At 62.8% G+C, this 56,403-nt stretch carries 52 protein-coding genes and 1 tRNA gene (1 of these 53 running past the window's edge); 32 read left to right on the top strand and 21 right to left on the bottom strand.

All coding sequences use genetic code 11. The features are described from left to right. Together IEV58_RS06555 and IEV58_RS06550 are read right to left on the bottom strand one after the other, a co-directional pair. Positions 1-775, bottom strand: the 5' portion of a protein-coding gene (locus IEV58_RS06555) for a serine hydrolase domain-containing protein (protein WP_188408855.1). It extends 98 nt beyond the left edge of the window; 775 of the gene's 873 nt are visible here — the first part of the coding sequence; its start codon is at positions 773-775; its stop codon lies beyond the left edge, outside the window. Between the two features lie 9 nt (positions 776-784). After that, positions 785-1,243 carry a YcgN family cysteine cluster protein gene (locus IEV58_RS06550; RefSeq protein ID WP_308790953.1) on the bottom strand — a complete coding sequence of 153 codons (459 nt, stop codon included), beginning with the start codon at positions 1,241-1,243 and terminating at the stop codon, positions 785-787. Positions 1,244-1,370: 127 nt separating this feature from the next. Here IEV58_RS06550 and IEV58_RS06545 point away from each other — a divergent pair, with 127 nt between their 5' ends. From IEV58_RS06545 to IEV58_RS06535, 3 genes are read left to right on the top strand one after another with little or no spacing between them, the layout of a single operon-like run. Beyond that, on the top strand, positions 1,371-3,566 hold the full coding sequence (locus IEV58_RS06545; RefSeq protein ID WP_188408853.1) for a transglycosylase domain-containing protein: 2,196 nt from the start codon (positions 1,371-1,373) through the stop codon (positions 3,564-3,566). Positions 3,567-3,571: 5 nt separating this feature from the next. Further along, entirely contained in the window at positions 3,572-4,138 is a 567-nt protein-coding gene (locus tag IEV58_RS06540; RefSeq protein ID WP_188408852.1) for a DUF1214 domain-containing protein, read from the top strand. Then, positions 4,135-4,671 carry a DUF1254 domain-containing protein gene (locus IEV58_RS06535; RefSeq protein WP_188408851.1) on the top strand — a complete coding sequence of 179 codons (537 nt, stop codon included), beginning with the start codon at positions 4,135-4,137 and terminating at the stop codon, positions 4,669-4,671. Before IEV58_RS06540 ends, IEV58_RS06535 begins: the two co-directional genes overlap by 4 nt. Before the next feature lie 3 nt (positions 4,672-4,674). On the opposite strand, the gene IEV58_RS06530 is transcribed toward IEV58_RS06535, so the two are convergent. Together IEV58_RS06530 and IEV58_RS06525 are read right to left on the bottom strand one after the other, a co-directional pair. Continuing rightward, positions 4,675-5,427 carry a hypothetical protein gene (locus IEV58_RS06530; protein ID WP_188408850.1) on the bottom strand — a complete coding sequence of 251 codons (753 nt, stop codon included), beginning with the start codon at positions 5,425-5,427 and terminating at the stop codon, positions 4,675-4,677. Beyond that, positions 5,424-5,576, bottom strand: a complete 153-nt coding sequence (locus IEV58_RS06525; protein ID WP_188408849.1) for a hypothetical protein — start codon at positions 5,574-5,576, stop codon at positions 5,424-5,426. Before IEV58_RS06525 ends, IEV58_RS06530 begins: the two co-directional genes overlap by 4 nt. Before the next feature lie 127 nt (positions 5,577-5,703). On the opposite strand from IEV58_RS06525, the gene IEV58_RS06520 reads away from it, so the two are divergent. Continuing rightward, on the top strand, positions 5,704-6,813 hold the full coding sequence (locus tag IEV58_RS06520) for a DUF2336 domain-containing protein (RefSeq protein ID WP_188408848.1): 1,110 nt from the start codon (positions 5,704-5,706) through the stop codon (positions 6,811-6,813). A gap of 3 nt (positions 6,814-6,816) precedes the next feature. Here the strand turns inward: IEV58_RS06520 and IEV58_RS06515 are convergent, their stop codons facing one another. From IEV58_RS06515 to IEV58_RS06505, 3 genes are all read right to left on the bottom strand, one after another. Beyond that, entirely contained in the window at positions 6,817-7,161 is a 345-nt protein-coding gene (locus IEV58_RS06515; protein ID WP_188408847.1) for a DUF1491 family protein, read from the bottom strand. Beyond that, positions 7,158-7,841 carry a peptidoglycan-binding domain-containing protein gene (locus IEV58_RS06510; RefSeq protein ID WP_229729214.1) on the bottom strand — a complete coding sequence of 228 codons (684 nt, stop codon included), beginning with the start codon at positions 7,839-7,841 and terminating at the stop codon, positions 7,158-7,160. Before IEV58_RS06510 ends, IEV58_RS06515 begins: the two co-directional genes overlap by 4 nt. A 117-nt stretch (positions 7,842-7,958) precedes the next feature. Further along, positions 7,959-9,761, bottom strand: a complete 1,803-nt coding sequence (locus IEV58_RS06505) for a sensor histidine kinase (RefSeq protein ID WP_229729213.1) — start codon at positions 9,759-9,761, stop codon at positions 7,959-7,961. 331 nt (positions 9,762-10,092) lie between these two features. Between IEV58_RS06505 and IEV58_RS06500 the strand changes: the two genes are divergently transcribed. After that, on the top strand, positions 10,093-10,518 hold the full coding sequence (locus IEV58_RS06500; protein ID WP_188408844.1) for a SufE family protein: 426 nt from the start codon (positions 10,093-10,095) through the stop codon (positions 10,516-10,518). A 73-nt stretch (positions 10,519-10,591) separates the two neighbouring features. On the opposite strand, the gene IEV58_RS06495 is transcribed toward IEV58_RS06500, so the two are convergent. Further along, a complete protein-coding gene (locus IEV58_RS06495; RefSeq protein WP_188408843.1) occupies positions 10,592-11,005 on the bottom strand; it encodes a Ros/MucR family transcriptional regulator in 414 nt (137 codons plus the stop codon). Positions 11,006-11,375: 370 nt separating this feature from the next. Here IEV58_RS06495 and msrB point away from each other — a divergent pair, with 370 nt between their 5' ends. From msrB to IEV58_RS06475, 4 genes are all read left to right on the top strand, one after another. After that, positions 11,376-11,786: a peptide-methionine (R)-S-oxide reductase MsrB gene (msrB, locus tag IEV58_RS06490; protein WP_188408842.1), complete on the top strand. Its 411-nt coding sequence runs from the start codon at positions 11,376-11,378 to the stop codon at positions 11,784-11,786. Beyond that, complete coding sequence (locus IEV58_RS18430) at positions 11,773-12,354, top strand: isochorismatase family protein (protein WP_188408841.1); 582 nt, start codon at positions 11,773-11,775, stop codon at positions 12,352-12,354. Before msrB ends, IEV58_RS18430 begins: the two co-directional genes overlap by 14 nt. Positions 12,355-12,478: 124 nt before the next feature. Beyond that, positions 12,479-12,916 carry a hypothetical protein gene (locus IEV58_RS18425; protein WP_188408840.1) on the top strand — a complete coding sequence of 146 codons (438 nt, stop codon included), beginning with the start codon at positions 12,479-12,481 and terminating at the stop codon, positions 12,914-12,916. A 315-nt stretch (positions 12,917-13,231) separates the two neighbouring features. Next, entirely contained in the window at positions 13,232-13,828 is a 597-nt protein-coding gene (locus tag IEV58_RS06475; protein WP_188408839.1) for a superoxide dismutase, read from the top strand. A 45-nt stretch (positions 13,829-13,873) separates the two neighbouring features. Here the strand turns inward: IEV58_RS06475 and IEV58_RS06470 are convergent, their stop codons facing one another. The 4 genes from IEV58_RS06470 to IEV58_RS06455 form a co-directional block, all read right to left on the bottom strand. Continuing rightward, positions 13,874-14,275: a hypothetical protein gene (locus IEV58_RS06470; protein WP_188408838.1), complete on the bottom strand. Its 402-nt coding sequence runs from the start codon at positions 14,273-14,275 to the stop codon at positions 13,874-13,876. Between the two features lie 16 nt (positions 14,276-14,291). Further along, positions 14,292-14,642, bottom strand: a complete 351-nt coding sequence (locus IEV58_RS06465; RefSeq protein WP_188408837.1) for a PH domain-containing protein — start codon at positions 14,640-14,642, stop codon at positions 14,292-14,294. Between the two features lie 23 nt (positions 14,643-14,665). Further along, positions 14,666-15,415, bottom strand: a complete 750-nt coding sequence (locus IEV58_RS06460) for a DUF1194 domain-containing protein (RefSeq protein WP_188408836.1) — start codon at positions 15,413-15,415, stop codon at positions 14,666-14,668. 175 nt (positions 15,416-15,590) lie between these two features. Beyond that, the gene (locus tag IEV58_RS06455) at positions 15,591-15,947 is read right to left on the bottom strand and encodes a hypothetical protein (protein WP_188408835.1); all 357 of its coding nucleotides are present in this window, start codon (positions 15,945-15,947) and stop codon (positions 15,591-15,593) included. Positions 15,948-16,095: 148 nt separating this feature from the next. Here IEV58_RS06455 and IEV58_RS06450 point away from each other — a divergent pair, with 148 nt between their 5' ends. From IEV58_RS06450 to IEV58_RS06420, 7 genes are all read left to right on the top strand, one after another. Then, positions 16,096-17,643 (top strand): helicase HerA-like domain-containing protein, encoded by a 1,548-nt coding sequence (locus IEV58_RS06450; protein ID WP_188408834.1) that lies wholly within the window; start codon positions 16,096-16,098, stop codon positions 17,641-17,643. After that, positions 17,640-18,233 carry an SH3 domain-containing protein gene (locus IEV58_RS06445; protein ID WP_188408833.1) on the top strand — a complete coding sequence of 198 codons (594 nt, stop codon included), beginning with the start codon at positions 17,640-17,642 and terminating at the stop codon, positions 18,231-18,233. The genes IEV58_RS06450 and IEV58_RS06445 overlap by 4 nt, the downstream gene beginning before the upstream one ends. Before the next feature lie 79 nt (positions 18,234-18,312). Beyond that, on the top strand, positions 18,313-19,698 hold the full coding sequence (locus tag IEV58_RS06440; RefSeq protein WP_188408832.1) for a M20/M25/M40 family metallo-hydrolase: 1,386 nt from the start codon (positions 18,313-18,315) through the stop codon (positions 19,696-19,698). Continuing rightward, positions 19,695-20,525, top strand: coding sequence for a dihydropteroate synthase (folP, locus tag IEV58_RS06435; RefSeq protein ID WP_188408831.1), 831 nt, complete (start codon positions 19,695-19,697; stop codon positions 20,523-20,525). Before IEV58_RS06440 ends, folP begins: the two co-directional genes overlap by 4 nt. Then, a complete protein-coding gene (gene folB / locus IEV58_RS06430) occupies positions 20,522-20,890 on the top strand; it encodes a dihydroneopterin aldolase (protein ID WP_188408830.1) in 369 nt (122 codons plus the stop codon). The genes folP and folB overlap by 4 nt, the downstream gene beginning before the upstream one ends. After that, a complete protein-coding gene (gene folK / locus IEV58_RS06425; RefSeq protein ID WP_188408829.1) occupies positions 20,883-21,368 on the top strand; it encodes a 2-amino-4-hydroxy-6-hydroxymethyldihydropteridine diphosphokinase in 486 nt (161 codons plus the stop codon). The genes folB and folK overlap by 8 nt, the downstream gene beginning before the upstream one ends. Position 21,369: 1 nt before the next feature. Beyond that, complete coding sequence (locus tag IEV58_RS06420) at positions 21,370-21,819, top strand: GFA family protein (protein ID WP_188408828.1); 450 nt, start codon at positions 21,370-21,372, stop codon at positions 21,817-21,819. On the opposite strand, the gene IEV58_RS06415 is transcribed toward IEV58_RS06420, so the two are convergent. Together IEV58_RS06415 and IEV58_RS06410 are read right to left on the bottom strand one after the other, a co-directional pair. Further along, positions 21,729-22,190, bottom strand: a complete 462-nt coding sequence (locus IEV58_RS06415) for a response regulator (protein ID WP_188408827.1) — start codon at positions 22,188-22,190, stop codon at positions 21,729-21,731. The genes IEV58_RS06420 and IEV58_RS06415 overlap by 91 nt on opposite strands. 175 nt (positions 22,191-22,365) lie before the next feature. Next, positions 22,366-22,971, bottom strand: a complete 606-nt coding sequence (locus IEV58_RS06410; protein ID WP_188408826.1) for a carbonic anhydrase — start codon at positions 22,969-22,971, stop codon at positions 22,366-22,368. A gap of 127 nt (positions 22,972-23,098) precedes the next feature. Here IEV58_RS06410 and IEV58_RS06405 point away from each other — a divergent pair, with 127 nt between their 5' ends. Then, the gene (locus IEV58_RS06405; RefSeq protein ID WP_229729211.1) at positions 23,099-23,434 is read left to right on the top strand and encodes a DUF2934 domain-containing protein; all 336 of its coding nucleotides are present in this window, start codon (positions 23,099-23,101) and stop codon (positions 23,432-23,434) included. Here IEV58_RS06405 and IEV58_RS06400 read toward each other — a convergent pair. Further along, positions 23,431-24,378, bottom strand: coding sequence for an amidoligase family protein (locus IEV58_RS06400; protein WP_229729210.1), 948 nt, complete (start codon positions 24,376-24,378; stop codon positions 23,431-23,433). The two genes, IEV58_RS06405 and IEV58_RS06400, sit on opposite strands and share 4 nt — an antisense overlap. Positions 24,379-24,806: 428 nt before the next feature. Between IEV58_RS06400 and glgX the strand changes: the two genes are divergently transcribed. From glgX to glgB, 6 genes are all read left to right on the top strand, one after another. Further along, positions 24,807-26,918, top strand: coding sequence for a glycogen debranching protein GlgX (gene glgX, locus IEV58_RS06395; protein ID WP_188408823.1), 2,112 nt, complete (start codon positions 24,807-24,809; stop codon positions 26,916-26,918). Next, positions 26,918-28,744 (top strand): malto-oligosyltrehalose trehalohydrolase, encoded by a 1,827-nt coding sequence (gene treZ / locus IEV58_RS06390; protein WP_188408822.1) that lies wholly within the window; start codon positions 26,918-26,920, stop codon positions 28,742-28,744. The genes glgX and treZ overlap by 1 nt, the downstream gene beginning before the upstream one ends. Further along, positions 28,741-33,630, top strand: a complete 4,890-nt coding sequence (gene treY, locus IEV58_RS06385) for a malto-oligosyltrehalose synthase (RefSeq protein WP_188408821.1) — start codon at positions 28,741-28,743, stop codon at positions 33,628-33,630. The genes treZ and treY overlap by 4 nt, the downstream gene beginning before the upstream one ends. A gap of 65 nt (positions 33,631-33,695) precedes the next feature. Further along, positions 33,696-35,654, top strand: coding sequence for an alpha-1,4-glucan--maltose-1-phosphate maltosyltransferase (locus IEV58_RS06380; RefSeq protein ID WP_229729257.1), 1,959 nt, complete (start codon positions 33,696-33,698; stop codon positions 35,652-35,654). Between the two features lie 82 nt (positions 35,655-35,736). Then, positions 35,737-38,985 (top strand): maltose alpha-D-glucosyltransferase, encoded by a 3,249-nt coding sequence (treS, locus tag IEV58_RS06375; protein WP_188408819.1) that lies wholly within the window; start codon positions 35,737-35,739, stop codon positions 38,983-38,985. A 5-nt stretch (positions 38,986-38,990) separates the two neighbouring features. Beyond that, positions 38,991-41,228, top strand: coding sequence for a 1,4-alpha-glucan branching protein GlgB (gene glgB / locus IEV58_RS06370; RefSeq protein WP_188408818.1), 2,238 nt, complete (start codon positions 38,991-38,993; stop codon positions 41,226-41,228). Here the strand turns inward: glgB and IEV58_RS06365 are convergent, their stop codons facing one another. The 3 genes from IEV58_RS06365 to IEV58_RS06355 all read right to left on the bottom strand — a co-directional run bounded on the left by IEV58_RS06365 (position 41,229) and on the right by IEV58_RS06355 (position 44,653). Further along, positions 41,229-42,383, bottom strand: a complete 1,155-nt coding sequence (locus IEV58_RS06365) for an MFS transporter (protein ID WP_188408817.1) — start codon at positions 42,381-42,383, stop codon at positions 41,229-41,231. Between the two features lie 205 nt (positions 42,384-42,588). Further along, positions 42,589-43,542 (bottom strand): Bug family tripartite tricarboxylate transporter substrate binding protein, encoded by a 954-nt coding sequence (locus IEV58_RS06360; RefSeq protein ID WP_188408816.1) that lies wholly within the window; start codon positions 43,540-43,542, stop codon positions 42,589-42,591. Between the two features lie 214 nt (positions 43,543-43,756). Continuing rightward, positions 43,757-44,653: a LysR family transcriptional regulator gene (locus IEV58_RS06355; protein ID WP_188408815.1), complete on the bottom strand. Its 897-nt coding sequence runs from the start codon at positions 44,651-44,653 to the stop codon at positions 43,757-43,759. Positions 44,654-44,822: 169 nt separating this feature from the next. Between IEV58_RS06355 and IEV58_RS06350 the strand changes: the two genes are divergently transcribed. The 6 genes from IEV58_RS06350 to IEV58_RS06325 all read left to right on the top strand — a co-directional run bounded on the left by IEV58_RS06350 (position 44,823) and on the right by IEV58_RS06325 (position 51,610). Then, positions 44,823-45,284 carry a tripartite tricarboxylate transporter TctB family protein gene (locus IEV58_RS06350; RefSeq protein WP_188408814.1) on the top strand — a complete coding sequence of 154 codons (462 nt, stop codon included), beginning with the start codon at positions 44,823-44,825 and terminating at the stop codon, positions 45,282-45,284. 11 nt (positions 45,285-45,295) lie between these two features. Next, positions 45,296-46,804: a tripartite tricarboxylate transporter permease gene (locus IEV58_RS06345; protein ID WP_188408813.1), complete on the top strand. Its 1,509-nt coding sequence runs from the start codon at positions 45,296-45,298 to the stop codon at positions 46,802-46,804. 71 nt (positions 46,805-46,875) lie between these two features. Beyond that, complete coding sequence (locus tag IEV58_RS06340) at positions 46,876-48,033, top strand: mandelate racemase/muconate lactonizing enzyme family protein (RefSeq protein ID WP_188408812.1); 1,158 nt, start codon at positions 46,876-46,878, stop codon at positions 48,031-48,033. A 122-nt stretch (positions 48,034-48,155) separates the two neighbouring features. Beyond that, complete coding sequence (locus IEV58_RS06335) at positions 48,156-49,142, top strand: 2-hydroxyacid dehydrogenase (protein WP_188408811.1); 987 nt, start codon at positions 48,156-48,158, stop codon at positions 49,140-49,142. 66 nt (positions 49,143-49,208) lie between these two features. Beyond that, complete coding sequence (locus IEV58_RS06330; protein WP_188408810.1) at positions 49,209-50,819, top strand: thiamine pyrophosphate-binding protein; 1,611 nt, start codon at positions 49,209-49,211, stop codon at positions 50,817-50,819. A gap of 11 nt (positions 50,820-50,830) precedes the next feature. Beyond that, entirely contained in the window at positions 50,831-51,610 is a 780-nt protein-coding gene (locus tag IEV58_RS06325) for an SDR family oxidoreductase (RefSeq protein ID WP_188408809.1), read from the top strand. Between the two features lie 71 nt (positions 51,611-51,681). Here the strand turns inward: IEV58_RS06325 and IEV58_RS06320 are convergent, their stop codons facing one another. Both IEV58_RS06320 and IEV58_RS06315 read right to left on the bottom strand, forming a co-directional pair. Then, positions 51,682-52,614 (bottom strand): hydroxyacid dehydrogenase, encoded by a 933-nt coding sequence (locus IEV58_RS06320; RefSeq protein ID WP_188408808.1) that lies wholly within the window; start codon positions 52,612-52,614, stop codon positions 51,682-51,684. Positions 52,615-52,624: 10 nt separating this feature from the next. Then, the gene (locus IEV58_RS06315; RefSeq protein ID WP_188408807.1) at positions 52,625-53,275 is read right to left on the bottom strand and encodes an RraA family protein; all 651 of its coding nucleotides are present in this window, start codon (positions 53,273-53,275) and stop codon (positions 52,625-52,627) included. A 186-nt stretch (positions 53,276-53,461) separates the two neighbouring features. Here IEV58_RS06315 and IEV58_RS06310 point away from each other — a divergent pair, with 186 nt between their 5' ends. From IEV58_RS06310 to IEV58_RS06300, 3 genes are read left to right on the top strand one after another with little or no spacing between them, the layout of a single operon-like run. Further along, a complete protein-coding gene (locus tag IEV58_RS06310) occupies positions 53,462-54,265 on the top strand; it encodes an HpcH/HpaI aldolase family protein (RefSeq protein ID WP_188408806.1) in 804 nt (267 codons plus the stop codon). Next, the gene (locus tag IEV58_RS06305) at positions 54,265-55,140 is read left to right on the top strand and encodes an amidohydrolase family protein (protein ID WP_229729256.1); all 876 of its coding nucleotides are present in this window, start codon (positions 54,265-54,267) and stop codon (positions 55,138-55,140) included. The genes IEV58_RS06310 and IEV58_RS06305 overlap by 1 nt, the downstream gene beginning before the upstream one ends. Before the next feature lie 11 nt (positions 55,141-55,151). Continuing rightward, positions 55,152-56,237: an Ldh family oxidoreductase gene (locus tag IEV58_RS06300; protein ID WP_188408804.1), complete on the top strand. Its 1,086-nt coding sequence runs from the start codon at positions 55,152-55,154 to the stop codon at positions 56,235-56,237. 16 nt (positions 56,238-56,253) lie between these two features. Here IEV58_RS06300 and IEV58_RS06295 read toward each other — a convergent pair. Next, a tRNA-Gln gene (locus IEV58_RS06295) sits at positions 56,254-56,328 on the bottom strand. Between the last annotated feature and the right edge of the window lie 75 nt (positions 56,329-56,403).

Here is a 56,403-nt window from a genome sequence, read left to right as displayed (position 1 = left end):
GATACACCGCGATTGCGCTACCGGGGCCGCCACCGGTGTGCCCCACAGGTCGCCCGGGGAGCGCTTGATCCGTCATGAGACCGAGGCCGTAGGCGGGCTGCCTCCAGGGGCGTTCGGGATAGGTGCCGCCGACGGGATGGGTGCGAAGCATCTCATCCAGCAAGCGGCGCGAAAGCACTTGGCCAGCCATGAGACGGTCGAGGAGAAAGGCCGCATCGCGCAACGGCCCGACGACGAGGCCGTGATAGACCCATCCTGGATGATATCCCTCGGCCTTTCCCAAGGTCACCCCGGTGAGATCGCCAACCGACCGGGCCAGATGAACCCGGTCGAGCCCGAGCGGGTCAAAGACACGCTTGCGGAGCACACGGTCCAGTGATTGGCCGGCACGGGTTTCGATGAGTTCGACGGCATGGTGGTAGCCGATGTTGGAATAGGACCACCCCTCGCCCGGCCGATAGCGCGGCTCATCCGCATTCACCCACCGCAACATCTCCTCGACCGGCCATGGATCGTCCCCTCGCGCGACGGCAGCGCGGTAGTCAGCAACAGCGCCGTAGTCGCCCAGCCCGGCGCGGTGCTGCAGCAACTGCCGCAGCGTGAAGGGCCGGCCTGTGAGGGGCTCATCAAGATCGAGCAAGCCGTCCCCCGCCAGTGACAGCGCAGCTGTGGCGATGACCGTCTTGGTGAAGCTCCACCAGGGAACGAGGGTTTCCTCGCCGTTGCCGGCGTTGGCTTCGCCATCTTCAAAGCGTGCGAATAGGATTTCGGTCATGCGACGGCGTCAGCGTCCTTTTCGCGGCACCCTGTTGGGCCAGTTGGTCACATAGTCCACGAGATCCAGAAGCGGCACGTCATCTTCGTTCGCGTCCACCCGGCCGCGCACCGAGATGCCTGCGGCATGAACCGTCTGCGGATCGCCTGACACGAGCGGGTGCCACCAATCCAGATCCTTGCCTTCGGCCAGCCGGCGATAGGCGCAGGTGACCGGCAGCCAGCCAAGTGCCCGCACCGTCTGCGGGGTCAGCCTTACGCAATCGGCGACCTTGGCCGAGCGATTGGCATAGTCGCGGCAATTGCAGGCATGTTCATCAAGGAGTGTGCAGCCGACCGAGGTATAGTGGACCTTGCCGGTGTCTTCGTCCTCCAGCTTCACGAGACAGCAGCGGCCACAGCCGTCGCAGAGGCTTTCCCACTCCGCCTCGCTCATCTCATCAAGCGCCTTTTCCTGCCAGAAGGCCAAGGTTAATATCCCCTGAAGGTTGTCGAGAGCCCTTGCGTCCGGCTTATGGCCGCGCAATGAGTTAGGTGCAAGATCACACAAACACAGGCTGGGGTCCTGTGTCTTGTGCGGACATGGAGCTTCGGGGTTGGGCGACGGCGGTTTGAATGTAAAGCTTTCGCGACTGAAGCGCCGGCTGCTCGCTGCCGATGCCTGGATCGATTCCTCCATCTACGAGCTCTGGTATCGCCTGTTTTCAGGATGGGAAGGCGTGCGCATCGCCTTCGACCGTTTCCGCTTTCGAGGCTGGAAGCGTGGTTTTTTCGAGCTTGCGTCCGAAAGTTTCACCTGGGTGGTGATCGGTGCCGGCCTGATGCTGGCGCTGGCGCAGCCGGCGTTTCGCGTCGAGACCGACGATTTTCTGGCGAAGGCCGACCTTGCCGTGACATTCCTGGACCGCAACGGCAATGAGATCGGCAAGCGCGGCATTCTGCAGTCCGACGCCGTGCCGCTAGATGAATTGCCCGATCATCTCATCAACGCGACGCTTGCCACCGAAGACCGCCGCTTCTGGAACCACTTCGGCATCGATGTCCCGGGCACTTTCCGCGCGCTGATGGAAAACGCCCGTGCCAACGGGGTCGTCCAAGGCGGCTCCTCGATCACCCAGCAGCTTGCCAAGAACCTGTTCCTGACAAACGAGCGCACGCTTGAACGCAAGATCAAGGAACTGTTCCTGGCGTTCTGGCTGGAAACCAATCTCACCAAGCGCGAGATCCTGAAACTCTATCTTGACCGTGCCTATCTCGGCGGCGGCGCCTTCGGCGTCGAAGCGGCCTCGCAATATTACTTCGGCAAGTCAGCGCGCGATGTGACGTTGGCGGAAGCGGCCATGTTGGCAGGCATGTTCAAAGCGCCGACGAAATACGCGCCGCATGTGGATATCGCCGCCTCTCGCGCCCGGGCAAACCAGGTGCTGTCAAACATGGTCGACGGCGGTTTCATGACCGAAGGCCAGGTGCATGCCGCCAGGATCAATCCGGCGACACCGGTTGCCCGCGCCCGGGGCGCGTCGCCGGATTACTTCCTCGACTGGGCCTTCAGCGAAGTTGAACGCATGGCCAAGGAAGGCGCCTTCGGTTCCGAGCGCACCCTTGTCATCCGCACCGCACTGGACAGCGGCTTGCAAAGCCATGCTGAAGCCAGCGTCGAAAGCATCCTGCGCCAGTATGGCACACAATATGGGGTTGGGCAGGCGGCGGCGGTGGTGATGGAACCGTCCGGTCTCGTGCGGGCCATGGTGGGTGGCCGGGATTATTCCGTCAGCCAGTTCAACCGCGCCACCGCCGCAATGCGCCAACCCGGTTCGTCGTTCAAGACCTTCGTCTATACGGCAGCCTTCATGAACGGCTACGAGCCGTCCACCATCATCGTCGACGCGCCCATCACACTCGGCCGCTGGTCTCCGCAGAATTATGGCCGGTCCTACGCGGGCCGGGTAACGCTGACGACCGCGCTGACGAAATCCATCAACACCGTTCCGGTTCGCCTTGCCCAAGCGGTCGGACGCGACAAAGTCATGGCACTCGCACAGAGCATGGGCATCAGAACACCGCTGCGCCCCATACAGGCCATCGCGCTCGGGGTATCCGAAGTCACCGTCATGGACATGGCTTCCGGCTATGGCACGCTGGCAAACAACGGCCGATTGAACGTTCCTCACACCGTGCTGGAGGCCTGGACCGCGCGTGGTGAGCGTGTCTGGCGTTATGATGCCGAATCCCAACAGACGCCGCAGATCGTACCAGCCAAGACCGTCAGCCAGATCAATGGCATCCTGGTCAATGTGACCGAGAACGGCACCGGACGCCGGGCCCAGTTGCCCCGGGGCTTCCGCGTCGCCGGCAAGACCGGCACCAGTCAATCCTATCGCGATGCGTGGTTCGTCGGTTTCACCGGCGATTTCGTCGGCGCGGTCTGGTTCGGCAATGACAATTTCACGGCTACCAAAGAGATGACGGGCGGCTCCCTCCCTGCCATGACGTGGAAGGAAATCATGACCTTCGCCCATCGCGACATCGAAGCGCCAACGCCGATTGCAGGCGTGTCCGATCAACCAACATCCTCCGGCGCGGCGATTGCGCGTGTCGAGGCCGATCTTGGGCCTCTGCGTGGCGCTGCCCTGTCCCGCGGGTCGGTCGATGTCCTGCGCGACGTCTCTAATCGCATGCGAACAGCCTTATCGCAGCAGGTCAGCGAGCTTGATCTCGGCGGCGGTGTCTCCTCCGCGCAACTGATGGGCGGTACATCCGCGCCCGTGAACGCAAGCCAGCAGCGGCCGTAATTCAGGTGCGTTACCTCCTCAATCTGCTGATCTTTTTTGGTCTTGCCGGAGCCATAGGCCTGGGTCTGACGGGGCTTGCCGTCAACCGCAACATCATGTTGGGCGAGGTGCGGGTCGGGCCCTGGGTCGCATTCCCGTCCATCGGAACCAGCGAGCCGGATCCTTACGCCCGCGCCAGCATCGCGCGCCGGGGGCGTATTCCTCTTGCGGTGGGAGACGGGCTGGAGTTTTCCGCCGCTACCGATAGCTCGGGCGAGCCTTTGCGAGGCACCTGCCGATACGCTGTCGAGGGCGCCAGTGTGCCCGCTCGCTACTGGACAATCGCGGTTCAGACGACCCGCGAATTCCTCCCGCAGGCACGACACGCACTGACGAGCGTCGAGCTGCTGCGGCGGGAGAATGGGAATTTCATCGTCAACGTCGCGAACGGCGCTCAGGCGGGAAACTGGATCGCGACACCTGAGAGTGGTCCATTTCTGCTGGTGCTGCGCCTGTATGATACGCCATTGGCGGCTGGCCCGTCGGCCGGCGCGGTCGCATTTCCTCAGATCCGGCAGGTGGCCTGTTCATGACGCGGACGCTGCTCTTCATCGCCGCCGGCGCTCTCTTCGGCCTGATGATTCATGTGATCACGCTGTTGACCGTGCCGTATAACGCCAGCCGCGACGGCTTCAGCCGGATTGCCGCCGTGGCACAGGCTGGACGTTTCGTGGAGGTCGGCCCGAACCCCCAACAGGGCGGACTTCCCGCCCTCGACCCGACGTTTCTCCATGCGGCGTGCATGTTCGATCTTGAGCAGGGGCCCATGCGTGTTCGCGTGCCGGAGCTTTCCGGCTATTTCACCCTGAGCTTCTATGACCGGATCGCCCGGCCGTTTTTCGTCATCAACGATAAGGCTGCCATCGGTGGTGCCGTGGAGGCGCTTTTGATCGATCCGGCCCATGGCCTCATCACCACTCCGTCTGGCACCACCCGCGTCGAAACCGCCGAAACCACAGGCTTCGTCCTGATCCGAGGTGCTGTTGCGAACCCCTCCGAGCGTGACAGGGTTCGCGAGCAGATCTTGCAGGCTGCGTGCGATCACGTTCCCGCACCGGGGCTCTGACGGCTATTTGCTGACGGCAACCGGGGCAGCTTCGACGGCCACGCCCGCGTCTCCATAGGGGCCGACAGCGGCAATGTCCCGCTGGAGAGCCATCAGAGACCGTTCCACCACGATGGCCGACCGGTCCGGGGTCTCAATGAGAAGACGCTCAAGCGCATAGGCATAGCGGCTTGCTCGCTCCTTGAAGGCCTGGTGGGTCCACCAGATCACGATGCGGTTTTCGGCGATGCGTGCCATGGCGTTTTCGCGCTCACGCGGCGAGACCACCGCCATGGCGTCCAGAGTGCGCTCCCGAATGGTGTCCATCTCCATCACATCGCGCGCCGTGGCGAAGAAACCCGCGATCAGCGCCCGGTCCTTCTCGATGTCATCGCGCAGGCGCATATAGCGTGTGGTGGCCGACGCGTGGGGTTCCCTGGACAGGCGGATGGCATAGGTTGTCCGATCCAGCTGTGTCCAATGCGCCGGGAGCAGGCGAGTTCGCCGGAGCTCAACGAGCGCGCGCTCATAGTCGGGCCGTGGGCCGTTTGGCATGACGATGACCCAGGAGCGATCACGCAACTCCTTCTCATCATCGGTCATATTGTAATCGGAACGCGGCTCGTGCCGTTGCGAGGCCGCGATCTTGCCGAGCCTCGGCATAAGGTCGTCATGAATGACAGAGGGTCTGGCGCGGCCGAAATCGCCCGTCGGCGGCACACAGGCCGACAGGCCCACCGCCGCGAGGATGCCCGCCAACAACCTGATCGTTGTCACGCAAACCGACCGCACGCCGGGATGGACGCATCAATATGGCGCTCCCGCCGGACCCCGGTGAAAAACAGGATTTCCGCCGGCCCCTTCGGGCACTGCTCCTTTTCGGGACGAGGGCGGCTGATCGTATCGAGCCGAACAACGTTGCTCATCAAGGTATCCTTGAGGTTCTGACAGATTAACTGATTCTAAGTAACAGCCGTCCAAGGTTAACAGTCCGTCAATATTCATAGCTGTATTGTATGGCATTGTTTTTCGGTTAACTTTTCCCGCTTCTCTATGGTCGACGGATCACACCATCTCGAAGGCCTCGAGCGCCTCGCGCGCGAACGAGGCGTCGACACGCGCGCGACGGTGCTGCGTGTGGCCACGGATCTGTTCGCCGCCGCCTACAACCGCACACCCGCGGATATCGAGCGTTACACGGCCTTGGCCCTGCCGCTGATCAACGTCGCGGATCATGCAACCAAGGTCATGGTGGCGCGGCGCCTGGCTCCCGTTGCAGACGCCCCCGATGCCGTCGTCGAGCGGCTTCTCAGCGACGACGTTGAAGTGGCACGAGAACTGGTGCTGCTGCGCCCCGCCCTCAACCGTGACAGCATGCTGGGGATCGCTCTTGAGGGCGGCATCGTGGAAGCCAGCGCATTGGCCGAACGCAAAGACCTTGACCGGGGAACCACGAGAGGACTTTCCTCACACCCAAGCCGTGAGGTCCTGGAGACGCTGATCGCCAATCCCGCAGTTCCCCTTGATGGAATGACGCTTTCGAACATCATCGAGCGCGTTCGGCAGGACGCTCCCCTGGCGAATGCGCTCCTTCGCCGGCCCGACGTCGACGCTACGATGTGCGCGAGGCTTTATCCCGTCCTCGGAGCCGAGGAACGCGGGATGGTTCGCGCCGCCCTGGCAAGGGCCGGTCAGCGACCCGCGGCGCCTCTGGATCCTGATGCGCTTCACACATTCCGGCTCGCCGTGTTGCGTGGCGGCACCGAAGGCTTCGTGAAGGCGCTGGCGGATCTTCTGCGGGTGCCGGCGACGGCTGCGGCCGTTCTGGTCGATGACCCGACCGGCGAGCTTCCTGCCCTGGCGCTGATCGCCTCAGGTTGTGATCGCGAGGCGACCATAGCCGCGCTTCTCATCTGCGCGCCCGAAAGGGTACGGACATCCATCCCCCTCATCTTTTCGGCGGCGGCGCTTTATGACGATACCCCCCGCTCCGTCGCGCTGGCGATCGTGCGGGCCGTGCTGGGCGCCAGCACCCGTCCCGTTCATCAGCCGCTGCTTGATCCGGCAGAACCGCCGCAGCGGGCTTCGCAGGAAGGCCGCAAGGCAGGCTCGGTCACGGTGAAGGTGAAGGGCATGCGCTTCACGCCCAAAAAGAGCGGCTAGTCGTCAGGCGACCGTCTGAAGACCCGGATCACCCGCCTTGTCCTCGACTTCAAGGATCCAGACGTCAGGGTCGAAATCCGCCTCGCGCGCGAGGCGCTGTTCGATGCTCGCGCCGTCAGCCCTCGCCGGACCGACACGGACAAACTGACGGTCCAGGGCATCATCATCTATCGCGGATTGTGGCGCGGGCGCATAGAGATCGAAGGTGCCATCCAGCCGGTCGATCTTGATGAAGATGGCGCCCGCTTCCGCGGCGCCGCGCCGACGCACCACCCCGTAAGCGCCCCGCAAATGGCAGGAACGGATATAGGCGGAAACCCAGAAATCGGATCGTAACCTGCTGCTCACTGCAGCGGAACGCCTGATATGGCCGAGAGTTCGCGGACAAAGCGTGGGGAAAGCTCCCCCGTGGGCGGCAGGTTGCGGTGAATCTCGAAACGGAAGATCGCCGCCTTGGTTTCCTCACCTACGACGCCGTCGAGCTTTATAGGACCATAGCCTTGTTCGGCGAGCACCCGCTGGATGGTAAGGATGCGGTTGGAGGAGGCTGCGGCGGCAGACGCGGCAGGTGTTGCCGATGCCTCACCGCCTCGAGGGCTTGGGGTTGCCGTCGGCACCCGCGTCGCCTTCAAGGCTTCCAGCATGTTCTGACTTGCTTCGCCGGTGGGGGCCTTGCCCGTGGCGCGCTCATATTCGCGTATCGCGAATTCCGTCTTTGGTCCGTAGAGGCCGTCCACCGGGCCGTCATAGCGCCCAAGCCGGGCGAGTTCCGCCTGTACACCAAGCAGAACGTCCTTCTGCGACGGCCCCGCGCTTCCGGTTATGGCCGGCACAGCCGGCGGCGTAGCCGTCGCGGCAGGACCTGAAACATGCGTCTGGCGCTGGGGCGGCATCGGCACGGCAGGCACCGCCGGCGTGGGTGCGGCGGCTGAGGGCGAGAAGATCGGGGCCGGATGCGTGCCGTTTTGGAGCGCGAGCGCGTTCACGACGATGGCGATGGCCGTTGCAGCCGCAACGGCCGATGCCAAGCTATCCAACGGGCGCCGCATCACTGAGCGCAAGAGGGTGCTCAGCACACCTGGCTCGTCGTCGAATTCCATCATGCGGTCGCTGGGCGAAGGCAACGCTCTATCCTTTTCAGATCATCATGCAGTGAGACGGGCGGGAAGATCTCCGTCCACCGGCTGGTGATCAGCCGGGGCCTTCGCCGGCACCGGCGTGACGGATGTGGACTCTGTCGGCAGCTCTATGGTGACCACAGTTCCTTCACCCACGCGGCTCTCGATCTTGAAGATACCGCCGTGAAGGCTGACCAGTCCCTTCACGACCGAGAGGCCGAGGCCCGTCCCCTCGTAGGGACGGTTGTAGGATGACCGGGCCTGGTAGAACGGCTCTCCAAGGCGGGACAGATCTTCGGGCGAGACGCCAATGCCGGTATCGGCGACGGAGAGCGTTGCAAAGCCGCCGTTGCGGCGGGCGCTGATGGTCACCGTTCCACCTGCCGGAGTGAACTTCAGGGCGTTGGAGAGGAGATTGATCAGGATCTGGCGGCAGGCGCGGCAATCGCCATAGACATCGGGCAGGCCCTCCTCGATATCCACCTCCAGCCTGACCTGGGCCTGGGCCGCCTTCAGCGTAAAGAGCTGCCGGCTGGTGTCGATCAGAGGCATCAGCTCGAAAGGCTCCGGCGTGATCGAGAAATTACCGCTCTCGATACGGGACATGTCGAGGATGCTGTTGACGACCGCCAGCAGGTGCAGCCCCGATTCATGGATCAGCTTGGCATATTCCATCTGCCGTTCATCGCTCATGCGCGGCATGTCGGACGTGGACAGCATCTCGGAAAAGCCGATGATGGCGTTGAGCGGGGTGCGCAATTCGTGGCTGATGTTTGCCAGGAAATGGGTTTTCGCCATGCTGGCACGGTCAGCCTCCTCGCGCGCGGCGAGCAGTTCGGCCTCATGGGCGACGCGTTCCTCGATGTCGCGGGTGACGGACACAACATGTCGCCCGCCCTCATCTTCGATCAGCGTGTCGTCCTCGATCAGAGCGCAGCGCATTTCAACCCAGCACCAATCGGGTGTCAGGCCGGCAGCAGGACTGTCGCGGCGCAGCCGGAAGCGGACGGATGTCTCGGTCCCGGTCGTGGCAGTGGTGGACAGCGCGGTCAGGTAGGAAGGCCGGTCGGCGATATGGACGCGGTCGAACAGCCCCTGCCCCATCAGCGCCGCAGGCTCCGCGCCCGTGATCCGCGTGGCGGCCGGTGACGCAAAGGTCACGTTGCCCGAGCGGGTATGACGGGTGATGAGGTCGTGCATATGTTCAGCCAGCAGGCGATACCGCGCCTCGCCGCGTCGTGTATCTTCCATGCTGAGACGGCTGATGTTGTTGGCACGCACAGCCAGCAAGGCCGCGTAAAGAGCAGCCAGAGCTCCACTGGCGAACAGCATCGATTTGGCCGCCTGGGGAGATAGTGCGGAGGCGGGGAGCCAACCGGCCAGGTCAATACCGACAAGCGCGACGGCCACGACAAGCGCGGAGACCACGCCCGCGCCGATCGCCTTGCGGGACCCCGAGAAGGCTGTTTCCAGAGGGATGATGATCAACCAGGGAACGGCAAAGGACATGATGCCGCCGGTGGCGACAGCAACCGGGAAGACAAGCAAGGCGACCGAGACGGCCGAGAGTATGTGAGCACGCACCATCTTACCGGTGCGCGACAGATCAAAGGCCACCAGAAGCGGCAGCAGCAAGGCCGCGAAGGCCATGGCCTCGGGCGCGGTGGGCGCACCGCGCAATGCAAGGTAGAGCGGCAATGCCGCCAGCGCCGTCACGCCCGCCGCCAGATGGGCCGCGATGAAAGAACGATGACGTACGGCTTCCGGTCGGCCAGCACTGACGGACTCATGCACCAGTCCTGTCACGAATGTCTGGAGACGCTGTATCAACTCGCCACTACCCAACTCGGACCGCGCGCATGTCCGCGCCTCCTGCCATAAGCTTCCAGCACCATGGCACAGTCGGCTTAAGCGAACGCTAAAGAGATGCTGGAAGCCATAGGGCTACCAATTAAAGTCTTAGCAATTTTCTTGACCGTTTCGTTTCACCCGCGACGCTATCGGTCAGATCATGACGTCGCCTGTAACCATTGTTCTTCTGACCCGAACTGTGATCTGGCTCGGCCTTCTCGTCGCGCTGGGTGTGGTCGCACGGTTCTAGCCCAGGGAAAGGGGTCGCATCCTTGCGCTCGGGCGCCTATATGAAGCGCAAGGAGATGCCATGACCCTCGACGAAATCATCGATGGCTTTGAATTTCTGGACGATTGGGAAGACCGTTATCGGTTTCTGATCGAGCTCGGTCGTACGTTGGAACCGCTTTCCGACGACGAACGCAACGCCGCGACGAAGGTGGAGGGGTGCGCCAGCCAGGTCTGGCTCGTCAGTCAGACCCAGCGTGGAGCGGATGGGTCTCCCCGACTGACCTTTCGTGGCGATAGCGACGCGCATCTCGTGCGGGGCCTCATCGCGATCCTTATCGCGCTTTACTCCGGCCGCAGCGCCCAGGAGATCGCGCAGACCGACGCGCAGGCGCTGCTCGACCGATTTGGGCTGGGCACGCATCTGACACCGCAGAGGTCGAACGGCGTTCGCGCCATGGTCAATCGTATTCGATCGGAAGCGGCGAGGATTCTCGCATCCGCATAACTGCCCCGTTGCGATAGAAAAGCGCCGCCCGGGATCCCCGCGCGACGCGCCTATGGTCCAGACTATCGCCTGTTCAGCGCTTACGGCGCTGCTGCCCAAGCCCCATTTGCTTGGCAAGGGCGGAGCGGGCCGCGGCGTAATTTGGCGCCACCATTGGATAATCGGCAGGAAGACCCCATTTTTCCCGATATTCGTCCGGGCTCAGGTCGTAGTGAGTACGCAGGTGACGCTTCAACGACTTGAATTTTTTGCCGTCTTCCAGGCAGATCAGATAGTCGGGAGCTACCGACTTCTTAATGGGAACCGCAGGTTTTGGAAGCTCTGCGGGAGTTTCGATAGGCAGACCGCCTACCCGCAGCAGGGCGTAATGCACGTCCCCGATCAGGCGGGGAAGCTCACTGGTCGCAATCACGTTGTTGCTGACATAGGCTGAAACAATGTCAGCAGCCAAATCAATGAACTCTGAAGCGGGGGTTCTGTCATCCATATAGGAAACTCTCTGAGATAATCAGTCATGCACCAAGGGTGTAAACAGCAGTCAAAGCCACATAGATTTCAGAAGAAACCGCTTCTCACCTGGCAGAAGAATGTTTTTTCGAATCCATGAGCAGGCCGCAACCTTGATTAGTCCTATAACATCTTCCTTGCAAGCATGATCGACTGAATACCTTGAGGAAAACTGTTTGCATCTCCTGCCAGGCCATGCATTGCACCGTCATTATGGAACTAACGGGAGCAGGCAACCATATAGATTTGCAGGTAAAGAACCAAATCTCGGCAATTATGCCGTTATGAAACAATAGGGCCTCGTTCCGCTAAGCTCAGCATCACCCACAACCACTTCGAGGACAATTGAAATGACTACCGCGCCAAAAGTAACACCCGAGAAACAGGATTTGCGGAACCGATTGACCGACGAGCAGTACCGCATCACCCAGGAACATGGGACGGAACGAGCCTTCACGGGCCCCTACCTCGACGAAAAGGATCCGGGTCTCTATCGCTGCGTCGTCTGTGACGCCCCGCTTTTTCGTTCGGAAACGAAGTATGAGTCGGGGTCCGGCTGGCCGAGCTTCTGGGAACCGGTAACACCTGACGCCGTCAAGGAGATCGAGGACAGGTCACATATGATGACCCGGACTGAAATCCGTTGCGGCGCCTGCGATTCCCATCTGGGGCATGTGTTTCCCGATGGCCCGCAGCCGACCGGGCTGCGTTACTGCATGAATGGAACAGCCTTGAACCTGGAAAAAGATGAACAGACCTGAGCCTTCGCAAGCAGGGCTGCTCGTCGCGGGCAGCTCTCTTCTTCTGGTCGTCGATGCTCAGGAACGGCTAGCGGCGGCCGTTCCCGATATCGAGGCCGTCGTCGGCACGACCCGGTTCCTCCTCGACGTCGCCAGTCTGATCGGGGTTCCCACGATCGCGACGGAGCAACATCCGGAGGGCCTCGGACCAACGATCGCCACGCTCCGGAGCGGGCTCGGGCTCATCATACCCAAACTCGCCTTCTCGGCTCTCAAAGAGCCCGTCGTCCTCGAACGTATCCTCGAACTCAATATCGAGGGCCGGCGCCAGGTCGTGATCTGCGGGCTCGAAGCTCACATCTGTGTCCTGCAGACCGCGGTCGACCTCATCAAGAGAGGGAGCGATGTCGCGATCGTTGCCGATGGTGTCGGCTCGCGGCGGACGCACGACCGGGATATCGCGTTCGACCGGCTCGCCCGCCACGGCGCCCAGATCGTCACGGCCGACATGGTCGTTTACGAGTGGCTCGAACGGGCGGGGAGCGACCTCTTCCGACGCGTCCTTCCGCTGGTCCGCGGCCGCGGCTGAGACGGGAGAGGCCTCCGGCCCGCGGCGTGCAAGGATCTCCTCCCGCAGCTCATCGACGGACGCATAGCGATGCGGGCCATCCCGGCCTTCAGCCTCGACGGAGCCATCGGAAAAGAAGCGGTAATTGACCCCGTTGAGCGTGCCCTCTCTCAACAACGATGGCTCCCCGCCGCCCTTGTTATCGTCGGGCCTCGGTGGTGTTGCCGCAGCGGATGCTGCTACGGCCGCCCCTGCCGCAGTGGCCGCCACCGCGGCCGGGCGCCGCGTCAGAAAATCCGGTACGGGGCGCTCGGCAAGCTCCACGCGCGGCGGCGCGAAAGGCGACCGCTCGGATCGTGCCTCTGCGGACGCAGATGGAGCCGGCGCCACTGGGCCTGCAGCAACGGGTACCCTGGGAGCCATGGGCGCAGGAGACTGTGTGGGTGCCTGCAACGGCGGCACCGGTCTTTCGACCGCAACGGGAGGTGGCGTGATGGGTTGGCTCTTTTCCTCCGGCAGTTCAGGCGCAACGCTCGGCACGTCCGGCTCAGGCGACAACACGGAAAGCTGCGGCTCCGCATGAGGTTCGGCGGCTTTCACGAGGTCGCGGCGCAATCGATCGACGGCTCGCGTGATCGCAGCGAACCCCAGGACCACGGCCGCACCCACGATAATCCGAGAGCCCATATCAACGGCTGCAATGCCATCAAACAGGGCCACGACGTAAAATCCCCAGAGTGCCAAAAGGACGCCGATGGCGGTCAGCACAACGGTCATGATATTGCTCCCTTATATGGATATGCCGTGTTGCCGACGACAGGAACCTTGCCTATGTAGAGCATGTTACCCGCCCGTCCGGCGAAAGCCCCGGTCCATCCGCGACTCCCGGAGATTTTCCATGACTTTCAAACTGCCCGACCTTCCCTACGCATATGACGCGCTTCAACCATATATGTCGGCTGAGACGCTCGAGTTCCATCACGACAAGCACCACAATGCTTATGTTACAACCGGCAACAAGCTTCTCGAAGGGTCCGAGCTTGCCGGCAAGAGCCTCGAAGAGATTGTCAAAGGCTCCTACGGCAAGAACCAGCCGCTGTTTAACAACGCCGGCCAGCACTACAACCACCTGCACTTCTGGAACTGGATGAAGCCGAACGGCGGCGGCGCCGCGCCGGCAGCCATCGCCAAGAAGATCGAGGAGGACATCGGTTCCTTCGACAAGTTCAAGGAAGACTTCATTCAGGCAGGGGCCACTCAGTTCGGATCCGGCTGGGCTTGGCTCGCCGTCAAGAACGGCAAGCTTGAGATCATGAAAACGCCGAACGGCGAAAGTCCGCTGGTGCACGGCGCAACACCCATCCTGGGTGTCGACGTTTGGGAACACTCCTATTACATCGACTATCGCAACCGGCGTCCCGATTACCTCAAGGCCTTCATCGAGAACCTTGTGAACTGGGAATATGTCGAAAAACTGTACGGCGAGGCCGTCTGAATCGGCGCTTGAAAAAACGGGGCTGAACGCCCCGTTTTTTATTTATCAATCTGATTGCGGCGACCACCACGCCGGCACCGAAGCGCCCGGCTCGTAACCGGCGCGGCATTGATTGTAGACTGGGTAAAAACCGAACTTGGACTTCATGGCCCGTAGCCAGGACAAGCAGGCGTTTCGGTTCGGGAAACACCCTTCGCTGGTCTGCATACGAACGCCGGCGTTGCGACCTCCATCACCGCTGCCACCGGCAAACCGCCCCCACCAAGCCTCGCCCGGCGCGGTGCGGCAGTCGTTCACGCCGCCGTAGGAACGCGGATCCGGCACGCCTTCGGCAGGACGGATCGTGATGAAATTTTCCACGGCTCCTCCGATGGGGTTGCTGGCGGCCGAAGCGACGCTCGGCAGCAGCGAAGCGACCACAGCGGAAGCTAGGATCAGGTGTTTCATTTCAAATCTCCTCGCGTCACTGCCCGGGAGCATACCAAGGCTTGACCGGCACACCCGGCTGATAGCCCCGTCGGCATTCGTTCCACTCTGGGGCAAAGCCATAAGCACTCTTCAGATCATAAAGCCAGCGCTGGCATTGCGCTCGGGTGGTAAAACAACGTTCCTCGGTATAGCGCTCGAGAGAATCGCTGTCGAAGGAGGAGCTTATCTCCCGGCCGCCGGAGAAGCGGCCCCACCACAGGTTCTCGTCCGGCACCTCGCACATCATCCCCTCGCGAGGCGCAACGGACGAATTGGTCTGGGTGCATGCCGTGCCGCCGGCCAGCAACAGGCCAACGACAATGAAGGCCGAGGTTCCATGTCTCATCTCACGCTCCGCATTTTCGCCTTCTATAACGCCGAATGCGGCCGTTCGGATGCAGCATGCGGCGCAGGTGCGGGTAAAAACGCGATTTCCTGGATCAGCTTGCGCCGGACCGCCTCCTTGAGGCCCGCCCGGTCGCGGGCAATCTCGACGAATGCGCCGGGTCCGCCGATGACGTTGTCTCGGTAGTAGTCCTCAAGCGGAACACGGCGGGACGACCAGGCGGTGGTGCTTCCTTCCGCCCGGATCGCAAGGGCATTGATGATAATGCCCTTGGCAACGGCCTCGTCCCTTGCCTCGTGTATCGCGCGTCCCCCGATGTTTGGCCCATCTCCGGAAACATCGATCACCTGACGCTCGGCCTGGGGCGCGCGGGCGAGGAGCTGCATCGCCACGCCGATCGCGTTGGAGATGGAATTGTAACCGGTGGTCTTCTTAGGAGCGGCGCGTAATTTGTCACCAAACGCCTTGGCGCTCGCTTCGCCGTCGATGATCGTCCAGTCCAGGACCACGTCCTGTGATTGCGGGCCTCCCCAGTCCACGAAGGCCACGGCAATCCGGCCGTGGGCGTTGGATGCGATGGCGCTCAGCACATCCGGGCTTGCGATGGCATCGGCATAGCCCGCGCGCTGCAATTGAAATTCTTCCGGATCGATGGACCCCGATCCGTCGGCGAGAAGCACAAGGGCGACATCCACGGCCGGCTGCTGCGCTCGGACAGGCGATGAAGCAAGCGATACGAGAAGCGTGAGAATAACGGTCAGCAGGCGGATCATGGCAACCTCCGACAAGACGGGCGGTCAGGATAACCGCAATATGCGCGATCGCCGCTTCACCGTCGCGTCAGCCAGATATGCACTTGCCGTCTTCAGTGGGCACAGATCCTTTGAGACGCATCCTTCATGACGAAAGTGAAAACGGCCGGCTTGCAACAGGCCGGCCGTGCTTTCCTCAGATGAAGGCGCTCAGGCCGGGTATCGCACCGACAATGCGGCCGACCTCATCCTCGCCAAGCTTCTCGCGCGCGAAATCGATCACTGTCCGGGTGACCGTCTGGACCTGCTCCATGGAAAGGCCGGCCGCGGTCATTTCGTTGAGGGCGCCCATCGCGCCGAAGCCGCCGAGGCCGAAACCGCCGCTGTCCTGCCCCACGAGGGGCTTGGCCTCAGGGAGCGCTTCCAGAAGCTTTCCCACGGCGTCCTGCGGGGCCTCCTTGTTCAGGAAGTCGAGGATGATGACCAGTGCTTTTTCCGCCAACGCGCGGTCGATGCCCGCATTGCCCATCATACGCTCCAACAGTTCCTGCATGCGACGTCTCCCTTTCACCTGCGGGCTCGATCGCCCGGCGCGATACTGAGCGTGGAACAGGGCAAAACACAAGCGCGGGGCCATAGCGATGTTTTATGGCTTCGCCTATAAACACATGCATCGGTTCTGGGAGGGAGATTCACGGGTGATGGATCGGGACGACGCGATCTTTATCGGCAAAAGTACCAAGGCCGAGTTTCTCAATCTGCCGCTCGCCAACCGGCATGGCCTGATCACCGGCGCCACGGGAACGGGCAAGACGGTGACCCTTCAAATCCTCGCGGAGGCGTTCTCCAACGCGGGTGTTCCTGTTTTTGCGGCTGACATCAAGGGCGACCTGTCCGGCATCGCCGCGGTGGGCGAGGACAAGGACTTTCTCGTCAAGCGCGCTCAGGAGATCGAACTTTCGCCCTACGTCCACGACAAGTTCCCGGTCATTTTCTGGGATCTGTTCGGTGAGCAGGGCCATCCCATCCGCGCCACCATTTCGGAGATGGGCCCGCTCCTTCTCGCGCGCATGATGAACTTGAGCGAAGCGCAGGAAGGCGTCCTCAACATCGCCTTCCGCGCGGCCGACGACCAGGGCCTTCTCCTGCTTGATCTCAAGGACCTCCAGTCGATCCTCACCTATGTGGCGGAAAATGCCGGTGAGCTATCGAAACTCTATGGCAATGTCGCCAAGGCTTCCGTCGGCGCCATTCAGCGGCAGTTGCTCGTTCTGGAAAACCAGGGCGGGCAGAAATTCTTCGCCGAGCCGGCTTTGCAGATCAGCGATCTCATGCGTGTCACCAACGACGGCCGTGGCATGGTCTCGATCCTGGCCGCCGACAAACTGATGCAAAGTCCCCGGCTCTACGCCACGTTCCTTCTGTGGCTGATGTCAGAGCTCTTCGAGCAACTGCCCGAGGTGGGCGATCCGGAAAAACCGAAAGCGGTCTTCTTCTTCGATGAAGCGCATCTCCTTTTCGACGAGGCACCTCCCGCCCTTCTTGAGAAGGTCGAGCAAGTGGTGCGACTGATCCGCTCCAAGGGCGTCGGGATCTATTTCGTGACCCAGAATCCGATCGATGTGCTGGATACGGTCGCGGCGCAGCTCGGCAACAGGGTGCAGCATGCGCTGCGGGCTTACACGCCGCGGGAACAGAAGGCGGTCAAGGCGGCTGCGGAAACCTTCCGGCCCAACCCGGCCTTCAAGACCGAAGATGTGATCACGCAACTGGGCGTTGGCGAAGCACTGGTCTCGGTGCTTGAGGTGAAGGGCGCGCCTTCCGTGGTGGAGCGCACGCTGATCCGTCCGCCGGCGGCCAAGCTTGGCCCGATCACGCTGCAGGAGCGGCAGGCCCTGATGGCGAACAGCCCGGTGGCCGGCCACTACGATGATGAGGTCGACCGGGAATCCGCCTATGAGCTCCTTGCGAAAAAGGCGCAGGATGCTACCGTTGCCGCGCAGGCCGAAGAGGAGGCCTCGACCAGCGGCATCGGCGGCCTGCTTGGCACCCTGTTCGGCATCAATCGCAAGCGCGGCGAGCGGCTGACCCCGACCCAATCCATCACCCGCGACGTTACACGGATCGTTGTCAATCGCACGGCAGGTCAGGTTGCGGCCAATGTGGGTAAGCAACTTGCGGGTTCTGTCGGCGGGTCTGTCGGACGTGCGATCGTTCGCGGCGTCCTCGGGAGCATGTTGCGTCGATGAAGTCTATCGCGGCTCTGGCGTGTTTGTTGATTGTCCTGTCGCTCGTTCCCGCACAGGCGCAGGAACGCGCACAGGTGGTGGATGTGCCGTCCTGGGACACGCTCAACATGCGCGCGGAGCCCAAGGAGGATGCACCCATCATCCGCGCTCTTCCTTCCTACGCTTCCAACATCGAGGTCATGGAACGGCGCGATGACTGGGTGAAAGTCCGCTACTTCGACAAGGAAGGCTGGGTCGCCGCCCGCTTCCTCGGTGCGTCACTCACCTATGCCGGCAATGAGCCGCCGATGCCGCTGGAATGCCGCGGCACCGAACCTTTCTGGTCGCTGGTCTTTGACAAGAAGACCGCGCTCTATCGGGAGATCGGCACAGACATCGACGAGCGCCTTCCCATCACGGACGCACGCGCCAGCCGCAACAATCTCACGGCCTGGGCCATGACCTTCGGACGGGGCACCGTGGAGCGCGTCGTTTTGGCGCGGGACCCGCTGTGTTCCGACGGCATGTCCGATACGAATTTCCTGTTCAACGTGATCGTCATCAGGCGCGATGGCGAGGTCCGCTCCGGCTGCTGCAATCCGCCGAGGTAGCGACGTCCGTCCGCCATCATCGAGCCCGCATCCTGTCCTGCGGCTGATATCTTATCATTCGAACCCACGGAGTTCGCCCATGTCCGCACTTCCCACGGTTCTCGCCGCCATCGACCAGGAGCTTGAGGCCAGCCTTGCCCGGCTGATGGACATCCTGCGTGTTCCATCGATCTCGGCCGATCCCGCCTATAGGGCGGACTGCCGCAAGGCTGCGGAATGGACGGCGGCTGAACTCAAGACCATTGGCTTCGATGCCAGGCTGGTCGAGACCTCGGGGCAGCCGGTGGTGGTCGCACATCATCGCCCGGCGGGAGCCACGCGGCATGTGCTGTTCTATGGCCACTATGATGTGCAGCCGCCGGACCCGCTGGAGCTTTGGACCTCATCGCCCTTCGAGCCACAGATCGTGGAGGGACCGCGCGGCCAGCGGATCGTTGCGCGTGGGGCCTCGGACGACAAAGGCCAGTTCCTCACGTTCGTCGAGGCGGCCCGCGCCTGGATGACCACCGCCGGCAGCCTTCCCTGCGCGGTCACGGTGATGATCGAGGGGGAGGAGGAATGTGGAAGTCTCAGCCTTCCCGACTTCTTCAAGACTCACGGCGATGAGATCAAGGCAGAGATCGCGCTTGTCTGCGACACCAACCAGTGGAACGAGGACACCCCCGGCATCACGACCACCCTGCGGGGCTTGCTCTATGAGGAGGTGGTCGTCACCGCCGCCAATCGTGACCTGCACTCGGGCCTTTATGGCGGACCGGCGCTCAATCCCATCAATGCGCTGACCCGGGCGCTCGCGGCTCTTCACGACGAGAACAACAGCGTCGCGGTTCCGGGGTTCTATGAGGGCGTGCCGGAACTGCCCGCCGATGTGGCGGCAAATTGGGAAGGGCTGAACTTCGACGTCGCGAGCTTCCTCGGCGCCGTGGGCCTGACCTCTCCCGCCGGCGAGAAGGACCGCACCGCCCTGCAGCAGCTCTGGTCGCGGCCGACCTGTGACATCAACGGCATCGTGGGCGGCTACATCGGCGAAGGCTCCAAGACGGTGATCCCGAGCAAGGCCAGCGCCAAGGTTTCCTTCCGCCTTGTCGGCACCCAGGATCCGGAAAGGATCCGCGACAGCTTCCGCAGCTTCATCCGAAGCCAGTTGCCTTCCGATGCCACAGTGGAGTTCCGTAATTTCGCCTGCGCCGCCGCCCAGCAGCAGCCCCTGGATGGCAGCGACCTGCGTGCGTCCGCCCGGGCCCTCAAGGAGGAATGGGGCAAGGACACCGCGCTGATGGGCTGCGGTGCCTCCATCCCGATCGTTGCCGATTTCAAGCGAGAGCTTGGCATGGATACCCTCCTCATCGGCTTCGCGCTGGAAGATGACGCCATTCATTCGCCCAACGAGAAATATGAGCTGACGGCCTTCCACAAAGGCATCCGTTCATGGGCGCGCATCCTGGAAGCACTGGCCAAGGCATGAGCCACCGCATCCTGCGCGCACGCGACCGGATCATCAGCCTCGATCGCACCTTGGTCATGGGGGTGGTTAACGTCACGCCGGACTCCTTTTCCGACGGCGGCCGTTATGCGAGCCATGATGCCGCTGAAGCCCGTGCGCTCGCTCTCGCGGCTGAAGGTGCCGATATTCTGGATCTCGGAGGGGAATCCAGCCGCCCCGGGCATATGCCCGTTGCCGCCGAGGAGGAAATCGCCCGTGTGGTTCCGGTTATCGGGCGGCTGGCGGAGAGAACTCATGTGCCGCTCTCGATCGACAGCTGGAAGGCCTCCGTCGCAGAGGCTGCCCTGGCAGCCGGCGCTGATATTGTGAACGACATCTGGGGTTTCCAGCGGGATCCTGATATCGCAAGGGTGACCGCCGACCAGAAGGCGGCTTGTGTTCTCATGCACAATCGGCTGGCGGCCGATGCCGGGATTGACATCATGGAAGACATCATCGGCTTCCTCTCGCGCTCGGTGGAGATCGCCCTCAAAGCCGGCGTTGCCGAGGACAGGATCGTGCTCGACCCCGGCATCGGCTTCGGCAAGACCATGGACCAGAACCCGGTCGTGATCACCCGGCTCGACAGGCTGATGGCGCTTGGCTATCCGGTTCTCGTGGGCGCCTCGCGCAAGCGGTTTATCGGTCATCTGACGGGCCGCAATGATCCCGATGACCGCTTGGCCGGAACGCTGTCGGCTCATGTGGCGGCGGCGCTTTCCGGCGCCCATATCATTCGGGCCCACGATGTGGCCGCGCATCGCGACGCACTCACGGTCGCCGACGTAATTTCGATGAGGACCACATGACCGATCGCCTTGCTATCACCAATCTCGCGATCTTCGCCCATCACGGCGTCTACGGTGGCGAAAACGAGATTGGACAACGGTTCTTCATCGATGTCGCCGTCGATACGGACATTCGGGAGGCTGCCCGCACGCGCAGCCTGGCAAAGACCATCGATTATGCCAGACTTGCCGAAGTCATCACCCAGGCCTTCCTTGAGAAGAACGAGCAGCTTCTCGAAACGGTGATCGAGCGCATCGCGACGCGCGTCCTCGAGACCTTCGACCTTGCCCGAGCTGTTGAGGTGACCATACGCAAGCCGAGCGTGCCCATCGACGCTATCGTCGATCATGTCTCCATCACGATCCGGCGCAGCCGGGATGCCTGAAGCGGCGATTGCCTTCGGCTCCAACCTTGGTGACCGACGCGGCACCCTGATCAAGGCGCTGGCACTTCTTGAGGCGGACGACGCGATCCGCGTTCTCCACATATCGCCCTTCTATGAGACCGAGCCTTGGGGCGATCCCGATCAGGAGCGCTATATCAACGGCTGCATCCTGGTGGAGACCGAGCTTTCGCCGAGCTCTCTGCTCCAGCGATGTCTTAAGGTGGAAACGAGCCTCGGGCGTGTTCGAGATCCCGCCCGGCGTTATGGCGCCCGTACGATCGATCTCGACATCGTGTTTTACGATGATCTGAGGGTGGACCAGCCCGATCTCGTGCTTCCGCATCCCCGCCTGTTCGAGCGGGCATTCGTCCTGGTGCCGCTGATGGATGTGGCAGGGGACCGCGAGATCGCCGGCCGGCGCCTTTCCGAGGCTCTGGAACAGCTTGATCTTTCCGGCGTTCAGCTGTGGGAGGGCTAGGATGAGCGAAGACACCCTGATCACCGGCGGCTGCCAATGCGGTGCGGTTCGCTACGCTTTCTCCGGCAGTTTCGAGGCCATGGTCTGCCATTGCCGCATGTGCCAGCGCGCGAGCGGCGGCCCCTATATGGCCTATGCGACACCCTCACGGGAGCGCTTGCGGTGGACGCAGGGGAACCCCGGGCGTTACCAAAGTTCCGACAAGGCCGAGCGGCTTTATTGCCGGGCCTGCGGCACTCCACTTGCCTTCCGTAATCTCGCCCGGGGCACCGTCGATCTCACCGCGGGCAGCTTGGACAATCCTGAACTGGCGCGACCCAGCTGGGCGCTGGGAATCGAAAGCAAGCGTTTCTGGGTCGATCACGTCGGCGAGCTTCCCGGCCGCACGACGACGGATTGGATGGCGGATAATGAGGCGCCACCACAATCATCGACGCCGGACAAGATCTGACTGCCGATATCAGGCGACAGGGCCTGCGCCAATGTCTGCTGGATGTGAGAGGCCGAGCAAGGCTTGTCCAGCCAAGCGAACGGCCCGATGGCTGCGGCACGCTCACGCGTTCCCTGGTCGTCCTCACTGGAGAGGAAGATCACCTTGGTGCCCTGTTCGGCCATGATCTCTTCAGCAGCGGCGATACCGTCGCGCCGTCCGTCCAGCCGCACGTCCATCAGCACGATATCAGGGTGGCTGTCACGAGCCATGCGGCACGCGTCATCGGCCGTCACAGCTGGCCCCACCACCTCATACCCGAGCGCCGCCAAAGTATCTGCAAGATCGAGCGCCAGTATAACTTCGTTCTCAACGATCAAAATGGCCGGCATCGCACATACTCCACAAACGATGCTACACTTGATTCCTTCACGAAGGACTAGTGGTTCAAGCGCGGAGAGCCCCCGTATTGTTCCCTATTTATCCGGTTTAATGTAAAATTGTTGGGATTATGGTTTATAAATACTTTCAGGCGGAACCATCGGTGCTCCGCTGAGGCTAGAGCCGTCACGCGCCAGAATCGGGGCCCATTACTGTCACGTCGAGATCCGTGACCAAGCCGTTGGCGATGGAATAAACCCAGCCGTGGACAGCCAGTTCCTGTCCTCGTGCCCAGGCATCCTGCACGAAGACGTCGGCCGCCACGTTCTTCACCTGGTTCATCACGTTGAGTTCGCACAAGCGGTCCAGCCGGGCGCGCTGATCGGCAATTGCGTCCAGCTCGGCTCGATACGCCTGATAAACCTCGCGGATTGGATGCAGCCAATGATCGACGAGACCACGCCGCTTACCGTCCACCGCAGCCGCGATGCCACCACATCCGTAATGGCCGACGACCAGGATGTGCTTGACCTTCAAGACGTCGACGGCGAACTGCAGCACCGAGAGATAGTTCGCGTCCTGCGGAGGCGCCAGGTTTGCGACATTGCGGTGGACAAACATCTCGCCCGGGTCGAGACCGACAATCTCATTGGCGGGGACCCGGCTATCGGAACATCCGATCCAGAAATATTCGGGTGCCTGCTGACCGACCAGCCGCTCGAAAAAACCGGCGTCAGCCGCGATTTTTTGCGCGGCCCAGTTGCGGTTGTTATCTTTCAAATGCTTGAGCATCGGCTTGCCTCATAGCGCCTCCCGCGGCGGCGCACAAGGAGGGAAAAGCTGTCTGCGGCAACCGGAACCCGGAAGCCCCGGCTGGGGTTTTGAGCGACAGGCGAAATCATAACAGCCGGAGATGAAGATGGACGAGAACGAACGCATCCGCCAGAGAGCCCATCAGATTTGGATCGAGGAGGGTAAGCCCGAAGGCCGGGCTGAGGACCATTGGCAGATGGCTCGGCAACTTGTCGCCATCGAGGACGCCCCCGGCGACGATCTAAAACCCAACCCGCTTACCGAACCGCATTCCGATGAAGCCCCCGTCGAAGAGGCCAGCATCCAGGAGAATCTGGGAGAGTTTCCGACCCTGACCGACCAGGGCGAAGAACAGACGGTGCCAAAGCCCCGATCCAAAAAGAGTTCTGGCAAAGCCAGCGACAAGGCCTCCGGCAGCAAGAAGACCCGCCAGAAAACCTAAACGTTGGCGGCGGCGATGGCAGCCCCTTCGGCGCCCTCACCCTGCCCGCTCAAGAAATCGCGGCACAGAGCGTCGAGGCGCACCCGGTCCGACGCCAGACGTTCGACCGCGACCCATCTGTTCCAATCCGGCCCAATGCTCCACCCAGGCTGATCGATGCGCGACAGGGGCAGCCTGTAGTGAAAGACAGGGCGCGGCCGTATCTTCTCCCACGGCAGCGCCGCCCGGACCTGTGCCTCGTCAACGAACAGGAACAGCGGCAGCAGGTCGAGGCTGCGTTGGCGGGTGGCGTTCTGCGCCAGATGTTCGCGCATCAGGTCGGGCAATGACGGCCAGTAGTCCGGTGACAGCACCTGGGCCACATAGGCGGGCGGAAAAGGCGGGGGCATCCGAGGAAGATATCGGTTGCGGCCGCCGAGAACCGACGTGCGCAGAGCGCCCTCGAGCAACAGGAAGGCTTTCAGGACACTGGCGATGCTCTCCCCCGCCAGGGATGGTACCTCCGGATTGAAATGAAGCCCGAACTGCCGCCAGCCGAAATCGCGCGTGCCGCGCGCGCCGAGGCTTCGCAGCTCGGCCGCGATGCGGTCGATGCTGGTCAAACGCTCGGGCGTCAGCGGCGCCGTCACGAGTTCGGTCGGAATAGCCCAGCCGGCATATCGGCCGAAGAGATCCGCCGTGCGCTCGCTCAGCCGCAGCGACAGCTCATGGCCGTATTTCGCTGGGTGGGCATGACGCACATCAAGTTCCACCGTCACAGAGCCGATGGCTGTGCCGACCACGCGGAAGGCATGAGCGCTCTCGGTCACCACCTCGCCGCCCACGGCGGATACCAGGCTGTCGGCCGCCGCTCGCGGCGTCAAACCACCGAACTCCAGTTCAACACCTACCCCTCGAGGACGGCCGTCAAAGGTCAGAGGCGTGGGCAGGGCATCGAACATCATCACCGCACTTACATAGATACGGGGCAATGCGTCCACAACGCGGGGATCGGACCAAAAAGAAACCGCTGCGGCGAGAGCCCAGCGGTTTCGGTAGTTCTGTGACCGTCAGCGCACAGGGCCTGGCTCATGCCCCCCGTTTACCCCGCCTGCCCTATGTCCTCAGGTGACTTGCAGCGGGCACCTTGTGCTGGTCTTCGCGCCGGGCTTGTTGCTTCAGCCCTTCGCAAAGGCGCCGGCGAATCATCACCGAACGCTTTACAATTTACATGTTTACACAACTGTCATCAATGCCAGCGCCGTCGTCCATTGGTCGTAACTGCTTGGTTAACAGGACCTTTCCACAAGGTTTCCTCTTAGTGGAGGGAACTTCCACGCGGTGACGCGCTTTTAGCAAGCTCAGCCACTCCAGCCAGCGGACCTTGTCTTTCATGCATGGGATCGACGACGGCGCCCCTTTGCCGCTTGGCGCAACCTTCGACGGCAAAGGGGTGAACTTCGCCCTGTTTTCCGAACACGCAACCCGGGTAGAACTCTGCCTGTTCGAAGCCAATGGAAAACGTGAGATCGCACGCATCGCTTTGCCCTGCCGCACCGAAGACGTCTGGCACGTTTATGTGGAGGGCATCGCGCCAGGCCAGCTTTACGGCTACCGGGTCTACGGCCCCTATGAACCGCAGCACGGCCACCGCTTCAACCACCACAAACTGTTGCTGGACCCCTACGCGCGCCAGCTGTCGGGGAAATTTCGCTGGCACGATTCGCTGTTCGGCTACCGGGTCGGTTCTCCGCGCGCCGATCTCAGCTTCGATCGGCACGATAGTGGCCGGGTCATGCCGAAATGCGTGGTTGAGGATACCGCCCATTCCTGGGGCGACGACCGGCGCCCCTGCCGCCGTTGGCAGGACACGGTTATCTATGAAGCGCATGTCAAAGGGCTGACCGAAGCCCATCCCACGATCCCGCCCGCTATCCGGGGCAGCTACGAAGCGCTCGGCCATCCCGCGATGATCGAGTACCTCGTGAAGCTGGGCATTACCGCCGTCGAGCTGCTGCCGATCCACTCCTTCGTGGATGATCGTTTCCTGGTGGAAAAGGGGCTGAAGAACTACTGGGGCTATTCCACCATTGGTTATTTCGCGCCGGAACCCCGCTACCTCGGCCCGGCGGGCGTCAATGGGTTACGCGCCGCGGTCCGCTCGCTGCACGATGCCGGCATCGAGGTGCTGCTCGACGTGGTCTACAACCATACGGCTGAGGGCAGCCAGATGGGTCCCACGCTGTCGTTCCGCGGCATCGACAACAAAAGCTATTACAAGCTTTCGCCTGAAAACCCTCGGTATTGCTACGACACCACTGGCACCGGCAACACGCTCAACGTCAGCCATCCCAGAGTGCTGCAGATGGTGATGGATTCGCTGCGCTATTGGGTCGAAAAATATCACATCGACGGCTTCCGCTTCGATCTCGCCACCACCCTTGCCCGCGATCCTTACGACTTCGATCTGGGTTCCGGCTTTCTTCAGGCAATCCGCCAAGACCCGGTGCTGAACCGCGTGAAGCTCATTGCCGAGCCTTGGGACGTGGGCGACGGCGGCTACCGCGTCGGCGGTTTCCCAAAGGGCTGGAGCGAATGGAACGATCAGGTGCGCGATCCGGTTCGTGCGTTCTGGCGCGGCGATCTCGGCCAGTTACCCGCACTCGCCCATGCGCTGGCTGGTTCGGCGGAGATCTATCGCGCCTCCGGCCGGCATCCCTGGGCAAGCATCAATTATGTCTGTTCGCACGATGGCTACACGCTGCACGACCTGGTCAGCTACAACCATCGCCACAACCAGGCCAACGGCGAAGACAATCGCGATGGCCACAATCACAACCTTTCGTGGAACTGCGGCGTCGAAGGCCCGACCAAAGACCCCAGCGTGCTCGCGCTGCGCGCCCGACAGAAGCGGAACATGCTGGCGACGATCTTCCTGTCTCAGGGCGTGCCGATGCTTCTCATGGGGGACGAGATGTCCCGCACGCAGGGCGGCAACAACAATGCCTATGCCCAGGATAACGGCACGAGCTGGATGGATTGGCAGGCAGGACCGGCGATGGATCCGGACTTGCTAGAGTTCGTGCGCGCATTGATCCGGCTGCGCCAGAAGTACGACGCCTTCACGCGCCGCACTTTCTTCGACGGACAGCAACAGCACGAGACCGGCCTGGAAGATATCTACTGGCTTGCGCCTGATGGCCGGGAGATGGCGGACGAGGACTGGAAGGACGAAAAGAGGCGCGCTCTCGGCATGCAATTCGGCAATGACAGCCGGGACGGCCAGCGCTTCCTGATCCTGATGAACAGCGCACCGGAAAGCATCGACTTCCGGCTTGCCGAAAATCTTCCCGGCGACATTTGGGTAGCAGTGCTGGAAACGAGCCTACCGCGCGGCATCGTAAGAGAAGAGCCCGCGACCTTGGAGCCAGGCCAGAGCATAGTGTTGCGAGGACGCACGCTCGTGTTGTTGCAGCAGGCGCGCCGCGCCCAGGAGGGGAATTGATGCAGCGTCTTCACCGCATGCCATTCGGCACCGAACTTGTTGAGGAGGGCGTTCGCTTCGCGCTTTGGGCGCCATCCGCGCAAGAGGTGGCGCTTGTGCTCGGTGAGCGGACGATCGGGATGCCGGTAGAGGACGGCGGCTGGCGTCGCCTGACCGTGCGGGAGGCCAAAGCGGGCGACCGTTACGCGTTCCGGATCGACGGCAGTCTGAGCATTCCTGATCCGGCCTCCCGCTTTCAGCCTGATGACGTGCATAAGCCGAGCCTCGTGGTCGACCCGACCGCCTATCGCTGGAGCGACAGCAATTGGACCGGCCGCCCCTGGGAGGAGGCCGTAATCTACGAAGTGCATGTGGGAACCGCGACGCCCGAAGGCACCTATGCGGCACTTGCCGGCAAGCTTGAGGAGCTTCGCGACGTCGGCATCACTGTCATTGAGCTCATGCCCGTTGCCGATTTTCCCGGCCGCCGCAACTGGGGCTACGATGGTGTCCTGCTTTACGCGCCGGACGCTGCCTACGGCACGCCTGATGACCTGAAGCGTTTCGTGGATCGCGCCCACTCGCTCGGCCTCATGGTCATGCTCGATGTGGTCTACAACCACTTCGGCCCATCCGGGAATTATCTCCATACCTACGCGAAGAGCTTTTTTACCGAACGCCATCCAACGCCATGGGGCGCGGGCGTCAATGTGGACGGCAAGAACGGCGGCCAGGTGGTGCGCGACTTCTTCATTCACAACGCGCTCTACTGGCTGGAAGAATATCACTTCGATGGGCTGAGGCTCGACGCGGTACATGAGATCCGCGACGATCGCAGCGAACATGTGCTGGTCGAACTGGCGGAACGTGTCCGTACCACCCTTCCCCATCGCGAAATCCATCTCGTTCTGGAAAACGACTCCAATGAAGCAAGCCGTCTCGACCGTGATCCGTCCGGCGAGCCGCGACACTATACGGCGCAGTGGAACGACGACGTGCATCACGCCTGGCACGCACTGCTGACTGACGAGGATGAAGGCTATTATGCCGATTACGCGGACGAGCCGGTACGTTGGCTGGCACGCGCTCTGGCGGAAGGTTTCGCCTATCAGGGCGAGCCCTCGCCCCACCGGGATAATCAGCCGCGAGGTGAGGATTCCACCCATCTGCCGCCGGATGCCTTCGTCGCCTTCCTGCAGAACCACGACCAGATCGGCAATCGCGCTTTTGGAGACCGGCTGTCGGATCTGGTGGCACCGGAAAAGCGCGCTGTTGCCTACGCCGCTCTCCTGCTTGGACCTAATCCGCCCATGCTGTTCATGGGCGAGGATTGGGCTGCCAGCACGCCCTTCCAGTTCTTCGTGGATTTCTCCGATGATCCCGATCTCTCCAAGGCCGTGCGAGACGGCCGCCGCCGCGAGTTCGGCCGTTTCAGCGCCTTTGCCGACAAGACCAACGCGGCCAGGATCCCCGATCCCACACAGGCGACGACCTTCGAGGCCTCCCGCCTGGATTGGAGTGAAGCGGAGAGAGAGCCCCACAAAGGTATCCGCGACGAAATACGCCGGCTACTGGAGCTTCGCCGGCGGCATGTGGTGCCGTTGCTCGCCAGCCGCTTCCTGGACGCGGACTACAGCTTACCAAGGCCCGATGCCTTCGATGTGATCTGGCATTACGAGACGGGCGACCTCCGTTTCACGCTCAACACGGGGCAATCACCCCTCGCCATGTCCGATACCAGGAACGGCTGGACGCTTTTGTGGAAGAGCGACGGCGTCACAATCGATGGCGACAACCTCACACTCCCGCAGTGGGCCGGAGCCATTCTGATGAATGAAGCCGCATGAGCGACCACGACGATATTCTTGCCCGCCTGGCTCTCGCGCTGGGCATCGCCCCCCGCTACCGGGACGCCTTTGGCAATGAGGTAACGGTTCCGGCCGACACGGTACGGGCTCTTCTGACCGCCTTCGGGCTGGATGCGGGCACGTCGGCCGCCGCCGCGCGCGACAGCCTCGAACGTATCGAGCGGCGCCGGCTGGCGCTTCTTGCAAACATGATCGTAGTCGAGGCGGACGAGCCGGTGATCGTCCCTCTCCAGACGGCCGGCGCCCCTGATGGTGTTCTGTGGCGGCTGACGTTCGAGGATGGTGGTGAGCGCGAGGGTCGCGCCGTCGCGGAGTTTTCGGCCGCCGGATTCGTTCTGCGGCTGGATCCGATGCCGGCGGGTTACCACCGGCTGTGGGTCGACGCCGGAGGTGAAACGGCGGAGGCTATGGTTATCGCAGCGCCGGCCATGTGCTGGCAGCCGGATGACGCCCAAAGCGGCGGCAAGCTCTGGGGCACCACCGTGCAGGTCAACAGCCTACGGTCCAGAACGAACCTCGGGATCGGCGACTTTACCGACGTGCGCCGGCTTGCAATCCAGTCGGGGCGCCTCGGCGCATCCTTCGTCGGGCTCAGTCCCCTGCATGCCCTGTTTGGCTCCGACCGGTCGAAATATTCGCCCTACTCGCCCTCGTCACGCCTGTTCCTGGAAACGCTCTATCTCGACCCAGCGCGGGTTCCGGGGTTTAGGGGCAGTACAGCGGAAGGTCTGCTCGCCGCGCCCGCGACGGTCGAAGCCGTTGAAGCACTGCGGCAGGCCACACTTGTGGACCATCGTGCCGTCTGGGACGTGAAGCGGCCGTTGCTGGAAACGCTGTGGTCGGATTTTCAGAAGGCGTCCGATCCGGAATTCAATGCCTGGAGAATCGCTTCAGGCCTTCCGTTGCAGCGGCACGCGATCTTCGAGGCGCTGTCGGAGCATTTCCTGTCTCAAGGCCATTGGTGGCGCGGCGAATGGCCGGTTGCCTTCCATGACCCCGCCTCGGACGAGGTCGCGCAATTTGCAGATGCCCATACCGAGCGCGTCGACTTCCACGCCTGGCTGCAATGGCAGGCCGAGCGCCAGTTGGAACAGGCCGCCGATGCCGCGAAAGGCGCCGGAATGTCGCTCGGCCTTTATCGCGATCTCGCTGTCGGGCCGGATGGGGGCGGCTCGGAGGTCTGGGCTCACCCGGAAAGCTTTGCTGCGGCGCTGTCCGTCGGCGCGCCTCCGGACCCGCTCGGACCCCAGGGGCAGAACTGGGGCCTTCCGCCGCTCAATCCGCTCGCGCTTGAAGACAGCGGCCTGTTGGCCTTCCGTCGTCTCGTTGCCGCCAATATGAAGCATTCCGGCGCGCTGCGGATCGACCATGCTTTCCAGCTGCGGCGGCTTTTCCTCATCCCCTCAGGCGCGCAGGCAAGCGATGGCGGCTATGTCGATTACCCGTTCGAGGCGATGCTGGCGGTGCTGCGCCTGGAAAGCCATCGGCATCAATGCCTCGTCATCGCAGAGGACCTCGGCACCGCTCCCGAAGGTTTCTCGGATGCTATCATGGCGTCCGGCATCCTCAGCTATCGCCTGCTGCCGTTCGAGCGAGGGGAAGGCGGCCGTTTCAAGCGCCCGGGCGACTATCCGCGATGCGCCATGGCAGCGGGCTCGACCCATGATCTGCCGACCCTGCGCGGCTGGTGGGCGGCGGGCGATGTGAACATCCGCGAGATGCTCGGCGTCTTCGATCAGCAGAAGGCGGACGAGGAGCGGAGCTCACGTGCCTGGGATCGCGAGAAGCTGACCGAAGCGCTTCACGCGGAGGGCCTCTTGCCCGACAATGAACCGCCGCCGGAGGCGCCGGTCGAGGCGATCACCCGCTATCTCGCCCGCACCGATGCAATGGTGACCGGCCTTCAACTGGAAGACGCCGCCGGCGAGATGAACCAGGCCAATCTGCCGGGCATCAACGAGGGCCATCCCAACTGGCGGCGCCGGCTCAGCATCGATCTTGAGGTCCTGCTCGCCCCGGGCGGCCCGCTCGCCCGGCTTGCTGCGGCCAGTGCGTCCGAAGGGCGCGGCGCCATGCCCGCAGGGGGGCTTCTCGCATCTCCGCCACCGCGGGCGACCTATCGTCTTCAGTTCCACAAGGATTTCACCTTCGACGATGCCGTGGCCATCGTGCCCTACCTCACCCGGCTCGGCATCAGCCACATCCATTCCTCGCCCATCCATCAGGCGCGGCCAGGCTCCACCCACGGCTACGATATCGTGGACCACGCCGCCATCAATCCGGAGCTGGGCGGTGAAGAGGGTTTTCTGAGGCTTTCTGAATCGCTTAAGGCGCATGATCTCAAGCTCATTCTCGACATCGTGCCGAACCATATGGGCGTCGGCGGTGCCGACAATGCCGCCTGGCTGCGTATGCTTGAATGGGGCGAGCTGGCGCCGGAGGCACGTTGGTTCGACGTGGACTGGGGGCGCCTTGGAGCCAACGGCAAGGTCGTCATCCCTTTCCTGGGCGACCGCTATGGCGACGCCTTGGAGAAGGGCGAACTGAAGCTGACGTTCGACCCGAGCGAGGGAAGCTTCAGCGTGCTGCACTGGGAGCACCGCTTTCCGATCTGTCCGCTGGACTACCCGATGATCCTGGAGCGCGCCTTCGCGGCCATGCCGCAAGAGGGGGAGCAGAACGGCGAGCTTTTCGCGGTAACCGAAAGACTTCGCGCCATGGCCGGAGAACGGGAGAGCCGCGGCAGCGATCTTCCCGCCGAGGGCGACGCCCTGAAGAAGCGTCTGGCCGCCATCGCGGCCGCGTCCAACATCCAGGAAGCGATCAATCGCGCGGTGGAGGTCATCAACGGCACCCCGGGCGTTGCGGAAAGCTTCGGCGTGCTCCACCGCCTCCTGGAAGAACAGCCCTACCGCCTGGCGCATTGGCGCATCGCGTCCAGCGACATCAATTATCGCCGCTTCTTCGATATCAATGGCCTTGCCGGCCTGCGCATCGAAGAGCCTGAGCTCTTCGCCAAGGCTCATGAGACGGTCTTCCGCCTCGTCAAGGACGGCCATATTCACGGTCTGCGCATCGATCATATCGATGGCCTCGCCGATCCGGCCGCTTATACCCGTGCGCTGCAGGAGGCGCTCGGACCGGACTTCTACGTGGTGGTGGAGAAGATCCTGGAGCCGGGAGAAAAGCTGCGCGATTGGCCCATCGCCGGCACCACCGGCTACGACGTGCTGAACATGCTCGACGGCGTCTTCGTCGATCATGGCGCAGCCAAGGTCTTCGACAGGCTCTATCGCCGGATGACGGGCCGCGAGGGAAGCTTTCACGATCTTCTGCGCCGGGCCAAGCGTGAGATCCTGGAGACAAGTTTTGCCAGCGAGCTGGAGGTCCTGACCTCGGACATCAAGCGGGTGGCCGACGCCGACCGCCGGACCCGGGATTACTCAGCCAATGCTCTCCGGCGCGCCCTGATCGAGATCATCGCTCGCTTTCCGGTCTACCGCAGCTATCTCGATGCTGGACCCATCGCACCGGAAGATCGGGAGCTGATCAGTGGGACGCTCGTTCGCGCGAAGCGTGCCACCGCCCTGCCCGACACCTCCGTGCATGATTTTATTGGTGCGGTGCTGCTGGACGAGGGCAATACAGAGAACATTCGGGACGCCGCTCTAGTCCAGCGTTTTCGCACGCGGTTTCAGCAGCTCACCGGACCGGTTATGGCGAAGAGCCTCGAGGACACGTTGTTCTATCGGCACGTGCCGCTGATCTCGCTGAATGAAGTGGGCGGCGATCCCAGCCAATTTGGCATGCAGCCCTCGGATTTCCATGCCGCCATGGCTGAACGCGCAGAGGCCTGGCCGCGGGCCATGACGGCTACCGCGACCCATGACACCAAGCGCGGAGAGGATGCCAGGGCCCGCCTCAACCTCCTCTCCGAAATTCCCCGCGAGTGGCTGCGGACGGTGGGCCAGGCGCGCCGTATCTTCGATCGGCATGCGACAGAGCTCGATGGCGAAACCGCGCCCGACGCCAACGACCGCTACCTCATCCTGCAGGGCATCCTTGGAGCCTGGCCAATCGAGCTCATGGATGACCTGGACCTGAGTCAAATCAAGGACTTTCGGGAGCGTATTGAAGGCTGGGTGGAAAAGGCTCTTCGCGAGGCCAAGCGTCATACGAGCTGGATCAATCTGGACGAAGCCTATGAGACCGCGGCGAGGAATCTGGTGCGCGGACTGCTCGATGAGCAATCCGATTTCCTCGAGTCGTTCCAACCCTTTGCGCGGCGGCTTGCCCATGCCGGTGCAATCAGCAGCCTGGCCCGGACGGTCCTGAAATACACCGTTCCAGGCGTGCCGGAGATTTATCAGGGCACCGAGACCTGGGATTTTTCGCTGGTGGACCCGGATAACCGCCGCCCCATCGAGTACGATGCCCGCGAGGAGGGCCTGCATGAACGCGACATCGCCGACCTCCTGTCCCGCTGGCACGATGGCCGGGTGAAGCAGGCGCTGACGGCGCGGCTGCTTGCCCTGCGCGCCGACCTGCCCGAGCTTTTCGCGTACGGCGGTTACAGCCCTCTGGCAGCGAACGGCCCGCTCGCCTCCCACGTTTTGGCGTTCGTGCGGGAAGGCGAAAGCGGCCGTGTGGTCGTTGCCGTGCCGCGGCTGGTGGCGCGTCTGATGGAAGATGCCGACGCTCTCATTCCCTCCATCTGGGAGGACACGACCCTGGCCGTCCCAGCGGGTCGGTGGACAGACGTCCTCAGCGACGCGAACCTGAACATCGGCGATCGCGTTTCGCAGTCATGTGCGGAACTTTTCTCGCGCTTGCCCGTCGCCATTCTAAGGGAGGACCAGCCATGATCGATCGCCTTGAGACACAGGCCGCCATCCGGCTCCAGCCCCAATTCGAGGAACAGGCGACCGCCATGGATCCCATCGGAGATGGCCGCGTGGTGATCGAAAACGTGTGGCCGGAAATCGACGGCGGCCGGACGCCGGTCAAACGCGTGGTCGGTGATGAGGTCGAAGTCTGGGCCGATATCTTCACTGACGGCCACGACAAACTCGCCGCCGAGCTGCTCTATCGCGGGCCGAGCGACAGGAATTGGTGCCGGGTGCCGATGACCCATCGGGAGAACGACCGCTGGTCGGCCCGTTTTACTGTGATGGAGATCGGCCGCTACTATTTCACCATCGAGGCCTGGCGCGATCCTTACGCAAGCTGGCGTGACGAGATCACGAAAAAGCGCGATGCCGGACGCGACGTGACCCTGGAGACCGTCGAAGGTGTGGAAATCGTGCATACGGCGGCACGCCTGGCGCAGGGCGCTGACGCCATCGCATTCCAGCCGCTCATCAATGCGCTCGACAAGGCCGATACCGCCAAGAAGCTGAAGATCCTCCTCTCGGATGAAGAGGCGGATCTGCTCAAGCGGAATGCAGAGCGGCTCGCTCTATCCAGCTACAACCCCGCCATTGAGGTCGTTGTCGATCGCAAAGCGGCTCAGTTCTCCGCCTGGTACGAGCTCTTTCCCCGCTCGGCCTCCAACAACGCGACGCGCCACGGCACCTTCGACGATGTGATCGCGCGCCTTCCTTATGTCCGCGACCTCGGCTTCGACGTTCTGTATTTTCCGCCGATCCATCCCATCGGAAAGACGAACCGCAAGGGCAAGAACAACTCCCTTACGCCTGATCCCGATGATGTCGGCAGCGTCTACGCCATCGGATCCGAGGATGGCGGGCATGACGCGGTGCATCCTCAGCTCGGTACGTTGGAGGATTTCCGACGTCTCGTGGCGGCCGCCCATGAGCATGGCCTGGAAATCGCGCTCGATTTTGCGATCCAATGCTCGCCGGACCACCCCTGGATCAAGCAGCACCCGGAATGGTTCGACTGGCGGCCGGACGGAACGCTGAAATATGCGGAGAACCCGCCCAAGAAGTACGAGGACATCGTCAACGTCGAATTCTACGCCGGGGGACTGCCATCGCTGTGGCACGCCCTGCGCGATGTCGTCCTGTTCTGGGCGGAGCGAGGCGTGAAGATTTTCCGGGTGGACAACCCCCACACGAAGCCGCTTCCGTTCTGGCGCTGGATGATCCGGGAGGTGAACGCCCAGCATCCCGACGTCATCTTTCTGGCTGAAGCCTTCACGCGGCCCAAGATGATGAAGGCGCTTGCGAAAGTCGGCTTCCAGCAGAGCTACACCTACTTCACCTGGCGGAACACCAAAGCGGAACTCACCCAATATCTCGCCGAGCTTTCAAGCGGCGAGATGGCCGAGTTGTACCGTCCCAACTTCTTCGCCAACACACCTGATATCAATCCCTACTATCTGCAGACCGGCGGCCGGGCCGGGTTCATCGTTCGGGCGACACTGGCGGCGACGCTATCGAGCGTCTACGGCATCTATTCCGGTTTCGAGATCTGCGAGGCCGAGCCGCTTCCCGGCCGAGAGGAATATCTGGATTCCGAGAAATATGAGCTGAAGGTCCGTGATTACGACGCGCCCGGCAACATCAAGAACCTGATCCGCGCCCTCAACAAGGCGCGGCGGGACAATCCGGCGCTTCATGACTTCCGCAACATCCGCTTCCTCAACGCCTGGAACGACAACATCCTCTCCTTCGTGAAAATGACCGAGGCAAAAGACAACGCGGTCATGGTGCTGGTGAACCTCGACCCGCACCACCGGCAGGAAGCGGACTACGAAGTGCCCTTGTGGGAGTTCGGCCTGCCCGACAGTGCGTCGATCGCTGTTGAGGATCTCCTCAGCGGCGGGCGCTTCACCCTGCATGGCAAGGTGCAGCGCATCGCGCTGTGGCCGGAGGGCAATCAGGTGATGGTCTGGAAGCTGATACCGCCGTCCGCGACCGGATGATGGCTCGGGAACGAACCTTGCTTCCGCGTTCGGCGTTACCCCCGACCAACCACAACGTTTCATCCGCAGTTAAGGTCTCGACATGATCGACCGCAGCGAACCGCAATGGTACCGCGACGCCATCATTTACCAGCTTCACATCAAGTCGTTCTTCGACAGCGACAATACCGGCATCGGCGACTTTGCAGGCGCCACGGAAAAGCTCGATTACATCAAGGACCTCGGCGTCACCGCCATCTGGGTCATGCCGTTTTATCCCTCGCCCCTGAGGGACGACGGTTACGACATATCGGACTATCGGAACATCAATCCCGCCTATGGCACGATGAAGGATTTCAAGCGCTTCGTGAAAGAGGCGCACGCACGCGGCATCCGGGTCATCACCGAGCTCGTCATCAATCACACCTCCGATCAGCATCCGTGGTTTCAGAAGGCGCGGCTGGCGAAGCCCGGCTCCGCCGCCCGTGACTTCTATGTCTGGTCAGACACCGATCAGAAATACCAGGACACGCGGATCATCTTTCTCGACACCGAGCCGTCCAACTGGTCCTGGGACCCCGTGGCGAAGGCCTATTACTGGCACCGCTTCTTCTCGCATCAGCCGGATCTCAACTTCGACAATCCGAAGGTGCTCGAGGCGGTGCTCGATGTGATGCGATTCTGGCTCGACATGGGCGTTGACGGCCTCAGGCTCGACGCCATTCCTTACCTCATCGAACGGGAGGGCACCAACTGCGAGAACCTTCCCGAGACACACACGATCCTCAAGAAGATCCGCGCCACATTGGATGCCGAATATCCCGATCGCATGCTGCTGGCGGAGGCCAATCAGTGGCCTGAGGACACCGCTCCCTATTTCGGCGACGGCGACGAATGCCACATGGCGTTCCACTTCCCGCTGATGCCCCGCATGTACATGGGCATCGCCCAGGAGGACCGGCATCCGATCACCGACATCATGCGCCAGACGCCGGAAATCCCCGACAGCTCGCAATGGGCGATCTTCCTGCGCAACCACGATGAACTGACGCTGGAAATGGTGACCGACCAGGAGCGCGACTATCTCTGGTCCTTCTATGCCAACGACACGCGCGCTCGCATCAACATGGGCATCCGCCGCCGTCTGGCGCCGCTCCTGGAGAATGACCGACGCAAGATCGAGCTTTTGAACAGTCTTCTTCTCTCCATGCCGGGCACGCCGATCCTCTATTACGGGGACGAGATCGGCATGGGCGACAATATCTACCTGGGCGACCGCGACGGCGTGCGCACGCCCATGCAGTGGTCGCCGGACCGCAACGGCGGCTTTTCACGCGCCGATCCCGCAAAGCTCTACCTGCCGGCCATCCAGGATCCGATCTACGGCTATGAAGCGGTCAATGTGGAGGCCGAGTATCGCAGCCCCTCCAGCCTTCTCAACTGGTTGCGCCGGCTCATCGCGGTGCGCCGGGGGACCAGGGCCTTCGGCCGCGGGACGCTTCGTTTCCTTTATCCGGCGAACCGGAAAGTGCTGGCCTATGTCCGCTCCTACGAGGAGGAAACCTTCCTGTGCGTCGCCAATCTGTCACGGGCACCGCAGGCGGTGGAACTCGACCTGTCCGATTTTCGCGGCAATATTCCCACTGAGATGACCGGCGGCACGGCGTTTCCTGCCATCGGTGACCTGCCCTATCTTCTGACGCTACCGGCCTATGGCTTTTTCTGGCTGAACCTGAGCGCCGCGCCGCAGGAAGAGGATCGCTTCGGCCCGCGGTTCACGCCAGAGCTCTTCACGCTGGTGCTCCAAGGCTCGCCGCAATCGCTTCTGACCGGCCGCGAGCGCAAGGCGCTGGAAACCAACGTGGCGCCGCCCTTTCTGTCGCATCAGCGATGGTTCGCAGCAAAGAGCGCCAAGCTCAATGGGGTCTCGCTGGCAGATCACGCCATCATGAAGGATCGCGAGGGACGCGAGAGTTTCCCCCTTGCGCTGTTGAGCGCCAATCTCGCCGATGGCCGCTCGCAAGACTATTTCGTACCGGTTGCGGTGGAAGAAGCGGAAAACGAAGCGCTGCTTCCCTATGCCCTGGCCAAGATGCGCAAAGGCCGAAGCATCGGTCTTCTGGTCGACGCCTCCATCGCACCGGAGTTTCCCGCGTCGGTGGTCGCCGCCATGGAGAGAGGCGACATCCTGGAGACGGCAGAGGGTGCGCGTCTGAAGTTCCATTCCACCAACCGGCTGTCGGATGCCCTGACCCCGCCGGCAGGAGCGGAGCTCGACCTCACGCCGGAACGCTTCAGTGGCGAGCAGAGCAACTCTTCCGTGGTGCTTGGCAGCCAGATGGTGCTGAAACTCTATCGCCGGCTGCAGCCGGGCACCCATCCGGAGATCGAGGTCGGCCGGTTCCTCACCGAAGTTGCCGATTACGGTAATATTCCCCCTCTTCTCGGCTATCTCGAACATGTCGGCAGCGACGGCACTTCAACGGCCATGGCGGTGCTGCAGGGCTATGTGCGCAACCAGGGCGACGCCTGGGGCTGGCTGCTCGACGGGCTGAAGCGCGAATTGGAACTGGTGGCGCTTTCGGCGGAAGGCGAACAGATCACCATGGCCGATCGCTCCGCGCCCCACGCCCATTACACCGCACTCCTGGGGCGGCGCACGGCCGAGCTTCACCTTGCCTTTGCGACGCCGACCGATGATCCGGCCTTCGAAGCCGAGCCCTTCGGCAAGAACGATCTGAAGGAAGCGGTCGAGGATGCAAAGCGGCAGGCGGAGCGAGCCTTCTCCGCAGCCGGATCGCTTGCCGAAGCCTCCGAATTCATGGACAGGAAACCGGAGATACTGAAGCTCATCGACAGGCTGTCCAAGACCAGGGCGGCCGGTATCAAGACCCGCATCCATGGTGACTATCACCTCGGCCAGGTGCTGATCGCGCAGGACGACGTGGTCCTTGTCGATTTCGAAGGCGAACCCTCGCGCCCCGCCGACGAGAGGCGCATGAAGGCCTCTCCGCTGCGGGACGTGGCTGGCATGCTGCGCTCCTTCGCCTATGCCGCCGATGCCGCTGCCAAGGATGTCGCCGCGCGCTTCGGCGACAATGCCGAGCGCGTGCACGCCGCCGCCGAAGAATGGCGCCAACTGACGGTCAGCTCCTTCTCCGATGCCTATGAGGCGGTTGCGCGCGGGCAGCCCATCTGGATCGAGGACGACAGCAACAGGCACGCCCTGCTCCGCCTCTATCTCCTGACCAAAGCTCTCTATGAAACCGCATATGAAGCCAATGCGCGTCCGGACTGGATCGCAACTCCCCTCCGGGGCGTTCTCCAGATGCTCGATGACAAGGAGGCCTGATTTTTATGACCTGGACGAACACGCGCCCTGAGCTTCAGGCTGCTTCAACCGGAACCTCCGTGTCCGATGCGGCCATCGAGGCTCTGGTTCATGCCAATCATGCCGATCCCTTCGCCGTGCTTGGCGCCCACGAGGTTGCCCCCGGCGAATGGGAGGTGCGCGCGCTGCTGCCGGGCACCCGCAGCGTCAGCGTCATCGGCCGCCATGATGACGGCGTGCTGGCGGAGATGGAGCTCGTGCATCGGGAAGGGTTCTACATTGGACGGCTATCGGCCAATGAGAAGCCGCGGTACCGGTTGAAAGCTTCGACGGCAGGCCACGACTGGATCGCGCTCGACCCCTATGCCTTCGACTCCACGATCAGCGATGAAGAGATCGCCGCTATACGAGACGGCGGCGATGGCCGGCTGCCCAAGGTGCTAGGTGCACACCACGTCGAAATCGACAGCACCGATGGCTTCCGTTTCGCCGTCTGGGCGCCCAGCGCGCGCCGCGTCAGCCTCGTCGGCGACTTCAACGGCTGGGACGGCCGACGCTACCCCATGCGGCTTCACCGCTCAGGCGGCGTCTGGGAGATCTTCATTCCAGGTCTTATGCCGGGCGACCGCTACAAATATGAGATCCAGGGGCCGGATGGCACTGTTATCCCCCTGAAGGCGGACCCATTGGCCTTCGCGGCGGAACATCCACCCGCCACCGCTTCCGTGCTGCGCAAATCTGAAAAGCTGGAGTGGACCGACGGCGGCTGGATGAAAACCCGCATGGAAGGCGACAAGCGCAAGCTGCCGATGGCGATCTATGAATGTCACCTCGGCTCCTGGGCGCGTGTGCCTGATGAGAGCAATCGTTACCTGACCTACCGGGAGCTTGCGGATCGGCTGATCCCTTATGTGAAAGACCTCGGCTTCACGCACATCGAGCTCCTGCCGATCACGGAATATCCTTTCGACGGCTCCTGGGGCTACCAGCCGGTATCGTTGTTTGCTCCCACAAGCCGCTTCGGAACGCCGGAGGATTTCGCCTTCTTCATCGATGCGGCGCACAATGCCGGCATCGGCGTGCTGCTGGACTGGGTGCCCGGGCATTTTCCAAACGATCCGCATGGCCTCGCCAACTTCGACGGCAGCCATCTCTACGAACATGCCGACCCGCGGCAGGGCTTTCACCAGGACTGGGGCACGCACATCTACAACTACGGCCGTGAGGAGGTTTCAGCCTTTCTGGTCGCCAATGCTCGATTCTGGCTGGAGGAATATCACCTGGACGGCCTGCGCGTGGATGCGGTCGCCTCCATGCTCTATCTCGACTACAGCCGCAAACCGGGAGAATGGGTGCCCAACCGGCACGGGGGAAATGAGAACCTCGAGGCTATCTCGTTCCTGCAACGGGCGAATGCCGTAGCCTATGGGACAGATCCGGGCATCTTCACGGTGGCCGAGGAATCAACGGCCTGGCCTGGCGTCTCGGCCCCCACCTATGCCGGCGGCCTCGGCTTCGGCTTCAAGTGGAACATGGGATGGATGCACGACACCCTGCATTACATGCAGGAAGATCCCGTCAACCGGCGCCATCACCATCATCATATGACGTTCGGGCTGGTCTATGCCTTCTCCGAAAACTACGTCTTGCCGCTGAGCCATGATGAGGTCGTTCACGGCAAGGGCTCCATACTCGGCCGCATGCCGGGCGACCGCTGGCAGCGCTTTGCCAACCTTCGCGCCTACTACGGCTTCATGTGGGCGCACCCTGGCAAGAAGCTCCTGTTCATGGGCGGCGAGTTTGGCCAGGAGCGGGAGTGGAACCACGACATCAGCCTGGACTGGCATCTGACGGAAGATGCCCTTCATTCCGGCGTGCAGCGGCTGGTCCGCGATCTGAACCGGGTCTACCGCATGTCGCCGGCGCTGCATGAGCGAGACTGCGAAGAAACCGGCTTTGAGTGGATCGTGTCGGACGATGCCGATCACAGCGTGCTTGGCTGGCTTCGGAAGGGCGAGGATGAGAGCACCATCGCCGTGATCGCTTGCAATTTCACGCCCATCCCACGCGAGGGATACAGGCTGGGCGTGCCGTTTCCCGGCCTTTACGAGGAAGTCCTCAATACCGATGCACAGCTTTACGGTGGCAGCAATGTGGGCAACCTTGGCGGCGTCGAGGCCGATGAAGTGCCCTGCCATGGGCGCCCCTATTCGATCCTTGTAACGCTGCCGCCGCTGTCGACGGTCTATTTCCAGCGCCGGTGATCAGTCCTGGCGCTTCGGCTTCCGTGCGAGCGCGAGACTTGCGCCCGCGAGAAGAATGGACGCGGCGCCATAGAGCATCACCGCGGGAACGACCGGCAGCAAGAGACCGGCCAGAAGCGGCCCCGCGCCCGCGCCGATGTCACGCCAGCTGGCCTGGCGGGCCAGAGCGGGAATGCGTTCTGGCCCGGGATTGTCTTCGGCGACAACGGGGGCCGGCAAAGGCTGGATCAGCGCGCGCAGCACGATGGTGCCCAAGGCGCCGACCCACAGCAAGGCCCCGCCGATGCCCAGCAGCAGCATGCCCAACGAGGCGCAGAGCGAGAAGATGATCAGCATGCGCCGCGGTCCCACTTTCTGGGCAAGCGCTCCACCCGGCGCAGCGAAGACGATCTCGGCGAGATAGCGCATGGACATGGCGAGCCCCACCGCAAGGCCAGCACCCTCCTCCATGGTGGCGGCGGCCAGCACCGAAAGCCCAACGACGAAGAGACCATCGAGTGTGAGACCGGAGAAGAACGACCAGACGTCCATGGGCGCCGGGATCGAAAAGCGCGGTCCGGACAGAACCTTTCCCTCGGCAAAGCCCGGCAGTCTGCTGGCGAAGTAGAAGCCCGGCAGGGTCGCAATGGCGAGCAGCAGGAAGACAGGCCGCGGCCCCATGATCTCCGCCATGAAGGAGCCCGCCACGAGACCGGCGACCGAACCCATGGAGACGATGGCGCGAACCCGGGCACTGCGTCGTGCGGCGCCGTCCAGGATCGCAGTAGGCAGAGCCTGATTGGAGATGTTGAGCGCGCCGAAGGCGAGCCCCCACAGAAGCCGCGCGACAAGAAGCAGCCATAAGCCGGAGGCGAAAACATAAAGCGAGGTCGCAACGGTGGATGCGCCCACGGCGGCCAGGACGGCGACCCGCGGGCCTCGGTTGGCATAAAGCGCCGCGACCTGCCCGTAACCGAAAATCCGCACGAGCCGGTTCGCTGCCAGGAGGAGGCCGACCTCCGGGAGCGTGACGCCGAATTCCGCCGCGTGAAGCGGCAGCAGCAGGTAAAGAAGAACGTCCCCTGGCAGCGTGAACGCCATGGCGAGCGCGGCGGAGCGTGAATCCCGATCGACCTCGGCTTCGGTCGGGCGTTCGTCCGGAGGGGGAAGCGTCATTTTATGGCGAACGTCCTGAAGGACGATCCCTAGGGATGGGACCCATCGCATAGCACGTCCGACCCGGCACGAAAGACATATGGCGCCGAACAGTGCCAGACCGCGCGGCCAAATCGTCACAGGCTGCAGCGAATAGGAAGGCCTGACAAGGGCATAAAAAAACCCCGCACGACGAAGCGTGCGGGGTGTGAGGGAGAGGCATATTTTATTGAGAGATGCCGGTGCGTTCAGCGATGCCCTTCCACTTCTGCAACTCATCCGCCACAAAGGCCTGATATTCCTTGGCGGTCATGTTCGAAGGCTCGGCGCCATCCTTGGACAGGAATTCCTTGCCTTCAGGGCTTCCCATCACGGCGTTGATGTCAGCGTTCAGCTTCTCCACCACATCGTCCGGCGTGCCGGCGGGCACCATGATTCCCCACCACTGCTGGATCTCGGAGTTGGGGATTCCTGCCTCTGCCAGCGTCGGCGTATCGGGCAGAGCGGGCGAGCGCTTGGGGCTGGTGACTGCCAAGCCGCGCAGGTGACCGCCGCGGAACTGCGGAAGCATCTGGTTGATGCTGCCGATGTAGAGATCAACATGGCCACCGATGACGTCGGTCATGGCTTCCGAACCGCCCTTGTAATGAGCGACGTCCATATCGAGCCCGGTATTCTCGTTGACGAGCTCGGCCGCGAATTGGTTGACGCTGCCGGGGCCGGTCGCCGCGTAGATCAGATCCTTTTCCTTGGCGACCTTCAGGAATTCCTCGATCGTATCGACCTTCACCGAGGCGCCGACGCCCAAGACGAGCGGGGTCGATCCTAGCATGGCCACCGGGGTCAGATCCTTGGCCGGATCAAACGGCAGGTTCTTCTGCACCGCGGGGTTCATGGTGAAGGTCACCGAAGCGATCAGCAGGGTGTAACCATCGGGCTTGGATTTCGCCACATGGGCTGATCCGATGGCCGCACCGGCGCCAGGGCGATTTTCAACCACCACCGGCTGGCCCCACTTCTTGCTCAAGCCATCGGCAAGATAGCGACCGACAATGTCGTTGGATCCGCCGGGGGCGAACGGCACGACGAGGGTAACCGGCTTGGTCGGATAGCTCTGCGCATGGGCAACAGAACCGATCGCGGTCACCGCGAGGATCGTGGCCAGTTTCAAAAACTTCATTGGTTCCTCCAGGACGTTCTTGTCGCTCAAAGCCATATGGCCCAAGCGGCATTCAATCATGAGAGGACAGACATCGCCCGGGCAAAGGCCCGATTTAGCCCCGCGTTTCCTGTCCCTTACCCGCGCCTTCTTGAACGAGACACTAGGATGTGCAGCTTCCGGTGTAAGCTCGATAAAGGTCCAATAAGTTTTTAACCATCCGGCATAACGCGGATTAATGGGAATGGTTTTTCCGCACCTGCGCTTTCAGGTGCGTGACAAAATCCTTCATGGCCTTGGACTGAGGTGCATCCTTCAAGCGGATCATGAGTGTCTTCGCTTCGATCCGCGGCGCCAGAGGGCGGATGACGATATCCGGTATGCTCATGGATTCCACCAGCGCCGGCTCCACAAGCGCGACCCCCGCTCCGTAGCGGGCAAGCATGATGCCCGTGATGGCAATGCTGATCTGCACATTGATGGTCGGCGCCACGTTGGCAGCGCTCATCGCGCGATCGACATAGGGCCGAAAACTCACCTGCGGGAGGTAGGTGATGATCGGGTAAGGGCTGAGATCCGTCACCTCGACCTCTTCCTGGGTCGCCAAGGGGTGATCCTTGCGCATGACACAGGCGATCGTCGTGGTCACAAGGACCTCTGTTTCCACCGCCGGGCTGACGACGGGTTCATGGGCGACCCCGAGTTCGACCTCGCGGTTTATGACGCGGTCAAGCACCTGCGGCGATGTCAGCGATTGCAGCGTCGCGCGCAAATTCGGACGGGCCGACATGAACGTCGCCACCGCCTCGGCGAGATAGCCGTTGGCGATCGGAAAGGCCGCCGCAATTGACAGAGTGCCAAGCCGCCCGCCCGATAAATCCTGCGTGAGGCGCCCAACCGCCTCAAGGCGACCGAAAATGGCGGCGATATCGGGAAAGATGGCATGCGCCTCAGCGGTCGGCTGAAGACGGCCGGCGACACGGACGAAGAGCTTCATCTTAAGCTGCGTTTCGCAATGCTTGAGAACCGTGCTGACAGCAGGCTGAGTTACATTGAGCAGGCGGGCCGCGGCTGTTACCGAACCGGTCACCATGATGGCGTGAAAAACTTCCATCTGCCGGAGATTCATCATCGGCTTTCGTCCCATTTTTGGGGACATTACCTTATTTTATGGGGACGGCCATCAAAATGATTGGACGTTTATCTCCTGCCCCCCGACACTCGGCAGCAGCGACACCAAGATCGTAAAACGCCGGTGAGTTGGCATGCCTCGCGCCGGAGAATAATCGAGGGAGGAACATGTGCACATCCGCAACCACCGAGATGTCGCGGCCGGGATTCTTTATCTCGTGCTCGGGACGGCCTTTGCCATCGGCGCGCTTAACTATCCACTCGGCAGCGTCTCGCGGCTCGGGCCCGGCCTCTTTCCCCTGTCACTGGGAGTGTTGCTGACGATCTGCGGCCTGGCGGTCTTCGCAGGCGCCTTCCGTTCCTCCGCCGATGAGGAGCGCCTGGACCGCTGGCACCTGCGGCCTTTTGTTTTCGTGCTGGTTGGCGGTGCCCTGTTCGGCCTTCTGCTGCCTTACGCGGGGCTTGTCATCACCATCATGGTTCTCGTGATTGTCGCCAGCCTGGCGGATCGTGAGATGACGCCGGCTGTCATTGCGGCCACCGCTGTCGCCCTCGCTGCTGCAAGCTATCTCATTTTCATCTATGCGATCGGCCTCGTGCTGCCGGTCTGGCCGACTGTTTTCAGCGGCTGAGGAAAGACCTGATGGAACTTTTCGACCACCTCGCGCTGGGGTTCTCCACCGCGCTTTCGCTGCAGAACGTGACTTATGCCTTCATCGGCTGCCTTCTGGGCACGATGATCGGCGTCCTGCCGGGCCTTGGCCCGCTGGCGACCATCGCCATGCTGCTGCCCTTCACCTACGGGCTGGAACCGATCGCCGCCCTCATCATGCTGGCCGGTATCTACTATGGCTCACAATACGGCGGCTCCACTACGGCGATCCTGGTCAATCTGCCCGGTGAGACCTCCGCCGTGGTGACAGTCATCGACGGCCACCAAATGGCTCGCCAAGGCCGCGCGGGCGTTGCACTGGCAACGGCCGCTTTGGGGTCGTTCTTCGCAGGAACGGTGGGAACCCTGATCCTCGCCGTTTTCGCGATTCCCCTGACGCGCTTTGCGTTCAGCTTCGGCCCGGCCGATTATTTCTCTTTGATGGTGGTGGGTCTCCTCGGCGCGGTGGCATTGGCGTCCTCGTCCCTCATCCGCGCCATCGGAATGGTCCTACTCGGCCTGCTGCTGGGCCTCGTCGGAACCGACGTCAATTCCGGCACCATGCGCTATACGTTCGGTCTGCCGCAGCTCTGGGACGGCATCGATTTCGTTGTCGTCGCCGTCGGCATCTTCGCCTTCGCGGAGGTGATCGCCAGCCTTGAGAATAAGGAACTGCGCGAGGCCTTTACCGGCAAGATCACCAACCTCTGGCCGACGCGGGAGGATATCCGCCGTGCCTGCCCGGCGGTCCTTCGTGGAACGGCGATAGGTTCCGCCGTCGGAGCCCTTCCCGGCGCTGGTCTGTCGCTCGCCTCGTTCTTTTCCTACAGCCTGGAAAAGAAGGTTTCTCGCCGTCCGCAGGAGTTCGGTCACGGAGCCATCGAGGGCGTCGCGGGGCCTGAAGCCGCCAACAATGCCGCTGCCCAAACCGCCTTCGTGCCGACACTCGCCCTCGGCATTCCCGGCAGCGCCACCATGGCTCTCATGCTGGGCGCCATGATGATCCACAACATCCAGCCGGGCCCTCAGGTGATGACCAATAACCCGGACATCTTCTGGGGCCTGATTGCCTCCATGTGGATCGGCAACCTCATGCTCGTCATCCTCAACCTGCCGCTGATCGGCATGTGGGTAAAGCTCCTGAGCGTGCCCTACAAGATAATGTTCCCGGCTATTCTGGTGTTCTGCTGCGTCGGCGTCTATTCGGTGCAGAATTCTGTTTACGATATCTATTTCGCAGTCGCGTTCGGCGTCGTCGGTTATGCCTTCCGTAAGTTCGGTTGCGAGCCGGCGCCTTTGATGCTCGGCCTCGTGCTCGGGCCCATGCTGGAGGAGAACTTCCGCCGGGCGCTCGTGCTCTCGCGGGGCGATTACACCGTGTTCTTCACCCGCCCCATATCGCTGACCCTCCTCCTCTTCGCCGCGGCGATGCTGGTGGTGGTCCTGCTGCCGAACATCAAACGGCGGCGCAACGAGATCTTTGCGGAGGAAGAAGCGTAAGCATGCCATGCAGATCGCCGCATGCCGGCTGATCTGCAGCATCCCTCCCCTCCTTGTTGGCACCTTCGATCATGAAGATCTCCGGTATCGAGACGCTCGCGCTGAACGTCGCGCCCATCAACAACTGGTCCTTCATCCGCATCACGACGGATGAGGGCCTGCAGGGCATCGGCGAAATGACCCTGAACGCCTGGGAGCCCATGCAACGGGCGTTCGTCGACATGCTGACGCCCACCTTGCTGGGACGGACGGTCGAAACAGCCATCGATCGGCTCAAGGTCTACCCTCATTGCCAGGGCGGCCAGGCGGCCAGCTCGGTCTTCAGCGCCACCGAACAGGCGCTCTGCGACATACTCGCCCGCTCCGCCGGAAAACCCTTGTACGAATGGCTCGGGCAGCCGCAACGCCGGAAGGTTCGGGTCTATGCCAACATCGATCGCCGCACGCGGGACCGAAGTCCCGCCAGCTTCGCCGCCAATTCGAAAACCGAGGTGAACAACGGCTATCAAGCGGTCAAGATCACGCCTTTCGACGGCGTGATGCCTGGGCGCAGTGCTGCAGAAAACAAGACGTTCATCGAAGCCGGGCTGGAGCGCGTCTATGCGGTACGGGAGGCGATCGGTCCCGAGGTCGACCTGCTCGTGGATTGTCACTGGCGGTTCAATGAAGCGGGCGCCCACGAGCTGCTGCGGGAACTGGAAACCGCCCGCCTCTTCTGGGTCGAATGTATCGTATCGGAAAACCCGGAGCATCGCGGTGCACTCCGGCGGTTGCGGAAGAGCGCGCAAAAGCATGGCATCCGTCTGGCTGGCGCGGAACGTCAACTGGGGCTATCCGGATTCACTCCCTTTATCGAGGATGACCTGCTCGATGTCGTGATGCCTGATGTAAAGTATGCCGGCGGCTGCCGCGAACTGGTCAGGATCGCCGAGAAAGCCGCACGGCATCAGGTGGCGTTTTCTCCGCATAATCCATGCAGTCCCGTATGCTCGCTTGCCAGCATGCATGTCTGCGCCGTGACCGAAGATGCGCTGATACTCGAGCACCAGATCCCTGAAAACGAGGTCTATGCCCACGTCGTCAACGAACCGCTACCCCGTCTTGTCGATGGCTGCTGGGAACTTCCCGACCGGCCCGGGCTGGGTGTCACCCTGAACGATGCCGTCATCGAAGCCCGGCCCTTCGTGCCGATGACACTCGACGGCCGGATGGACCTCAGCCTCGGCTGATCCGGGCGGTCGTGCGGGTGATAGTCCACCCGTGGAGCATCCCCTACGCCATAAACCGCAATTATAAACGAGGGCGAGCAATTGATTGGACGTTTATCGCTGACATCTGGATTTTGTCGGTCATGAACGCGCTGACCCTCGGTATCATCGATCCCTTTCATTCCACCATCATGCAGGTCATCCGTGATGCCCTGCCGCGGGGCTGGCGGATGAGCGTGACGGCGGGCCCGGACAATGAGGCGCGCGCTGAAGCCCTGCGAAACGCCGATCTCGCCTTCGTTATGGCGGCCAAAATGCCGGCGGATCTCATCGCCTCCGCCTCCTCGCTCCGCTTCATCCAGAAGCTCGGTGCCGGCATCGACAACATCGACACGGATGTTTGCGCGGCCCGCGGCATCGGCGTGGCGCGCCTGCAGGCCGGCAATGCGATCCCCGTGGCCGAGCACACGCTGCTGCTGATGTTGGCGGCCTGTCGTCGGCTGCCCTATCTCGACCGCGAAACGCGCAAGGGAGGCTGGGATAAGGAGGCCGCCCGCGGTGTCAGCCGTCAGATCGGCGGGCGAACGGTCGGCATTATCGGACTTGGCGCTATCGGCCGCGAGGTCGCCAAGCGCCTGGCAGGTTTCGAAGCCCAGATCCTCTACTACGACCCATACCGCGCGCCCGCAGAGGTCGAAGAAAGCCTTGGCGCAAACTACCGACCACTCGACGAGCTTCTGGCCGAGGCGGATATCATCACGCTGCATCTGCCGCTCATGAAGGAGACGGCCGGCCTGATCGATGCGCGCCGCATCGGGATGATGAAGCGCGATGCCATCCTGATCAATTGCGCTCGCGGCGGTCTGGTCGACGAGGCAGCCCTTCATCAGGCGCTCATGGAGGAACGGATCTTCGCAGCCGGGCTCGATGCGTTCTCATCCGAACCTCCGAAGGATAGCCCCCTGCTCGCCCTTGATCAGGTCGTGGTCACGCCTCACACGGCCGGCGGAACACTGGACAACTTCAAGCCCATCGTCTCACGCGCCTTCACCAACGCGCAAACCTATCTGGCAGGCGGCGCTCTGCCGCCGGGTGACCTCGTGGTCGACCCGCGCCGCCGCATCGCCTGAATTCTTGAAACCCGAAGCGGGCCGGCCGATGCGCCAAGAAGCCCGCGCCACAGGAGGAGAAATGACATGTCGACCACCGTCGAAGTGATGGCCGATGCCTTCAAGGAAGCCGGCACCCCCTTCATCGTCGGACATCCCGGCGGCGAATCCGTCGAACTGATGGAGGCCGCGCGCCAGCGCGACATGCGCTTCCTGCTCATGAAGCAGGAGACCGCTGGCGCCATGCTGGCCGCAACCTGGGGCGAGATCACCGGCGCACCCGGCGTGTGCCTGTCCACGCGCGGCCCTGGCGCCGCCAACATGGTCAATGGCGCGGCTTATGCCTACCTCGACCGGGCGCCGTTGATCATGATCACCGACCGCTATTCCAATCCGGCCCATGAGATCGGCCTGCGCCAGCGCATCGACCAGCGTGCCATCTATGAGCCCCTGGTGAAGTGGGGCACCACCATCGATGCCCGCACCATCCGCTCACAGCTGCGCCGCGCCATGCGCACCGCGACGGCAGCGGCACCCGGCGCGGTCCAGTTCGACGTACCGCAGAGCGAAACCACCAAGGCCGCGGGCGAGCTGGCCGCCGAGCCGACACTGCTGCCGAACCTTCTGCATCCGGAGCCCGATCGGGCGGGCCTCAAGTCGCTGACCGATCGCATCAACAGCTCCCGCAAGCCTATCATCCTCGCCGGCCTCGGTGTCTTCTGGGACAAGGCCTCGGCCGAGCTGGTGGCGCTGGCCGAGCAGCTTGGCGCACCCGTCCTCGTTACCTCCAAGTGCAAGGGCGCGATCCCCGAGGATCATCCGCTGCGCGCCGGCTGCATCATCGGCGGGCTGATCGAGCGGAATCTCGTCATGCAGTCAGACCTCATCATCACGGTAGGACTTGATGCCGTCGAACTTCAGCCCAAGCCCTGGCCCTACACCATTCCCGTGGTCTCCCTCGCGGCCACCCCTTCGCTCGACGCGCTGGTCCCGGCCGAGGTGGAAGCCATCGGCAATCTGAAGATCCTCCTGAAAAGCCTCGCTGATTGGTGTTCCGCCGGCACCGGCTGGGGCGAGAAGTCGGCCGCGGTCTTCCGGCAGGATGTCGTCAATGCGCTGAACACGCCATCCAAGGGCCTGTCGCCGCAGCGGGCGATGGAAGTTGCACGCGCCGCCCTGCCCCGTGAGACCATCGCCACCTGCGATGCGGGGGCCAGCCGTCTGCTCGTCGTGCAGAAGTGGGAGTCCTACGGCCCGCGCGAGTTCCTCACCTCCAACGGTCTCGGCTCCATGGGCTATGCCGTGCCGGGCGCATTGGCCGCACGCCTTGCCCACCCCGACCGTCCCGTGGTCGCCTTCAGCGGTGATGGCGGTTTCCTCATGGCTATCGCAGAACTGCAGACCGCCAACCGGGAGGGCCTTCCGATCATCGTCATCGTGTTCGACGACGAGCAGATCGGCCTCATCCGCATCAAGCAGGAACTCAAGGGGCTGCCGCCGCATGGCATCCATGTCGGAGGCTGCGATTGGGCCAAGATCGCCCAGGGATTCGGCGTTGACGGCACTGTGGTCGACAGCGAAAATGGCCTGCAGGATGCCATCGCCGCGGCCCTCAAGTCCAGTCGCACCACGGTCATCGGCGTGCGTATCGATGGCTCGGGTTACGTCGATCAGTTCAACGCGCTGCGCGAGCTCTGACGGAGGGTTCCATGCATCTCGATCTCAGCGGCAGGACCGCGCTCGTAACCGGCGGCAGCGAGGGGCTGGGCAAGGCCATCGCTGCCCGCCTCTCGCAGTCCGGCGCCAATGTCATCATCCTCGCCCGTCGCGAGGAGGTGCTTGAAAAAGCCGTTGCCGAACTCGCGACGGGAGGCGGCCGCGTTGTCGGCCGCCCATGTGACATCACCGATCAGCCCAAGCTCGAGCAGGTCGCGAAAGCGGCGATCGATGAGTTCGGCGGCGTCGATATCCTCGTCAACAACGCCGGCAGCTCCTTCCGCCGCCCGTTCGAGGAGATGACGCGGGAGGACATGATCGCGGACATGGACCTCAAGCTCTTCGCCGCCGTGCGGCTGGGGCAGTTGGTCCTGCCCTACATGAAGAGCCGGCGCTGGGGGCGGATCATCAATGTCGTCAGCGCCCGGGCCAAGGCGCCAGGCCCCGCCAGCGGGCCGACGACCCTCAGCCGCTCGGCCGGCATCACGCTGACCAAGGCCATGGCCAACGAGCTGGCGCCGCACAACGTTCTCGTCAACGCGCTCTGCGTCGGCGTCATCAAGAGCGGGCAGTGGGAACGACGACATGCCAAGGCGGCGCCGGATGTCCCCTACGAGGATTATCTGAAGCCGCTCGCGAAAGAGGTGCCGCTGGGACGGTTCGGCGAGGCGGAGGAATTCGCCAATGCGGTCTGCTTCCTTGCCTCCGACGCTGCGTCCTACATCACCGGCACAGCGATCAACGTCGACGGCGGCCTCTGCCCTGTGACGTGAGGGCTTCCGGGCGGCGGCCTGATCTGACGGATGCGGAACGGCGTGACGGGATGACACGCCGTTCCTTTCATTTAGGCCACCCGCGCGATCGGCTCCTTGCCCGCCAGAACATCAAGCACCTGGCGCGCCACCAGTTCGGAGCTTTTCGCCTGGGTCTCCCGGGTGCCGCCGCCGGCATGCGGCGTGGCAACGACTGTCGGCAGCGACAGCAACGGATTATCGGCGGTGGGCGGCTCGACTTCGAAGACGTCCAGTCCCGCGCCGAACAGATGCCCGGCTTTCAGCGCGTGATAGAGCGCGCTCTCGTCGACGATGCCGCCGCGTGAGACGTTCACGAGGATCGCCGTATCCTTCATCAGGTCGAGCGCGCGGGAATCGATCAGGTTGCGCGTCTCGTCATTCAACGGCAGATGCAGCGTCAGAATGTCCACGCGCGGCAGGAGCTCATCCAGCGACGTCAGCCGCTCATGCGGGATATCCGCCCAGGCATCCGCCGGCGCGTAGGGGTCATAGGCCAGTATGGTCGTGTCGAATGCCCGCTGCCATTTCTTGGCTGTGCGCGTACCGATGTTGCCCATACCGACGACGCCGACGGTCTTCCCCAGCGCTTCCAGCCCCAGATAGTTGGAGCGCTGCACGGATTTGCCCGATCGAAGCATGCGGTCGAATTCAACAACCCGGCGCGAGACCGCCAGACCGAGCGCCAGTGCAAGTTCCGATACCGCCTCGCTGTTGACGCCCGGCGTGCGGCAAACCGTTATGCCGTGCGCCTTGGCCGCCTCCACATCGATGGTCTCGATGCCCACGCCCTGCTTGCAGATAACCTTCACGTTCTTGGCACGGGCCAGATCCTCGGCGCGGATCGGCGTCATGCGCACCATCACGCCATCGGCCTCCTCTGGCCAGTTGTTGACGCGGGGATCGTTCCACAGAACCACCTCGGCGTGCTGCCGGGCGTATTCGACGCCTTCATGGTGAAAGGGATCGATGATGAAGATCTTCATCGGTGTCCCCTCAGGCCGCCGGGACGGTGCGCGGGCCGAAGTTCTTCTCGCGCGCGTTGATTTCCGCCTGGTGCAGTTCGTGGGCGCGCTCCAGCACCGCTACCGCATCTTCCTTGGGGATCACGATGAGACCGTCGCCATCGGCGTAGATCACATCGCCCGGCCGGATCGGCACGCCGCCGATCGAGATCGGCTCGTTCATGGCGATGGTTTCCATGTCCCATCGGCTGGCGACCGGCGAAAACCCTCGGCAGAGTACGGGGAAGCCGGACTGCCTGATCGACTCGTGATCACGAATGGAGCCATGCACCACAAGCCCCGCCACGCCGCGGCTCTGCGCCATGAGCGACTGGTTTTCGCCCCAGGTGCCGATGCCGGTGTTGCCGTAGGCGTCGATCACGACGACGTCGCCCGCCTCCGCGAGCTTTGAGGAGGCTTCGCGCTGGCGCGTGAGATTGGCCTCACGAGGAGTACTGGCGCTTTTTCGTGCCTGCTGCACCGTATAGGCGGTGCCGACGAGGGCTGTTCCGGGCTCCCGGTTGACATAACGCCAGTCAGTCACCACGGCCCGGCGCAAGCCAAGCTGCTCCATGGCATCGCTGACAGGGCCGGTTCCAATGTGCCTCGCTTCGGCGCAACGGCGGCGCAAATCCTCACTCATGACGTTCTCCCAACGGTCTTCTTGTTAGGGGGGAGCTTCGTCCGGCGGCTTCATTACTGTCTAATAATGAGTGCGGGGCAGATCATAAACAGCACTTATGACACGGCGGCGCCAAATGATTGGACAGCTATGGCCTGGCCGCTGAAAGTGCGTGCCAACAATCTACAAAACCCTTGGGAGAAACGGATGCCGGTCGAACTGAAGGAAATCCTGCGCAACAATGTGAAGGAGAAGATGGCGCGGGGTGAGGTTGTCTCCTCCATGACGGTCCGGCTCGTTCGCCAGGTCGAGATCGTTCGCATCGCCAAGACCGCCGGCTTCGACACCATCTATATCGACCTTGAGCATTCCAGCTTGAGCCTCGACGCCACCGGGCAGATCTGCCTGATGGCTCTGGAAGCAGGCATCGCGCCTTTCATCCGCGTTCCCGCCAAGACACCCGAATATATTTCGCGCGCGCTCGATGGCGGAGCTCTCGGCGTCATCGCGCCGGATGTGCGTTCGGCCGAGGAAGCGCGTGCGGTCGTCGCCGCCGCCAAATATGCGCCCCTTGGCCAGCGCGGTATCGGAGGCGGGCTGCCGCACCTGCAATATCGCAGCTTTCCGGCCAAGGACTGGCTGCCGGCCATGAATGCGGCCACCATGGTGGTGGTGCAGTTCGAATCCGCCGAGGCCGTGGAGCGCGCCGAGGAGATCATCGCCGTGGAAGGCGTCGACATGGTGCTGATCGGCACCAATGACATGATGGCCGACATGGGCATCGCCGGGCAATTCGACCACCCGCGTGTTCGCGAGGCCTATGAGAGGGCCCTGGCCGCCTGCCGCAGGCATGGCAAATATCTCGGCGTCGGCGGCCTCTCCTCACGCGATGATCTCGTCGCCGAATTCGTGCGCATGGGCGCGCGCTATGTATCGACGGGCACAGACGTCGGTTTCCTGCTGGCTGAGGCGACCAAGCGCGCCCGGCAGGTCAATGAGATCGCGCCGTGATGCTCACCGAAGCGAAGACACGCGTTCTCGGCACCATCCAGAGCCGGCCGCATTTCCCCATGCCGGCCGGCGCCTGCGATTGCCATGTGCACGTCTTCGGACCTTTCGACCGCTTTCCGCTGTGGGCGGGGCGAGCTTACACGCCTGCCGCCGTGGAGCTCGATGACCTTCGGGCCCATCAGGCCGCGCTCGGCCTTGAGCGGGTGGTGCTGGTGCAACCGAGCGTTTATGGCACCGATAACTCCTGCCTTGTGGATGCCCTGCAGCGGCTTGGCGGGTGCGCCCGCGGGGTCGCTGTACTGGCAGAAGCCGACCAAAGGGAACTGGCGCGCCTGCATGAAGCGGGCGTGCGCGGGCTGCGTGTCAACCTCGGTACGCACGGCATCGATGATCCGAACATCGCGCGCCAGCAGCTTGCCCGGGCTGTCCACCTCGCCGAACCTCGCGGATGGCATCTCCAGGTCTATGCGCCGCTCCGCGTCCTGCTTTCCATTGAAGATACGCTTCGTGGCCTTCCTCTGCCTCTGGTGCTTGATCACTTCGCCATGGCCGAAGCCGCTGCGGGGGTGGACCAGGCAGGCTTTTCCATGGTGCTTGATCTTGTCGCCACCGGCCGCGCCTATGTGAAGCTCTCGGCACCCCACCGTGTCTCTCATCGTTCGGATTACGCCGATGTTGTTCCGTTTGCCCACGCCTTGATCGCCGCCAACGCCGAGCGCCTCGTGTGGGCCAGCGATTGGCCCCACCGCGATGGAACAGGCTTTCGGGCCGAAGACGATGGCTTGGCACTGAACCGGTTGGCTGAGTGGGTTCCCGACCCTGCCGTTCGGCAGCGGATCCTTGCCGACAATCCCGCCCGTCTTTATGACTTCTGAGGAGGAAATCCATGTCAGCCGCTGAATCGGTTCCACAACGTGTCTTCGCCACGGCGGCGGACGCGCGTGCCTTTGGTGAAGCCCTGCTGGTGGCCAACGGGCTGCCCCAGGCCGATGCCGCCATTGTGGCGAACTGCCTTGTGCGGGCGGATCTTCGCGGCGTCGATACCCATGGGCTGCAGTACCTGCCCCACTATCTGAAACGCGTACGGGCCGGCCTCATCAATGCCGCTCCATCGCTGACGATCGAAAAGGCCACTCCGGTCGCCGGCTCGCTCGATGGCCAGAATGCCTTCGGCTTCGTTGTGGCGACCAAGGCCATGGCCGAGGCCATCGACATGGCATCCACCTATGGCATCGGCATGGTGGCCGCGCGCCGAAGCACCCATTTCGGCATGGCGGCCTGCTATGTGCTCCAGGCCGTTGAGGCAGGCTATATGGCGCTGGTGTTCACCAATGCCTCTCGGGCCATGCCGCCATGGGGCGGCCGTGCGGCACTGCTCGGCACCAGCCCCTTCGCAGCGGGTGCGCCCAGTGGCAACAAGACGCCCTATGTGCTCGATATGTCGCCAGCGGTTGCCGCTCGCGGGAAAATCCGCCGCGCCGCGCGGCGGGGCGAGCAGATACCGCTGGGATATGCGCTCGATGCCGAAGGGCGGGCCACCACCGACCCCAATGCCGCACTGGATGGCGGCGTGGTGCTGCCCATCGGCGGCCCCAAGGGCTCTGGCCTCTCCATGCTGATGGATATCTTCGGCGGCGTCTTTTCCGGTTCAGCCTTTGGCGGCGATGTCGGCAATCAGTTCGAAGCTTATGACCGGCCGCAGGATGTCGGCCATTTCTTCCTCGCCATCAAGCCGGGCATCTTTGTCGGGGAAGAGGCCTTCCGCGCCCGCATGGATGTGCTTGTGGAGCGGGTCCATGATTGCCCCAAGGCCGAAGGCGTCGACGAGATCCTGATGCCTGGCGAATTCGAGGGCCGGCTGGAAGCCGAACGGCTGACATCAGGCATTCCCTATGGGCCGGTGGAAATCGCGGCGCTGCAGGCCACAGCCGCAGAAGCGGGTGTCGCTCCTCTGCCCGTTCGCGAGGCCTGACAGGCAGAAGGAGGATTGGCTGGGGCGGGAGGATTCGAACCTCCGTATGGCGGAATCAAAATCCGCTGCCTTACCACTTGGCGACGCCCCATCACGTCTCACGACGCGTCAGATGCGCCGGAATAGCTCAGGTCATCGTCCTTCGCAACATCCTCTCCAACAGGGC

The organism is Agaricicola taiwanensis, from assembly GCF_014635245.1.
Taxonomy (GTDB): Bacteria; Pseudomonadota; Alphaproteobacteria; order Rhizobiales; family Methylopilaceae; genus Agaricicola; species Agaricicola taiwanensis.
The sequence above is the reverse complement of the archived record's forward strand: the minus strand, read 5'-3'. Positions and strand labels throughout refer to the sequence as shown.

Excerpts from the sequence above, each read along its gene's own strand:
- IEV58_RS18430 (WP_188408841.1), top strand. The coding sequence starts at position 11,773 with ATGAACAGACCTGAGCCTTCGCAAGCAGGGCTGCTCGTCGCGGGCAGC.
- msrB (WP_188408842.1), top strand. The coding sequence starts at position 11,376 with ATGACTACCGCGCCAAAAGTAACACCCGAGAAACAGGATTTGCGGAAC.
- IEV58_RS06420 (WP_188408828.1), top strand. The coding sequence starts at position 21,370 with ATGAGCGAAGACACCCTGATCACCGGCGGCTGCCAATGCGGTGCGGTT.
- IEV58_RS06365 (WP_188408817.1), bottom strand. The coding sequence starts at position 42,383 with ATGACGCTTCCCCCTCCGGACGAACGCCCGACCGAAGCCGAGGTCGAT.
- IEV58_RS06325 (WP_188408809.1), top strand. The coding sequence starts at position 50,831 with ATGCATCTCGATCTCAGCGGCAGGACCGCGCTCGTAACCGGCGGCAGC.
- IEV58_RS06445 (WP_188408833.1), top strand. The coding sequence starts at position 17,640 with ATGAAGTCTATCGCGGCTCTGGCGTGTTTGTTGATTGTCCTGTCGCTC.
- IEV58_RS06315 (WP_188408807.1), bottom strand. The coding sequence starts at position 53,275 with ATGAGTGAGGATTTGCGCCGCCGTTGCGCCGAAGCGAGGCACATTGGA.
- IEV58_RS06305 (WP_229729256.1), top strand. The coding sequence starts at position 54,265 with ATGCTCACCGAAGCGAAGACACGCGTTCTCGGCACCATCCAGAGCCGG.
- IEV58_RS06415 (WP_188408827.1), bottom strand. The coding sequence starts at position 22,190 with ATGCCGGCCATTTTGATCGTTGAGAACGAAGTTATACTGGCGCTCGAT.
- IEV58_RS06440 (WP_188408832.1), top strand. The coding sequence starts at position 18,313 with ATGTCCGCACTTCCCACGGTTCTCGCCGCCATCGACCAGGAGCTTGAG.
- IEV58_RS06465 (WP_188408837.1), bottom strand. The coding sequence starts at position 14,642 with ATGAGACATGGAACCTCGGCCTTCATTGTCGTTGGCCTGTTGCTGGCC.
- IEV58_RS06380 (WP_229729257.1), top strand. The coding sequence starts at position 33,696 with ATGGATCCCATCGGAGATGGCCGCGTGGTGATCGAAAACGTGTGGCCG.
- IEV58_RS06475 (WP_188408839.1), top strand. The coding sequence starts at position 13,232 with ATGACTTTCAAACTGCCCGACCTTCCCTACGCATATGACGCGCTTCAA.
- IEV58_RS06340 (WP_188408812.1), top strand. The coding sequence starts at position 46,876 with ATGAAGATCTCCGGTATCGAGACGCTCGCGCTGAACGTCGCGCCCATC.
- IEV58_RS06310 (WP_188408806.1), top strand. The coding sequence starts at position 53,462 with ATGCCGGTCGAACTGAAGGAAATCCTGCGCAACAATGTGAAGGAGAAG.
- IEV58_RS06300 (WP_188408804.1), top strand. The coding sequence starts at position 55,152 with ATGTCAGCCGCTGAATCGGTTCCACAACGTGTCTTCGCCACGGCGGCG.
- IEV58_RS06320 (WP_188408808.1), bottom strand. The coding sequence starts at position 52,614 with ATGAAGATCTTCATCATCGATCCCTTTCACCATGAAGGCGTCGAATAC.
- glgB (WP_188408818.1), top strand. The coding sequence starts at position 38,991 with ATGACCTGGACGAACACGCGCCCTGAGCTTCAGGCTGCTTCAACCGGA.
- IEV58_RS06460 (WP_188408836.1), bottom strand. The coding sequence starts at position 15,415 with ATGATCCGCCTGCTGACCGTTATTCTCACGCTTCTCGTATCGCTTGCT.
- IEV58_RS06400 (WP_229729210.1), bottom strand. The coding sequence starts at position 24,378 with ATGATGTTCGATGCCCTGCCCACGCCTCTGACCTTTGACGGCCGTCCT.
- IEV58_RS06535 (WP_188408851.1), top strand. The coding sequence starts at position 4,135 with ATGACGCGGACGCTGCTCTTCATCGCCGCCGGCGCTCTCTTCGGCCTG.
- folP (WP_188408831.1), top strand. The coding sequence starts at position 19,695 with ATGAGCCACCGCATCCTGCGCGCACGCGACCGGATCATCAGCCTCGAT.
- IEV58_RS06345 (WP_188408813.1), top strand. The coding sequence starts at position 45,296 with ATGGAACTTTTCGACCACCTCGCGCTGGGGTTCTCCACCGCGCTTTCG.
- IEV58_RS06500 (WP_188408844.1), top strand. The coding sequence starts at position 10,093 with ATGACCCTCGACGAAATCATCGATGGCTTTGAATTTCTGGACGATTGG.
- IEV58_RS06355 (WP_188408815.1), bottom strand. The coding sequence starts at position 44,653 with ATGATGAATCTCCGGCAGATGGAAGTTTTTCACGCCATCATGGTGACC.
- IEV58_RS06520 (WP_188408848.1), top strand. The coding sequence starts at position 5,704 with ATGGTCGACGGATCACACCATCTCGAAGGCCTCGAGCGCCTCGCGCGC.
- IEV58_RS06470 (WP_188408838.1), bottom strand. The coding sequence starts at position 14,275 with ATGAAACACCTGATCCTAGCTTCCGCTGTGGTCGCTTCGCTGCTGCCG.
- IEV58_RS06335 (WP_188408811.1), top strand. The coding sequence starts at position 48,156 with ATGAACGCGCTGACCCTCGGTATCATCGATCCCTTTCATTCCACCATC.
- treY (WP_188408821.1), top strand. The coding sequence starts at position 28,741 with ATGAGCGACCACGACGATATTCTTGCCCGCCTGGCTCTCGCGCTGGGC.
- treZ (WP_188408822.1), top strand. The coding sequence starts at position 26,918 with ATGCAGCGTCTTCACCGCATGCCATTCGGCACCGAACTTGTTGAGGAG.
- folK (WP_188408829.1), top strand. The coding sequence starts at position 20,883 with ATGCCTGAAGCGGCGATTGCCTTCGGCTCCAACCTTGGTGACCGACGC.
- treS (WP_188408819.1), top strand. The coding sequence starts at position 35,737 with ATGATCGACCGCAGCGAACCGCAATGGTACCGCGACGCCATCATTTAC.
- IEV58_RS06330 (WP_188408810.1), top strand. The coding sequence starts at position 49,209 with ATGTCGACCACCGTCGAAGTGATGGCCGATGCCTTCAAGGAAGCCGGC.
- IEV58_RS06495 (WP_188408843.1), bottom strand. The coding sequence starts at position 11,005 with ATGGATGACAGAACCCCCGCTTCAGAGTTCATTGATTTGGCTGCTGAC.
- IEV58_RS06405 (WP_229729211.1), top strand. The coding sequence starts at position 23,099 with ATGGACGAGAACGAACGCATCCGCCAGAGAGCCCATCAGATTTGGATC.
- IEV58_RS06455 (WP_188408835.1), bottom strand. The coding sequence starts at position 15,947 with ATGCAGGAACTGTTGGAGCGTATGATGGGCAATGCGGGCATCGACCGC.
- folB (WP_188408830.1), top strand. The coding sequence starts at position 20,522 with ATGACCGATCGCCTTGCTATCACCAATCTCGCGATCTTCGCCCATCAC.
- IEV58_RS06450 (WP_188408834.1), top strand. The coding sequence starts at position 16,096 with ATGGATCGGGACGACGCGATCTTTATCGGCAAAAGTACCAAGGCCGAG.
- glgX (WP_188408823.1), top strand. The coding sequence starts at position 24,807 with ATGCATGGGATCGACGACGGCGCCCCTTTGCCGCTTGGCGCAACCTTC.
- IEV58_RS06360 (WP_188408816.1), bottom strand. The coding sequence starts at position 43,542 with ATGAAGTTTTTGAAACTGGCCACGATCCTCGCGGTGACCGCGATCGGT.
- IEV58_RS06525 (WP_188408849.1), bottom strand. The coding sequence starts at position 5,576 with ATGAGCAACGTTGTTCGGCTCGATACGATCAGCCGCCCTCGTCCCGAA.
- IEV58_RS06410 (WP_188408826.1), bottom strand. The coding sequence starts at position 22,971 with ATGCTCAAGCATTTGAAAGATAACAACCGCAACTGGGCCGCGCAAAAA.